This is a genomic window from Variovorax sp. J31P179 (genome assembly GCF_030316985.1).
Lineage (GTDB): Bacteria > Pseudomonadota > Gammaproteobacteria > Burkholderiales > Burkholderiaceae_C > Variovorax > Variovorax ginsengisoli_B.
In genome coordinates this window covers 55097-110471 of sequence record NZ_JASZYL010000006.1, presented here as the reverse complement: position 1 = coordinate 110471, position 55375 = coordinate 55097, and the positions used below count along the sequence as shown (strand labels likewise).

Here is a 55375-nt window from a genome sequence, read left to right as displayed (position 1 = left end):
GGCCGTACAGCGACAGCTCGCGTGCGCGGACACTGGCCAACCGGAGGCGGCCCATCTGCGCTTTCGCATCGGCGTCCACCTGGGCGACGTCATCGAGAAGCCCGACGGCTCGGTCTACGGCCACGGGGTGAACGTGGCGGCGCGACTGCAGGCGCTGGCGCTCGAGGGCGGCATCTCGGTATCGGACTCGGTGCGCACCACGCTGGGCGAGCGGGCCGCTCATAGCTTCGTGGACCAGGGCCAGCATGCGGTGCGCAACATAGGGCAGCCGCTGCATGCGTTTGGAATTCCCACGGAAGGGGCCGCCGCGCCGCAAGCGCCTCGCTCGGCAACCCCATCGACCCAGGCCTTGGGCAATCTGCCGACGCGGCTGCCACCGTTGTATGGACGCGCGGAGGACGTCGCGGCGCTGGTCCGGCTGCTGGAGCTCCATCGCGTGGTGAGCGTGGTGGGCCCTGGAGGGATCGGCAAGACTCGGGCGGCGCAGGCGGTGGCCCACGCCGTGCGCGGCAGCCATGCCGACGGCGCCTGGCTCGTGGAACTGGCCCCGCTGGCAGATCCGCAGCTGGTGGTGCCCACCGTGGCGCGGGTGCTGGGGCACCCCATGGCGGTGAAGGAGACCGCACTCGCGTCCCTGGTTCAGGTGCTCAGGGACCAGCGTCTGCTGCTGGTGCTGGACAACTGCGAGCACCTGCTTGAAGCGGTGGCCGAGCTGGCCTCGCAGCTCGGGGCGGGCGCCCCGGGCGTGCGGCTGCTCGTCACGAGCCAGGAACCGCTGCACATTGCTCAGGAGCAGATCAGTCGGCTCAACGCGCTGGCGGTGCCGCCGAGCGCGGACGTGAGGGCAGCGCTTGGATACGGCGCGGTGCAGTTGTTCGTCGCACGCGCGCAGGCCGTCGATGCCGGCTTCGCCGTGGACGCCGGGAACGTGGACGACGTGGTCGAGATCTGCCGGCGGCTCGACGGGATGGCACTCGCGATCGAACTGGCCGCGGCGCGGGTGTCGCTGCTGGGGGTGCGCGGGGTGCGTCAGCGGCTGAACGAGCGGTTGAAGCTGCTGGCAGCGGGCAGCCGCATGGCACTGCCACGGCATCAGACGCTGCGCGCGGCGCTGCAGTGGAGCCACGGGCTGCTGACCGCAGTGGAGCAGACGGTGTTCGATCGGCTCGGCGTGTTCATGGGCACGTTCTCGCTGGAGGCTGCGCAGCAGGTGGCGGCCGACGAAGCGATCGATGCCTGGGCGGTGCTCGATCACCTGGCCTCCCTGGTGGACAAGTCGCTGGTCCTCGTCGAGGGCGGGCAGACAAAGCGCTATCGGCTGCTCGAGAGCAGCCGGGCTTTCGCGCTGGAGCGGCTGACCGCTGCAGGATCGCTCGAAGCGATCCGAAGGCGCCATGCGCAGGCGATCGCCGACACCTTGACTGGTGATGATCCCTTCGAGGAGCCGCTGGCGCGGATGCGTCGCATCGCGCCCGATCTGGACAACGTCCGCGCGGCCGCGGCCTGGGCGATGGGACCCGGCGGCGATCGCCAGATCGCCGTGGCGCTCGCCGCTGCCACCGACATGCTCTGGGATGCTCAGGGCTTCAACGACGAAGGTGCGCGCTTGTATCGGGCCATCGTGCCGTGGGTGGACGAAGCGACGCCGCCTCGACTGGCGGCCCGTTTCTGGTTCGCGGTCTCGGACCTGCGAATGCAGACCGGCACGAAGCGTCAGGCCGAGGCGGGACTCAAGGCCGCTGAGCTGTTTCGCAGCCTGGGCGATCGATTCTGGGTGTTCATGTCATTGACATCAGCTACTTACCACCTCGCATTTCTCGCCGATCGTGCGGCGGCGAAAAGAGCGCTGACCGAGATGGATGCACTGCTTGACCCGGCTTGGCCGTCGTGGCTGCAATTTGCCATCGCCTGGTGTAAGGCAGTTTGCGAATACTTCGTTGAGCGCAGGCCGGAGGAGGCGCGAAAACTCGTTGACTCTGTCCTGCAGAGCCATCTTAGAGGAGACAGCTATTACGGAGACGGGTGTGAATTCCTGCTTCCACATTTCGACCTGGAAGCGGGCGACTTTGCGTCCGCATTGCATCGATGCGACGATCTTCTTGGCGGGTCAACGGCGATTGAGTGCACCTACGTACGCGCATATCTCCTCGCTTGGCGCAGCTTGGCACTCGTTGGTCTTGGCGATCTCGAAGCGGCTGGGATCTCGTTGCGGACCGCGACGACCATGATCACGCACACGGCAGGTCCGGCTGTCTGGTTGTTCTGCTACATCGCGCAGCTGCTCGCGCGCCAGGGCCGGTTCGTCGAAGCAGCGAAGACGATTGCCAACATCGACAACCGCTTGGGGCCCAACCACGAACGCTTGACCCTGCTGACAGAGCGCTGCTACGAAGACGCACTCGCCATCATCAAGACGGGTCTGGACACCGAGGCGCTCGGTCGGCTTCGCGATGAGGGTTCCCGACTCAGCGCGGAGGAGGTGATCGCCATGGCCTTCCCAGTCCGGGCGTAGAGACACAACAGCGACTTGGCGCACCGCCGGTAAGCGGCCATTCGAGAATGACTCGTTTTGGCTGCGGATTCGACCGGTCGATGCAACGATCTGACTGAACATCTCAGCCGGCGTTTGGAAGTCGAGAGTCTTCCTGGGACGCTCGTTCAACCTCCGCGCCAATGCATTGAGATTGGCCTGTGAGAATGCCGAGACAGCGATGCCCTTGGGAAGGTACTGCCTCAGCAGCCCGTTCGTATTCTCGTTGGTTCCGCGCTGCCAAGGGCCCTGTCGGCGGCAGGCGAGGTGGTCGGCGCGGAGGCGGTGGCCGACGACATGCCGCGCGTCACTGGCGGCGAAGACTTCTCCTACATGATGGCGAGGCGGCCCGGTGCGTTCATGCTCATCGGAAACGGTCGCCACGAAGGAGACGGCGGCGACAACCTGCACACGCCGCGCTACGACTTCAACGACAAGGCGCTGCCTTTCGGCATTGCCTATTGGCTCTCGATCGTCAACAAGGAACTCGACGGGCGATTGGGTGCGGCATGAGCGGGCTGGTCGATCTGCACAGCGACACGGTGACGCGGCCCACCGCTGCGATGTACGAGGCGATGACACGCGCGCCTGTCGGCGACGACACCCTTGTTCTCGATGATCGCACCGACGAGATTCACCTCCCGCCCGGCATTCGCCTCCAGCGTGCCGCCCGGGTTGGTCACATACACGCCGGCGATTCTGTCGATGCTGGTTTGGCTGAATTGCCCGTTGCTGGAGGAAGACGTCGTGGTCCGGATGTTGATGTCGTTGCCGGCCTTGAGATCCATCGAGTCGCGCGCATCGACCGTGCCACCGATGACGTTGATGTCGGCCCTGGCATCCAGCGCCACGTTGCCGCCCGAGATGCGTCCGCCCAGGTTATTGACGTTGTCGGCCGTGATGGACACCAGCGACCGCCCGGCGACGGTGCCGCTGTTCGTGAAGTCGCCTTCGCCCGCCTTGTTCTTGATCGTCAGGCGATCTGCGGACAGCAACGCGCCGGAGCCGTCGATGTCGCCGGGTTGAACCCGAACGTAGACCTGCGGCACGAGCACCCTTTGCGTGCTGCCATCGGGCAGTGTCACCGTCTGCTCCACCAGCCACACGATGTCGCTCGTGAGTTGCGCCATCTGTTCGGCCGTGAGCGCTACGCCGGGCGTCAGCTGGTATTTCTGGGCAAAGGTCACGCCCGCGTTCATCAACGCCGTGTATTGCGCCTCGTCGTTCGAGTAGCCGTCGAGGTAGCGGTAGCCCGTGAGTTGCGCGACCTGCTCTCGAATGAGCTGCTGCTCGTAGGAGCCGTCGCCCAGGCGCTTCTGCACGCTGTTGGGATCGATGCCCATGGCGTTGAGAAGGTAGTCGCTGCCGAGCCAGTTGCGATAGTTCGCGAAGCGCGGATCGGTTTCGATCAGGTAGCCGCCGGCGCCGGGCTTCGTTTGAAACAGGCTCGCCGTGGGCAGCCGCGTGGCCGGTGTGCTGGTGCGCACGACCATGGCAACGTCGCGCGAGCCTGAAGCGGTCGCGTTGGCGTCGGCTGCGTCCGCTGGACCGGCGGAGTCTCCGGCCACCTTGATCGAGCCCTTCACCGCCGACGCCACCTCGATCACCGTGCCGGGGCCGCCGCCACCCGAGACGCCGCCTGCATGCTCTGCTGCGCCGCCCGGTCCGTTGACGTCGCGTGCGGAGCCGGCGTCATAGCCTGCGGTGGCATCGGTGTTCGACCGGTACTCGAAGGCGCCGACGTCGATGCTTTTCGGCGGGTCCGAGTAAGGCACCATCGGAAAGAACGCCATGCCGGAGCCGTCATAGCCGGTGGCGATGCCGCTGTAGCTGGTGGTGGAACTGCCCTGCGTTGCCGTGTTCTTCGCGCCGGGGGCGGTGAGCGATTTGCCGGCGGTCACACTGCTGTCGCGATTGAACAGCTGCCCGTCGATGTCCATGTCGCCGCCGGTCGCCAGCCGTGCGGGTGCGATGTTCGTGGCGACATCGCGCGTGGTGGTCTGCTTGACCTGCCAGTCCAGATAGCTGATGCCGACCAGTGTCTCGCTTCCGTCCGCATTGCGGTGCCATACCTGACCCGTGAACGGATCGCCGCGCGTGTCGTCCTTGCTCCAGATCTTGCCGTCGAGGGTGCTCAGGTAGGTCTTGTCTTCCGAGGTTGTCCGCTGCTCCACCTTCAGGTGGGTGTCGATGTTGTTGACGGTCGCCATCGCGATCGACATGTCGCCCAACGATTCGATGCTCGCGCTCTCGTTGTTGAGTACGCTGCCCTTGCCGGTGACGTAGCCATCGGCGTCGAGGGCGCCGCCGATGAACAACTCATCGGCGCTGAACAGAAGGGACCCGTCGCGGTTGTTGATGGTGTCCGCGCCGATGTCAAGACTGGTGCGCGCGGCGATGGTCGCAGACTTCGTCGCGCCATTGACTGTTTCGGCGTCGTTGTTCAAGGTGCCCGCACCGATCGCCACCTCGTCGCCGTAGATACGACCCGTCCCGACGTTGTTCACGACCCCGGCATCGACACGTGTCTGGCCATGGCTGTCGATGAGCCCCCGGTTGTTGAGCGTGCCGGCCCGGATGAACGAATCGGTGCCGCTCATCTCCGCATCGGCCGTGTTCTCGACCACGTTGCCGCCAGCGGTGAGCGTGCCGCCCGCGAGCAGCTTCCCGTTGTTGGTCAGGTTGCCGGTCGTGACGTAGCTCAGGTCGCCATTCGCACTGACTTCGCCGTTGTTCACGATGTCCTGCGTGAGCGCGATGCTCAGGTCGCGACCCGAGGTGATGGGCGCCGCCGTGCGGGAAGATGGCCAGGTCGCCCTGGTTCAGGGGGATGGTGGCGTTCGGGTGTCCGATGTCGATCGCCATCGATCCCTCTTCGACATAGTGGAAGAGCGCGCAGGCTTCGCGCGGTCCTGCAAAGGACCAGTCGCCCCCGGTTCGCCAAGCGCTTACAAAAGCGCCCTCCAGGCGAAGCGGGTCGACGATCATCGAGAAAAGATCCTCGGTCGCTTGCATAGGCCCTCCGGTCCGTGGTTCGGGCTGCGACAGGGAGCCCGTGACGCAGAGACTAGGGGCGGCTGCTTGCAGCTTGGTCCGCGACGCGCGTGCGAGGCGTCTCCTTTTCGGCCGCTTACTCCTGGTTTCCAGAATCAGGCAATTTCCGCCTTGCCCGGCTTCTGCCGTACAGTCGGATTCCGCTGGGGGACCGGCCGCGGCCATCACCGGCCATATCGAGGAGCGAAAAATGGGCAACCCAAACCAGGCTGAAACAGCATCCACGTCGACGATCGAGGAAGCGCTGGACAAGAACAAGAACGCCACCGAGGAGGTCAAGAAGGCTGCCGATGATCTCCTGGTCGTCCACACGGTCCTCAAGGAAGAGCTCTCCCAGGACGCCCAGGCCGAAGTGGTCGGCCGCGCGGTCGAGCAGGCAGGCGAGCTCGAGAAGCGGCTGACCAAATCGGCGGAAATGCTTGACGAGGTCAACGAAACCCTGGAGCAGGTTGCCCAGGGCGGCGACGGCTCCGGCGACGGCTCGGGCGGCGGTTCCGACCGCAGTCCGCCGGCCCAGGGTGCCCCTCGCCATTGACTCAAAGCGATCCGTAGCGGTTACAGGCTGTTGGCCTACAAGTGGGCGGGTGACGTTCTGCGCTAATCGACAGCGCTAGCAGGCCCCCGTGGCGATTCATAACCCAGCGCTTTCACGCGTACCACGATGCCGCTCAGAACGATCCTCATCGAGGACAGCGAGACGATTCGCGAAAACCTCATACCGACGTTGGCGGAAATGGCCGACGCGCTCGTGATCGAGACCGCCGAGACGGCTTCGGAAGCGATCGCCGCACTGGATCGGCACAAGCAGGACTGGGACCTGGCCGTCGTGGACCTGTTCCTGAAAGAGGGCTCCGGGCTGGGCGTTCTGCGTGCCGCGCAAGACCGATCGCCGCACCAGCACATGGTCGTGCTGACCAACTACCCCACGCCAGAGATTCGTCGAAGGTGTCGAGACCTCGGTGCGGATGGCGTCTTCGACAAGTCCACCGAACTCGAAGCCTTCTTCGATCTCTGCCGCTCCTATGGCGTCTAGCCAGCTACTGGCCGCGCCCTGTCTCAGAGGTTGCTCATCCCGCCGTCGATCACCAGTTCGCTGCCGACCGTGAACTTCGACTCGTCCGAGGCGAGGAAGACCACCGCCTTGGCGATCTCCGAGGGGTCGCCGAAGCGGCCGGCCGGGATCTGGCCGAGGATGGCGCCGGCCATCTTGTCGAGATCGGCCGCGGGCAGGCCCAGCTTGCCGTAGAGCGGCGTCGAGATCGGGCCCGGGCTGACCGCGTTGACGCGGATGCCGCGGCCGATCAGCTCGCCCGACAGCGTGCGCGCCAGCGTGATCAGGCCGCCCTTGGTCGCCGCGTAGACGCTCGAATTGGGCATGCCCACGCGGGCGTTGATCGAGGTGTTGAGCACGATCGAGGTCGGATTCGCAAGGATCGGCAGCAGCGCCTGCACCAGGAACAGCGGGCCCTTGAGGTTGACCGCGATCGAGCGGTCGAAGCCGGCTTCGTCCCATTGTTCGAGCGGCCGGAAATCGGCCACGCCCGCGTTGATGAAGACCGCATCGATCTGGCCGAAGGATTCCTTCAGCGCCTGCGCCAGGTGCTGCTGGTCGGCCACGCTGCCGGCGTCGACGCGCAAGATGAGCGCTTCCTTGCCGAGTTCGGCGCGGGCCCGCTCGATGGTCTCGGGGTTGCTGCCGGTAACCGCCACGCGGGCACCTTCGGCGATGAACTGCCGCGCCGTCTCGAGGCCGATGCCGCTGGTGCCGCCGGTGACGAGTGCGCGCTTGCCGTTGAGTCTGTTCATGATGCTTCCTTCAGTTTGGGGTGGTTGATGCGGCGCGGTGTCGTGCCGTGGAATGAACTGTAGGGTTCATCTTCCTTGAGGTAAATGGCCTGAAGAAGCACAATTCGTTCAGCTTTTGTGAATCAAGGAGAGGTTGATGGACCGGCTGCGCGCCTTCGAGGTGTTCGTCGCGGTGGTCGCCAGGCAGGGTTTCGCGCGCGCGGCGGAGGCGCTCGACACCTCGCCCGCCAACGTGACGCGCTATATCGCCGAGCTAGAGGCCCACCTGGGCACGCGGCTGCTCAATCGCCACTCGCGCAAGCTCTCGCTGACCGACAGCGGGCAGGCGCTCTACGAGCGGGCGCGCAGCATCCTCGACGAGGTGGCCGAGGCCGAGGCGCTGAGTGCCTCGAGCACGCTGCAGCCGCGCGGGCGGCTGCGGGTCAACGCGCCGGTGAGCTTCGGCATCCTGCACCTGGCGCCGCTGTGGCCGAAGTTCCTGAAGAAGTACCCCGAGGTGGAGCTCGAGGTGTCGCTGATCGACCGCGTCGTCGACCTGGTGGAAGAGGGCTTCGACCTCGGCATCCGGATTTCGCGCACCGGGTCGACCACGCACATTGCACGCAAGCTGGCGGCGTCGCGCAACATCGTCTGCGCCGCGCCGGGCTATCTGCGCCAGCACGGCCGGCCGAAGTCGCCCGCCGACCTGGCCGACCATGCCTGCATCGGCTACACCTTCTCGGCCACCGGCGACGACTGGCACCTGTTCGATGCGCACGGGCTGGAGCATGTGGTGAAGGTGCCTTCGGTCATGCGCGCCAACAACGGCGACACGGCGCGCGCTGCCGCGCTGGCGGGCGTGGGCGTGATCTGGCAGCCCAGCTTCCTGGTCGGCGACGACCTGCGGGCGGGGCGGCTGGTGCCGCTGCTGCCGGGCTACCGCATGGCGGACATCGACATCCTCGCGGTGTACCCGAGCCGGCGCCACCTGAGCGCCAAGGTGCGCGTGATGATCGATTTCCTGGCCGACGCCTTCAAGGGGACGCCGCCCTGGGATCGCGCAGCCGCTAGCGGGTCCCGATGACCAGGCAGATCGCCAGCACCGCGACCAGGCCGGCGAGCAGGAACCCGACCACGCGTTCTTTCGAGCGGGACGGGGCTCGGGGCGGATGCGTCTGGTCCGCCCGGTTCAAGGACGCGAAGCTGCTGAAGCTCTGGGTTTGGGAGTCGGCAGATGGACGTGACATGTAGGTCATTGTGGCTACTCTCACGGGGCGCTCCAAGGAACTAATGCACGCTTAAGTACGCAGTTCTGTGACGCCGTCCGGTCGGCGAGCATTTGAACCGATCCTGCGGTTCCGGGAATGAACAGACCGGGGCGGCAGCCGCCGCCCGGATCATCGCGCCAGCCCGCCTGGAGGTCCCATGGGCATTCCCCCGCAGTCGGCCGCCCGCCACCCGACCCGCCTCGACGGCCGGGAGTACAGTGCGCCGTACGTCCCACGCGTCGAGTCCCCCATGCCGAGCATGCCCCGCGATGCCGTTCGGCCATCGGCCGAGGGGGCCGCCTTGGCCGAAAGCGCCGAGGCCCGCCTGGTCGGCCGCACCGCCAACGGCGACCTGCAGGCCTTCGAGCAGCTGTACCGCGCCTACCACCCCCGCCTCTCGCGCTTCCTGGACCGCGTGATGCGGCGCTCCGGCCTGGTCGGCGAAGTGCTCAACGACACCATGCTGGTGGTCTGGAACCGTGCCGCCAGCTACGACGGCCGCAGCAAGGTCTCGACCTGGATCTTCGCGATCGGCTACCGCAAGGCCCTCAAGGCGCTCAGCCGCCTCGACGAGCCGATCGACGACGAGGGCGGCGACGACCAGCCCGCGCCGCCGGAGGCCGGCCCCGAACACCGCGCCGCCCGCTCGCAGATGTGCGCGGCGCTGGCGCAGGCGGTGGACCAGCTCTCGCTCGAGCAGCGGGCGGTCGTCCACCTGGCTTATTTCCACGGCATCGGCTGCCGCGAGATCGGCGACATCGTCGGCTGCCCGGTCGACACCGTGAAGACGCGCATGTTCCACGCCCGGCGCAGGCTGAAGACCCTGCTGGCGGGCCGGCTGGAGGATTGGCTGTGAGCGGGCAGGTGGTCCCCCTCGGCAGCGATGTGCACCTGAAGGTGCAGTCGTTGTTGCCCTGGTACGTCGGCGCCACGCTCGACGCGCAGGAGCGCGAGGCGGTCGAAGCCCACCTCGCCGACTGCCCGCGCTGCCGGGCCGAGCTGGCCGTGGAGCGGGCGCTGCAGGCCGCCTATGCGGCCACCGGCAGCGACGACCCCGGCGATGCCGACCAGGGGTTCGCCGCGCTGCGCGGGCGCCTCGTCGGCGGCGCGGAGCCGCCGCGGCGTCGCGGCTTGCTGGCGGGCCTGCGCGATCGCTGGCGCGAGAGTCCGCCCTGGACCCGCTGGGCCCTGGCCGGCCAGTGCGTGCTGGTCGCGGCCCTGGGTGGCCTGCTCGTGCTGCCGTTGTGGCCCGAACCGCGCTACCGCGCGCTCGGCGAGCCCGCGGCCGTGCCGGCCGGCGTCGACGGCGGCCAGCTGATCGTGAGGTTCCGGCCCGACGCCACCGAGCAGGAGATGCGGCGCGTGCTGCGCGACAGCAGGGCGCGGCTGGTCTACGGGCCGACCACCACCGATGCCTACCTTCTCGCCGTGCCGGCCGGTCTCGAAACGGCCGCGGTGCAGCGCCTGCGCCAGGAAAAGGCGGTGCTGCTGGTCGAATCGCTCGATCGCCGGGCGGCGCCATGAAGCGCTGGCTGGTCGCCTGGCTGCTCGCGCTGGCCGCGCTCCAGCCCTTCGCCGGCGCGGCGGCGGCCGACCCGGTCGAAGCGCCGGCCGCCGCTCCCCGCCAGGTGCTGCTGCTGTTGCGCCTGCCGCCGGAACACTACCGGCCCGAGAGCGGTTATTCGGGCGGCTATGGCGGCGGCGCGGCGCATGGCGCGCGGCGCCGCGTGGCGGCCGATCTGGCGCGCGAACACGGGCTGACCCTGGTCACCGACTGGGCCATGCCGCTGCTGGGCGTGGATTGCTTCGTGCTGACCGTGCCGGACGACCGCCCGCCCGAGGACGTGGCGCAGGCCCTGTCGCGCGATCCGCGCGTCGACTGGGCCCAGCCGATGAACGAGTTTCGAACCCGCGGCCACGACGACCCGCTGGCCCCGCTGCAGCCGGTGGTGCAGGCCTGGCAACTGGAGGAACTGCACGAGATCGCCACCGGCCGCAACGTGCGCGTGGCCGTGGTCGACAGCCGCATCGACCGGCACCATCCGGACCTCGAAGGCCAGGTGGCGCTGGAGGAGGATTTTGTCGACGGCCATGGCGACCGGCCCGAGGACCACGGCACCGCGGTCGCCGGCATCATCGCCGCGCGGGCCGACAACGGCGCGGGCATCCTGGGGGTGGCGCCGAACGCCCGGCTGCTGGCGCTGCGCGCCTGCTGGCAGCAGAGCAGCCAGTCCACCGTGTGCACCAGCCTGGGCCTGGCCATGGCGCTGCACTTCGCCATCACCCACGGCGCCGAGGTCATCAACCTGAGCCTCAGCGGGCCATCGGACCGCCTGCTCGACAGGCTGCTGGACGTGGCGCTGGCGCGCAGCATCAGCGTCGTCGCCGCGGTCGATCGAAGCCGGCGGGATGGCGGATTCCCGGCCTCCCATGCGGGCGTGGTGGCGGTCAGCGACGAGAGCGAAGGGCCGGCCTTGCCGGGCGTGCTGGTGGCGCCGGGGCGGGACGTGCCGACCACCCTGCCGGGAGACCGATGGAACCTGGTGTCGGGCTCGTCGTATGCCGCTGCCCATGTGGCGGGCCTGTTCGCCCTGATGCGCGAGCCGTCGCCGGCACGCGGCGGGCTGCCCTCGACGGCCGGTGTCGTGTCCCTTCCGGGTGGAGGGATCGACGCCTGTGCCACACTGGCCCGCGTCGCAGGCGGCGGCGCCTGCGTCCGCACCGTGACGCGCTCCACGACATCCCCCAACCTGCGCCAGTGACATGCCGGCCGCCGGTCTGCGTGTCGCGCTCGGCCCCTCGCTCTTCCTCGCCTGCGGCGTCGCCCTGGCGCAGGCCGGCGGCAGCGTCGCGCTGCTGTCGGACTACCGCTGGCGGGGCGTCTCGCTCAGCGACGACCGGCCGACCTACCAGCTGAGCGCCACCTACGATCATCCGAGCGGCTGGTTCGGCGGTGCCTCGCTCACCGGCGTGGCCCTGGGCCCGTACGACCGGCGCCAGGTGCAACTGCTCGGCTACGCCGGCTATGCGGGCCGGCTGTCGGAGCGCCTGGGCTGGGAGGCGGGCGCGACCGGCGTCCACTTCAGCGTCGATTCGCGCTACGACTATGGCGAAGCCTTCGCCGGGCTGAACGGCGAGCGCTGGAACATGCGGCTGCACTATTCGCCCGATTACTTCGGGCGCGGCATGCGCACCGCCTATGCCGAGTTCAACGTCGGCGTTCCCCTCTCGGCCCTGGTGCGCGCGACGGCCCATGCGGGTGCCCTGGTGCGGGTCGGCGGCTCGCCCGCCGAAGACGGACGGGCCGACCTGGACGGCAGCATCGGGCTGGCGATCGCGCGCGACGCGTGGGAGGTGCGGATCGACTGGGTCGCCGGCGGCCGCAGCAGCATCTACCCGACCGCCTACGGACCCGCGGCGAACAGCACGCTGGTGTTGAGCGCCTCGTTCGCCTTCTGAACTGCGGGCCGATGAACCTTCGGGCCCGGGCGCGGAATACACCGAGCCCAGCCCGAAAGGAAACGCAACATGACCAGCACCTGCCGCCTGAAGTTGTACGGAATCGCGTTTGCGAGCGCGATCGTGGTGGCCGCCTGCGGTGGCGGCGGTGGCTATTCCGGCGGCATGGCGTCGGTCATCGCCCCGCCTGCCGCCGCCCCTGCCGGTGGCGGCGCGGCCGTCATGGCCAAGGGCTTCGTCGCGACCAACCTGGTGTCCGACCTGCCGGTCGCGAACACGCTGTATGCGAACGCCAACGCCGATCCGACCCTGGTCGACGCGTGGGGCGTGGTCTTCAACCCGCGGGCCTTCGTCTGGGTGGCGAACCGGTCCAGCTCGACCTCGACGCTGTACGACGGCGCCGGCGTTCCGCAGTCGCTGGTGGTGTCGATCCCGCCCGGCACTGCGGGCAGCGCCAGGCCGACCGGCATCGTCTTCAACGGCCATTCGGACTTCATGGTCACGGCCAACGGCATGTCCGGCGCCAGTGCCTTCATCTTCGCCGGCCTGGGCGGCACGCTGTCGGGCTGGTCGCCCGGCGTCGACCAGACCCATGCCATCACCGTCTTCGACGGCGGCAACGCCGGGGCGGTCTACACCGGGCTGGCGCTCGCCAGCCGGGGCGCGTCGGACTTCCTGTACGCGGCGGATTTCCGGAATGCGACGGTCGACATGTTCGACGCGACATTCAACAAGGTCGGCGGCGCGGGCAGCTTCGTCGACCAGGCCTTGCCGCCCGGCTATGCGCCCTACGGCATCCAGGCGATCGGCGACCGGGTCTATGTGAGCTATGCCAGGCAGGGCGCGCAGACGGGCGTTGCTGTCCCGGGCGCCGGGCAGGGCGCGATCGACGTCTTCGACACCGCCGGCAACCTGGTCAAGCGGCTGGTGTCGCCCGGCGGCGCGCTCAACGCACCGTGGGGCATGGCCATGGCGCCGGCCGCCTTCGGCAGCTTCGGCAACGCCTTGCTGGTGGCCAACGTGGGCGACGGAAAGATCAACGCGTTCGACACCTCGACCGGTGTTCTGCTGGGCACAATGTCGATGGCGGACGGCAATCCGATCGCCATCGACGGACTGCACGGGATCGCGTTCGGCAACGGCATCGGCAACCAGCCGACGGACACGCTTTTCTTCGCCGCGGGCCCCGGCGGAGGAACCCATGGCGTCTACGGGCGCATCGACTTCCGCTGAAGCCTGGGCCATGAAGGAGCAACTCACCATGAAACGTGCAATGACAGTCTTCGTTTCCGTCGCCTCGCTGGCCTTCAGCCTGTCCGCGCTCGCGGCTGGGGGAGGGGGTGGAGGTGGCGGTGGTGGCGGTGGTGGCGGCGGTGGTGGTGGAGGAGGAGGCGGCGGTGGACCGGGAACCAGCGAGCAAGTCAATCCCGATCCCGACTTCAGGGCCGGCATGACGGCCGTCAAGAAGGAGGACTGGCAGCAGGTCGTGGCCCATATGACGGTCTACTTGCTTCGCGCGCCGGGCGATGCCGATGCCTGGAACGAGCTCGGCCACGCGCACCGCAAGCTGGGCAACATGGACCTGGCGCTGAGCGACTACGACAAGGCGCTGAAGATCAACCCGAAGCACCGGGGCGCGCACGAATACCTCGGCGAAGCCTACCTGCAGATGGGCGACCTCGGCCGGGCCGAACAGGAGCTGAAGGTGCTCGATTCGCTCTGCTTCTTTCCGTGCGAGGAGTTCACCGACCTGAAGGGGGAGATCGCGAAGTACCGCAGCCAGCAACGCGCGCAGTCGGGATCGTGACGTCTTGAAGCCGCATGCCGCCGCCAGGGTGCTGCTGCTCGCCGGGGCGCTGTGCATGCTCGCCGCGGCCGGCGCACAGCAGGTCGCGATCGAGACCAACGGCCAGGGCGAGTCGATCACCGTGACGGCGTCGGCCGAGATGCGGGTGGACCCGCGCACCGTGTGGGGCGTCATCACCGACTACGACCATCTCGCCGAGTTCATTCCGTACATGCGCAGCTCGCGCGTGGTGCGGCGCGCCGCCGACCACGTCATCGTCGAGCAGACGGGGGAGTTCGGCTTCCTGTGGTTCAGCCAGCCGGTGGAGGCGCGGCTGGCGGTGGTCGAGATCCCGCCGCGGTCGGTCGTGGCGCATGCGGTCGGCGGCAATCTGAGGGAGATGGAAGGCCGCTACACGGTGGCGATCATGCCCACCGGCGCGGTGCGGCTGAGCTATTCGGGCCGGCTCGTGCCCGACTTCGCGGTCCCGCCGGTGATCGGCAAGATGGTGGTGCGCAACGTGCTCGCGGATCAGTTCCGGGCCATGGTCGAGGAGATCGTGCGCCGCGATGCGGAGAAGGCGCAGTAGGTTCATCGCACGCCCTCTTGCCCCGTCACTCGTCAGTCAACTCGAGTCCCGTTCATTGATTGAATGGACTGGGGCTTTATATTCAGACGTTTCTTATTTCTCAATCGGAAGTTAATACCTGTCGCGCAATGCGAAGGTGTGATTGGCAATCAATGCCAATGCAATGACTCGCAGTGACTGGCTCAATGCCATGTCGCAATACAACAACGCAACTCCAATTAGTTGAGGTCGACTTTGCATAGTCACTGGTTGACTTTGCATGAATGACGCTGCCCGGAATAAAGGCCTCTGATGCAATAGCGACAACTTCCCAAAAGGAGGTTGGCCCGGGGTCTGGTGGGAGCGAGAAGTGCCAGTCACTCACAGCCCTTCGCACCGGAGCCCTATGTTTAACCTTGGAGAAACTTGCAATGAAAAAATCTCTAGTTGCCCTGGCTGCCATGGCTGTCGCCGGTATCGCTTCGGCCCAGTCGTCGGTCACCCTGTTCGGCGTGGTCGACGCGACCATCAGCGGCTTCTCGAACAAGTCGGAAGACCGGAACGCTCCCACCCTCGAAAGCCTGGCGAACCAGACCTTCGTCAACCGCGGCACCGCCACGACCAGCCAGACCGTGCTGCGCAACTCGGGCTACAACTCCAGCCGCCTGGGCTTCCGCGGCACCGAAGACCTCGGTGGCGGCCTGGCCGCCAGCTTCTGGCTCGAAGGCGCCCTGAACAATGACGACGGTACCGGCACTGCTGTCGGCGGTGGCCAGAACTGGCAACGCCGTTCGACCGTCAGCCTGTCCGGCAACTTCGGTGAAATCCGCCTCGGCCGCGACTACACCCCGACGTTCTGGAACGACACCGTGTTCGATCCGTTCGGCACCAATGGCGTGGGCACCAACCTGATCTCGACCGCCAACGGCTACAACAACCCGGGCAGCGTGATCTCGCAAGGCGGCTTCACCGCCAACACGACCTACACCCGCGCCAGCAACTCGATCGGCTACTTCCTGCCGCCGAACCTGGGCGGCTTCTACGGCCAGTTCATGTACGCCATGAACGAGAAGACCAGCTATGACCCGGGTCGTCTGACGCCCGGCAACGCCGCCACCGCCGGCAACGAGCGCGCCGGCCGCTACATCGGTGGCCGCGTCGGCTATGCGAACGGCCCCCTGGACGTGGCGCTCGCCTACGGCGAAAGCACCGTCGGCTCGAACTTCTACGCCGGCACCACCGACAACCTCGACACCTGGAACCTCGGCGCTTCTTACGACTTCGGTGCCGTCAAGCTGTTCGGCGAATTCTCCAACGCCAAGCTGAAGCGCGACGCGTCGAGGCCCTTCGTGGCGACCGCCGCCAACCCGTTCGGCTGGCGTAACCCTGGCGCTGACGGCTGGCTGCTCGGTGCCACCGTTCCGGTCGGCGCTGGCCTGATCCGCATGTCGTACTCGGCGGTGAAATACAAGAACACCGGCACGTACATCGACCAGGTGCTTGGCTTCCGTCCCGACCCGAAGGCCGACAAGTTCGCCCTGGGCTATGTCCACAACCTGTCGAAGCGCACGGCCCTGTACGCGACGGTGGCGCGCGTGAACAACAAGGACGGCGCCGACCTGACGCTGGGCGGCCCGGCGTTCGTGACCACCGCGGCAGGTGCCACGATGACCCCGAAGAGCTCGACCGGCTACGACCTCGGCATTCGCCACTCGTTCTGATTCGAGGCGCAAGCCCGGATCAAGCAGCTAGCTCCGAAAGGCTGTCCGGTCATGGCCGGACAGCCTTTTTTCATTCCAGGCCAGGGAGAGACTCCAATGCAGAACGATGTTTCATCGAGCCACGGTGCGGGCGCAATGATCGACCTCAACGATCTCCGCGTCTTCGCCTATGTCGCCTCGCTTGCCAGCTTCTCGTCGGCAGCCGATGCTTTGCAGATCCACAAGTCGAGCGTGAGCCGCAGCGTCACCCGTCTCGAAACCATGCTCGACGCGCCTCTGCTCCAGCGCACGACCCGCAAGGTCTCGTTGACCCCGCGCGGCCGGGAGCTGAAAGAGCGGTGCGTCGACATCCTCTCGCGCATCCACGAGACGATCGGCTACGTCGGGCCAGTCGACCGGAGGCCGACGGGCGCGCCAGCCCGGCGTGCGCGCTTCGACGCCTAGTGCGGCTTGGCGCAGCCTAGTGCAGCCCGCCGCGCAAGGTCTGCCGCATCTTGCTCGGCGGCACGCGGTACCAGCACTTGAACTTGCGGCTGAAGTTGGTGGGGTCGTTGTAGCCGAGCTGCGATGCAATGGCCTCCATCGACAGCTCGGTGTGCTGCAGGTACCAGGCGGCGTGCGTCTTGCGCAGGTCGTCCTTGATGTCGGAGTAGTTGAGCCCCGCTTCGGCCAGCCGGCGCGCCAGCGTCCGGCCCGAGATGCCCAGGTCGGTGGCGAGCTCGCCGACCTCGGGGTTGGCTGTCAGGCGTTCGAGCAGCGCGCGGCGAACGCGCGCCACGAAGTCCCCGTGCCCCAGTTCCGACTCCATCTTGCGGCATGCCTGCGCCGCCTCGTGGAAGGCGTCGGCGTCGGCGGCGGTCGAGCGCACCCGAAGCAGCTCGACCGGCAACTGGAAGCTGAGGTGTTCCTGGTCGAACTCGACCCGCCGGACATAGCGCAGGCAGGGGATGTCGTTGCCGGTCGGGCGAGGGTAGGGCAAGCCTGCCGTGAGTTCGTCGGCCGGCCGTCCCAGGATGGCTTCGAGCAGGCGGCAGTAGGCGCCCAGGATCGACTGCATGACGAAGACATGGGTCTCGCACAGGGGGCGCATCGGCTTGACCCTGAGCGTGCTCCAGCGCGGCCCGTTCTCGATCTTGATGTCCATGCTGCGGAAGATGAGCCTGGCATGCCGGCTCAAGAACTGCAGGCCCTGGCCCAAGGTGTCGCTGGTCACGGCGGCGATGCCGACCGGGCTGTGATACGGCTGGAGCATCGAGCCCGCCATCAGCCCCAGCGCGGGTTCGCCGCTGGTCTGGATGGCGTGCGTGACAAAGCGGCGGAAGACCGAGAAGTCGACCATCCGCTGGCCGTCGCTGAGATCCTGCCAGGCCAGGCCGGCACTCGCGAGCACGTCCGACGGTCGAACGCCGCGGCTGTTCAGGCAGTCGACGATGCTTCGGATGTAGACGGGATGTGCGAACGGAATGGCGACTTCGCCTTGGACTGTCACGGTCGATCGGGGGTAAAGATTGGAGCGCGTCCAATCTACCCCGCGTCGCTCGGACGCCATTCCTGAACTTGTCGCGAATCTTCCCTTTGGTCGGCAGGTCTTTCGCGTCAAGCCGTTTGCGGGATCTCCAGGTTGTCGATCAGCCGGGTGCTTCCCAGTCGCGCCGCGGCCAGCGCCACCAGGGGCTCGTCCGCGGCCGGTGCCTGCAGGTCGGCGCGCCGCCGCAGCACCATGTAGTCGGGCTGCCAGCCGCGCGCGCTGAGCGATTGCATCGCGCGCGCCTCGATCGCGGCGAAGTCGCGCTCGCCCGCCTGCACTGCCGCGGCCATGGCCTTCAGCGCGAGCGACAGTTGCACGGCCTCGACGCGCGCGGACTGGCCCAGGTAGCCGTTGCGCGAAGACAGCGCGAGCCCGTCGTCGGCGCGCCGGGTCTCGCTGCCCACGATCTCGATCGGCAAGGCGAACTGCCGCACCATGTGGCGGATGACCAGCAGCTGCTGGTAGTCCTTCTTGCCGAACACGGCCACGCGCGGCTGCACGCAGGCGAAGAGTTTCATGACGACCGTGCAGACGCCGACGAAGAAGCCCGGGCGGAAGTGGCCTTCGAGGATGTCGGCCAGGGCGCCGTCGGGATGCACCTTGCAGGTCTGGGATTCGGGGTAGAGGGCACGTTCGTCGGGCGCGAACAGCACGTCGCAGCCGGCCGCCTGCAGCTTCTCGCAGTCGCTGTCCCAGGTGCGCGGATAGGTGTCGAAATCCTCGTGCGGAAGGAACTGCAGGCGGTTCACGAAGATGCTGGCGACCGTGACGTCGCCCCGCGGCCTGGCCTGCCGCACGAGGTCGAGGTGGCCGTCGTGCAGGTTGCCCATGGTGGGGACGAAGGCGGGGCGTTCGAAGCGGCCCAGGTGGTCGCGCAGTTCAGGGAGGGTGCGGATGACGTGCATGGTCGGGGCGCCTACCAGGCGTGGAGTGAGTCGTCGGGAAAGCTGCCGTCCTTGACGGCGCAGACGTAGGCCTGCATGGCCTCGGCGATGCCGGGCGCATCGGCCATGAAGTTGCGCACGAACTTCGGCAGCTTGCCGAGTCCGACGCCCAGCATGTCGTGCATCACCAGCACCTGGCCCGCGGTGCCGCGGCCGGCGCCGATGCCGATGGTGGCGCAGTGCTTCAGTTCGGCCGTGAGTTCGGCGGCCAGCGTGGCGGGCACCATCTCGAGCACCAGCATCGCGGCGCCTGCGTCCTGCAGCGCATGGGCCTGCTGCTTGAGCAGGGCCGCGGCCTCGCCGCTGCGGCCCTGCACGCGGTAGCCGCCGAGCGCATGCACCGTCTGTGGCGTGAGGCCCAGGTGGGCGCAGACCGGAATGCCGCGCTCGACCAGGAAGCGCACGGTGTCGGTGGTCCAGCCGCCGCCTTCGAGCTTGACCATGTGGGCGCCGGCCTGCATCAGCACGGCAGCGCTGTGCAGCGCCTGTTCGCGCGACGCGTGGTAGCTGCCGAAGGGCAGGTCGGCGATCAGCCAGGCCGTGCCCTGGACCCGGCGCAATCCGCGTTCGACGCTTTCGGTGTGGTGGCGCATGGTGTCGAGCGACACGCCCACGGTGCTGTTGAGGCCCTGGCAGACCATGCCCAGCGAGTCGCCGACCAGAAGGCATTCGACACCAGCGGCATCGGCCACGGCGGCGAAGGTGGCGTCGTAGGCGGTCAGCATGACGATCTTGTCGCCGCGCGCATGCATGTCGGCCAGCCGCGGCAGGCTGAGCGGCTTGCGCGTGGCCGGCGGCGAGGCCGGGGGCAGGGTGCCGTAGGGGATGGCCGCGTCGGCGGCGGCAGGGTTTGCCATTGCGGGTCGCTCAGGCCGCGACGGCCTCGCCGGAGGCGGCCTGCACGGGGATGTGGGCGCGCTCTTCCTTGATGCGGTTGGCGCCGTCGACGAACACCAGCTTCGGCCGATGGCCGGCCACCTGGTCCTCGGGCACCAGGCCGAAGGCGGCGATGATGATCAGGTCGCCGACCGAGGCCCGGCGCGCGGCCGAGCCGTTGACGGAAATGATGCCGCTGCCGCGCTGGCCGCGAATCGCATAGGTCACGAAGCGCTCTCCGTTGTTGATGTTCCAGATGTGGACCTGCTCGTTCTCGGCCAGGCCGGCGGCGTCGAGCAGGTCTTCGTCGATGGCGCAGGAGCCTTCGTAGTGCAGTTCGCAGTCGGTGACCGCGACACGGTGGATCTTGGACTTGAGCAGGGTGCGGAACATGATGCGAAAGCTCTTTCTCTGTGGACGAAAAGACGAAGCGCGTCCGCGTCAGAGCGCGGGCGGCACGAGGATGGTCGGTGCCGCGGGTGCGGCGAGTGCCGGGTAGTCACGGCTGAAGTGCAGGCCGCGGCTTTCGCGCCGGGCCTGCGCCGAGCGCACGATCAGGTCCGCCACCTGCACCAGGTTGCGCAGCTCGAGCAGGTCGCGCGTGACGTGGAAGTTGCCGTAGAAATCCTGCACCTCGCCTTGCAGCAGCGCGATGCGGTGCGCCGCACGTTCGAGCCGCTTGTTGGTGCGCACGATGCCGACGTAGTCCCACATGAAGCGGCGCAGCTCGTCCCAGTTGTGCGAGATGACCACCGTCTCGTCGGCATCGGTGACGCGGCTGTCGTCCCAGGCCGGCAGCGCGGCCTGGGGCTGCCGGGGTGATTCGACGATGGCCGCGGCGGCGGCGCGGGCGAACACCATGCACTCGACCAGCGAATTGCTGGCCAGCCGGTTGGCGCCGTGCAGGCCGGTGCAGGCGGTCTCGCCGATCGCGTAGAGGCCGGGCACGTCGGTGCGGCCGGCCAAGTCGGTGAGCACGCCGCCGCAGGTGTAGTGCGCGGCCGGCACCACCGGGATCGGCGAGCGCGTGATGTCGATGCCGAGCGCTGCGCAGCGCGCCAGGATGTTCGGGAAGTGCTCCTGCAGGAAGGCCGGGCTCTGGTGCGAGATGTCGAGGTGCACGCAGTCGAGCCCGTGCTTCTTCATCTCGAAGTCGATGGCGCGCGCCACGATGTCGCGCGGCGCGAGCTCGGCGCGCGCGTCGTGCGCGGGCATGAAGCGGGTGCCATCCGGCAGCAGCAGCCGGCCGCCCTCGCCGCGCACCGCTTCGCTGATCAGGAAGGACTTGGCATCGGGGTGGTAGAGGCAGGTCGGGTGGAACTGGATGAACTCCATGTTCGCGACCCGGCAGCGCGCGCGCCAGGCCGCCGCGATGCCGTCGCCGGTGGCGGTGTCCGGATTGCTCGTGTAGAGGTAGACCTTGCCGGCACCGCCCGTCGCCAGCACGGTGTGCGCTGCGCGAAAGGTGAGGACCTCGTCGGTGGCCTCGTCGAGCACGTGCAGGCCCTGGCAGCCGGTGTCGGCGAGCCCGAGCTTGCGGCCCGTGATCAGGTCGACCAGCGTGTGCTGCTCGAACAGCGTGATGTTGGGCGTGCGCCTCACCTGCTCGATCAGCGTGCGCTGCACCGCGGCGCCGGTGGCGTCGGCCGCATGCACGATGCGGCGCTGGCTGTGGCCGCCTTCGCGCGTGAGGTGCAGCGCGCCGTCCTCGAGCGAGAAGGGCACGCCGAGCCCGCGCAGCCAGGCGATGGCCTCGGGCGCATGCTCGACCACGAAGCGCGTGGCGGCCAGGTCGCAGAGGCCCGCGCCGGCCACCAGCGTGTCGTCGACATGCGACTGCACGCTGTCGCCCTCGGCGAGCACCGCCGCGATGCCGCCCTGGGCCCACTGGCTGGCGCCATCGTCCACCGCGCGCTTGGTGATGACGGCCACGCGATGCGTCGCTGCGAGGTGCAGTGCGGTGCTGAGTCCGGCCAGGCCGCTGCCGACGATCAGCACGTCGAATTCATGAAAAATCACAGGTCTTCGCTCTTGCTTCGGATGTCAAACGGGGCGAACCATAACCGACTCTTGCGCTACGCCTGCGTGCATTTGCGCGCACCGGCCGGTGTCGGCATCGCTGCTACGATCGCGGCCATTCGCTGCTTGTGCGCGGCCTCGCGTTTCCGATGATCAAGATGGACAGTACCCTCGATTTTTCTTCCGCCGAGTGGGCCGCCGTGGTGCGTGCCGATGTACTGCGGGCCCTCGATGAAGACGTTGCAGCCGGCGATCTCACGGCCTCTCTGATCGATGCCGATCGCCGCGCGGTGGCGCGCGTCGTCGCCCGCGAGTCCGCCGTGCTGTGCGGCATTCCCTGGGTCGAGGCGGTGGTGCGGCATCTGGCCCCCGATGCGCGGATCACCTGGCATGTCGAAGAGGGCGCCCGCTGCGCGCCGGACCAGGTCGTGCTCGAACTCGCGGGCGCTGCCAGGGCGCTGCTCACGGCCGAGCGCACAGCGCTCAACTTCCTGCAACTGTTGAGTGCGGTTGCGACCAAGACCGCGCTGCATGTCGATGCCGTGCGCGGCACGCGGGCCCGGATCGTCGACACCCGCAAGACGCTGCCCGGCCTTCGTCTGGCGCAGAAGTACGCGGTGCGCGCCGGCGGCGGCGTCAACCATCGCATCGGCCTCTACGACGCCGTGCTGATCAAGGAGAACCACATCGTCGCGGCGGGCGGCGTGAGCGCGGCGCTGCGTGCCGCGGCGCGCGTCGCGGGCCGTGCGAAGTTCGTGCAGATCGAGGTCGAGACGCTGGCGCAGCTCGACGAGGCGCTGGCCAACGGCGCCCGCATGCTGCTGCTGGACAACATGGACCTGCCGACGCTGCGTGAGGCGGTGCGCCGCAACGATGCCGCTGGCGATGCCCGTGCCGTGCTCGAGATCTCGGGCGGCGTGACGCTCGAGGGCTTGCGCGCCCTGGCCGAGACCGGCGTCGACCGGATCTCCATCGGTGCCTTGACCAAGGACGTCAAGGCGATCGATTTCTCGATGCGATTCCAGGAGGCTTGAGAATGAGCTTCGCCATGATCGATGTCGACTACGAGCAGCCGCTGGCCACCGGCGACGGCAGCACGGCATGCGACACCCGCCATGCCTGGGCCCGCGTGCCGCCCGAGCCCGGGCCGGGCGAGCGCGAGGCCTTGAAGACACGCATCCGCCGCCTGCTGCGCGAGCGCGATGCGGTGATGGTGTCGCACTACTACGTCCACCCCGACCTGCAGGACCTTGCCGAGGAGACCGGCGGCCTGGTGAGCGATTCGCTCGAGATGGCGCGCTTCGGCCGCGACCATGCGGCGCGGACGCTGGTGGTCTCGGGCGTGCGCTTCATGGGCGAGACCGCCAAGATCCTGTCGCCCGAGAAGCGGATCCTGATGCCCGACCTGGACGCGACCTGTTCGCTCGACCTCGGCTGCCCGGAAGAAGACTTCGCCCGCTTCTGCGCGCTGCATCCCGACCGCACGGTCGTGGTCTATGCCAACACCAGCGCCGCCGTGAAGGCGCGCGCCGACTGGCTCGTGACCTCGAGCTGCGCGCTCGACGTGGTGCGCGCGCTGACGGCCCAGGGGCAGAAGATCCTGTGGGCGCCCGACCGGCACCTGGGCGACTACATCCGCCGCGAGACCGGCGCCGACATGGTGAGCTGGGGCGGCGCCTGCATCGTGCACGACGAATTCAAGGCGCTCGAACTCGAGCTGCTCAAGAAGCAGCAACCGGCGGCCCGCGTGCTGGTGCATCCCGAGGCGCCGGCCGATGTGATCGCGCTGGCCGATGCTGTGGGTTCGACCTCGGCCATCCTGAGCGCGGCGCAGCGCATGGACGCCAGCGAGTTCATCGTCGCCACCGACAGCGGCATGCTGCACAAGCTGCGCACCCTGAACCCGGGCAAGACTTTCATCGAGGCGCCCACGGCCGGCAACTCGGCCACGTGCAAGAGCTGCGCCCACTGTCCGTGGATGGCCATGAACGGCCTTGCCGGTCTCGCCCACGTGCTGGAGACGGGTGCCGGCGAGGTGCATGTCGAGCCGGCATTGGGGCTGCGGGCGCGGGTGCCGATCGACCGCATGCTGGCCTTCACGGCCGCGTTGCGGGGCGGCCAGCCCGTCGATCACCTGGTCGCCGGCATCGGCGCGGCCTGAGCCTTCAGGCGCGCTTGAAGAGCCGCTTGAACCAGCCCTTCGGCTGATTCGCCGACTCTTCGACCGGCGCCGGTTCGCTCTCCGGCAGCTCGATGCCGCGGACCAGTTGCGCCAGCGACTCGAAGATCATTCGCCGGGCTTCCAGCCGGACAGCGCTGCGGCGGTGGAAGGCGATGACGGCCCGGCCGACCTGGAGCGAGTCGCCGCCAAGGTCGAAGAAGTTGTCGGTGCGCATGACGGCGTCGCCGTCCAATCCCAGCAACTCGCACCAGATCGCGGCCAGGGCGCGCTCCGCCGGCGTCGAAGGCGCATCGGCGGCGCTCGCCTGGGGCCGCTGTTCGGCCCGCGGCGCCGGCAGCGCGTGCCGGTCGACCTTGCCGTTGGGCAGCAGCGGCAGGGCGTCGAGGGCGACGTAGTGCTGCGGCAGCATGTAGTCGGGCAGGTTGATACGCAGATGATCCCTGAGGGCCGATGCGTCGAGGTCGCCGCCGCGCAGGACGACATAGGCCACCAGGCGCGCATCACCGGGGCGGTCTTCGCGCGCCATGACCAGGCACTGCGCGACATCGGCATGCGCCTGCAGCCGGGCTTCGATCTCGCCCGGTTCGATGCGATGGCCGCGCACCTTGATCTGGAAGTCGAGCCGCCCCTGGTGCTCTAGCAGGCCGTCGTGGCGCCAGCGCCCGCGGTCGCCGGTGCGGTACATGCGCGCCTGCGGGTCGGTGCCGAAGGGGTCGGGGACGAAGCGTTCGGCGGTCAGTTCCGGCCGCTGCAGGTAGCCGGTCGCCACGCCTTCGCCGCCGATGAAGATCTCCCCCGACACGCCGGCCGGGCAGCGCTTGCCCTGGGCGTCGAGCACATGGATGGCGGTGTTCGCGATCGGGCGGCCGATGGCGATGGTCTGCGCGTCCGGCGGCACCCTCCAGCAGGTGGACCAGACCGTGGTCTCGGTCGGGCCGTACAGGTTCCAGAGTTCGCTGGTGCGCGCCGAGAGTTGCCCGGCCAGCTGCGGACCGAGGCTCTCGCCGCCGACCAGCGCCTTGAAGGACGGCGAGCCGTGCCATCCGGCATCGATCAGCAGCCGCCAGGTCGCGGGCGTGGCCTGCATCAGGGTAGCCCGCGACCGCGCGAGCAGCGCGCGCAGCGCCTCGCCGTCGACGGCCTGTTCGCGGGTCGCAAGCACGAGGGTGGCGCCGCCGAGCAGCGGCAGCAGCAGTTCGAGCACCGCGATGTCGAAGCTCAGCGTGGTCACGGCGACGACCACGTCGTCCTGCGCCAGACCGGGTTCGCGCTGCATCGACAGCAGGAAGTTCACCACGGCGCGGTGCGGCACCACCACGCCCTTGGGCTTGCCGGTGGAGCCCGAGGTGTAGATGACATAGGCCGGGTCCTGCGGCCGTGCGTCGCGCGCCGCATCGGCCGGCAGGGCAGTGGCGGGCTGCGCCAGCAGTTCAGCCTGCGCCTGGTCGAGCAGCAGCTTCGGCACGGCCAGGTCCTGCCACGGCGCGGCCAGAGATTGCTCGGTCACCAGCAGCTTCAGCGCGGCGTCGAGCGCCATGTCGTGCAGCCGCTGCAGCGGATAGGCCGGGTCCAGCGGCACATAGGCGCCGCCGGCGCTCAGGATCGCGAGCTGTGCCACCACCATCGCCGGCGTGCGCTGCACGCAGAGGCCCACCAGGCTGCCCCGTTGCACGCCGCGCGCACGCAGCACGCGGGCCAGGCGGCGCACGCGCGACCAGAGTTCCGGGTAGTCCAGGGTGTCGCCGGGCATCTGTGCGATGGCGGTGCCGGGCGCCTCGCAGCGGGCCTCGAGGAGGCGGTGCAGGGTGAGCTCGCGCGGATAGGCGCGCTCGGTCCGGTTCCAGGCCGCGAGCCGGGCCAGGTCTTCGGGGCTGGCGGCCGCATGGTCGTGCAGGGGCCGTTCCGGCTGGGCGATGAAGCGCCCGAGCAGATGCATGTAGTTGTCCAGGATCGCCTGGGCGGTCTCGGCGGTGAACAGCTCGGTCGAATAGGTCAGGGAGATCGCGTGCTCGCGCTCGGTGTCGATCGTCAATTCGAGATCGAACAGCGTCGCGTGCAGGTCGGTGCGCAGGACGCTCGCCTCCAGCCCCTCGAACTCAGAGCGCTTGCGCGGGGTGTTCAGCACGTTGAACAGCACGCGGATCTCGGGCGCCCGGGTTCCGGTCCGCTGCTTGTGCAGGCTGTCCATCAGGTAGTCGAACGGGATGTCCTGGTGCATGAACGCCGACAGGCAGGTCTCGCGCACCTGCTGCGCGAGTTCGTGGAAGCTCTGTGTCGCGCGCACCTGGCTGCGCAGGGCCAGCGTGTTGACCAGCGAGCCGACCACTTCCTCGGACTCGATGCGCATGCGCCCTGCGATCGGCGTCCCGACCACGATGTCCTCCTGCCCGCAATAGCGCGACAGCATGGCCTGGAACGCCGCCAGCAGCGTCATGAACGGCGTGAGGCCCACGCCGCGGCTGAAGCGCTGGATGCCGCCCAGCCAGTCAGGGGGCAAGGCCAGCCGGACACGCTCGCCGCGGCTGCTGTGGCGCTGCGCCGCGGCGGTGTCGGAGCTCAGGTGCAACGGGCTCATGCCGGCCAGCTGGCCCAGCCAGTACTGCGTCTGGCTGGCGAGCACGCGGTCGCCGATGTGGGCTCGCTGCCAGCTGGCGTAGTCGACGAAATCGAAGGCGCGCGGACTGTCGCTGCCGGCGTCGCCGCGCAGCTCGGCGGCGTACAGGTCCTGCAGCTCGCGCAGCAGGATGTTCCATGACCAGTCGTCGCCGATGATGTGGTGCATCACGAGGACCAGGACATGGTCGTCGGCGCCGAGCCGCATCAGGACGAAGCGGTGCAAGGGCCCGCTCGCCAGGTCGAAAGGCGCGTTGGCGATGCGCCCGGCATGGCCTTGAATGGCGAGGTCGCGTTCGCTCTCCGGGACCTCCGACAGGTCGAGCTCGATGACGTTGGCCGGCTGCACCTCGCCGATGAAGGCCGCGGGTTCGGTGTTCACGAGTTCGAAGGTCGTGCGAAACGCCTCGTGCCTGGCGACCAGGCGGTCGAAGGCCCGGCGCAGCGCGGCGCGGTCCAGCGGCCCGCGCAGGCGCATCGTGTCGCGCATGTTGTAGGCGGCGCCCTCGGGGTCCAGCTGGTTCAGGACCCACATGCCCCGCTGCGAGAACGACAGCGGCAGGGGCCCCGAACGCGAGACGGGCTCGATCGGCGCCAGCGGCCCGGCGGCGTCGGCCGCCGGGCCGGAGGCCAGCTCGCCCACGGCCTGGCCCATCTGCTCGATCGTCGGGTGATCGAAGATCTGCCGCAGGGGGAACTCCACCCCCAGGGTCGAACGGATCCGCGACACGATCTGGGTGGCGAGCAGCGAATGTCCGCCCAGGTCGAAGAAGTTCGCGCGCATGCCGAAGCCCGACTTGCCCAGCACATCGCTCCAGATGTCCAGCAAGGCGGATTCGATCGGCGATCGCGGCGCGAGCCGGTCGAGCGTCGACGCATCGGCCTCGGGGCTGGGAAGGCGGCTTCGGTCGAGCTTTCCGTTGGCCAGGCGCGGCAGCTCCGGCAGGATCACGAACGCGCTCGGGATCATGTGGTCGGGCAGCCTGGACTTCAGCGCCGCGCGCAGGGAACGCGGATCGGCGGGCCCTCGGGGCACCACGTAGGCGACCAGCTCCTTGCGGCCGGCGGCCACTTCGCGCAGGACCACCGCGCTCACCCGCACCTGCTCGCAAGCCGACAGCGCGGACTCGATCTCCCCGAGTTCGATCCGGAAGCCGCGCAGCTTGACCTGGTCGTCCTGGCGCTCGATGAACTCCACCACGCCGTCGTGCAGCCAGCGCGCCGAGTCGCCGGTCCGGTACATCGTCTCGCCCGGCCGGAAGGGGTTGGGCACGAAGCGTTCAGCGCTGAGTTCGGGGCGGCGGTGGTAGCCGCGCCCGACGCCCAGCCCGCCGACGTACAGCTCGCCGGCCACGTTGACGGGCTGAGGCTGCAGTCGGGCATCGAGCACATACAACTGGGCGTTGGTGATCGGACGGCCGATCGGCACGATCGCCCGCTCGGGCAAGGGCTCGGCGACTTCGTACCAGGCGCTGTCCACGGTGGCTTCCGTGGGGCCGTAGAAGTTGCCGAGTCGGACGCCGGGCAGGGCCTGGCGGAACGACACGGCGAGCCCGCGGTCCATGGCTTCGCCGCCGCTCAACACGTAGCGAAGGCCCGGGCAGGCGGTGCGGTCCATCTCTCCCAGCATCACACGCAGCTCGGACGGCACGAACTGGACGACGCTGATGTCGTGGTCGCGGATCGCCTCGGCCAGCCGGCGCATGTCCTGGTGGACATCGGGCTCGGCGATGACGAGCGTCGCGCCGCAGCACAGCGGCGAGAAGAACTCCCAGAGCGATGCGTCGAAGCTCGACGAGGTCTTCTGCAGCACGCGGTCGCCCGCCGTCAGCTCCAGGGCGTCGATCATCCACAGTACGTGGTTGCTCAGGCCGCCGTGCATCAGCTGTGCCGCCTTGGGGGTGCCGGTCGAGCCGGAGGTATAGATCAGATAGGCCAGCTGGTCCGGGCGCGACGGTGCGGCCTGTTCGGCCAGGGGCTCCCGCGGGACTTCGCCGCCGTCGTCCGGAACCACCAGGGTCCGGGTCGGCACGGCGGTGTCGAGCCGCCGCAGCCGATCCGCCAGCGCCGCCTGCGTCAATACCACGGCGGGCGTCGCATCGTCCAGCATCGCCTGCAGCCGCTCGGTCGGGTGGGCGGGGTCCAGCGGAAGAAAGACGCCGCCGGCCTTGAAGATCGCCATCAGGGCCACCGCCAGGCCGATGCAGCGCTGCATGCAGAGGCCGACGACCACCTCGGGCCCGACGCCCAGCGCGCGCAGCTCGCCGGCAAGCCGGTCCGACAGCAGGTCGAGTTCGCGGTAGCTGGTGCTGCCTGCGCCGGAGCGCAGCGCGACGGCCTCGGGCGTCGCTCGCGCCTGGGCCCGGAAGAGTTCGTGCACCGGCAGCTCGCGCGCCACGGCGGGGAGCCGCTGGTTCCAATCGAACAGCATCCGGTGCCGCTCGGCGTCATCCATCAGCGGCAGGCGGTCCAGCGGGCCGTCGGGATCGGCGACGATGCCGCGCAGCAGATGGACGAAGTGCGCCGCCAGCCGCTCGATGGTCTGCGCCTCGAACAGGTCGGTGCGGTACTCGAACAAGGCCTCGAGTCCGGCGTCGGATTCGACCATCGTCAGCGAAAGATCGAACTTGGAGGTGCGGGCATGCACTCGAACCTGCTCGTTCGCGAGTCCGTCGAGTTCGAGCAGGCGATGGGGAAAGTTGTCGAGCGCGAACGCGACCTGGTAGAGCGGATTCCGGCTGGCATCGCGTTCCGGGCTCAATTCGGCCACCAGCCGGTCGAAGGGCATCTCCTGGTGCACCAGCGCCGCGCGCGCGGTCCGCCGCACGCGTTTCAGCAGTTCGGTGAAGCTGCTCCCGCCTTCGAGGTGGTTGCGCATGACCACCGTGTTGGCGAAGTAGCCCACCACGTCGCGCAACTGGGCCCCGTTGCGAGCCGCCACCGGAACACCGACTGCGATGTCGCTCTGCCCGGTGTAGCGCATCAGGAGCACATTGAACGCCGCCAGCAGCGTGGTGAAGGTGGTGGCGTCCTGCTGCCTCGCCAGCGCCCCCAGGTCGGCGGCGAGCGCGGGATCGATGGCCAGCGACAGGGTCCGGCCCTCGTAGGCCATCTGCAACGGCCGGTTGCGGTCGGTCGGCAGGTTCAGGGTCTGCAGCCCGCGCAGGTTCTCGCGCCAATGGCCGAGCTGGGCCAGCAGTCCATCGCGCTCGAAACGATCACGCTGCCAGCGGACGCAGTCGGAGAAGCGCAGTGGCGGCGCGGCCAGGCCGGCGTCGTCGCCGCCCTGGGCATAGAGCCGGCCGAGTTCGCGGCGAATGACGTTCATGGACCATCCGTCGGCCACGATGTGGTGCACGACCAGCACCAGGACATGATCGTCGGGTGCGATCCGCAACAACTCGGCGCGCAGCAACGGGGCCTTCGACAGGTCGAAGGGCTGGGCGATGCTGGCGCCGATGCGCGCCAGGAGCGTGGTCCCGGCGGCGTCTGCCGGCCCGAGCTCGACCTGCCGCAAACTGAAGCGCTGCTGCGCCGCGGGCGCCGGGAGGACGCACTGCCGGGGCGCCTGCCCGGAGGTGTGGAACGCGGTGCGCAGGCTGTCGTGGCGGGCGATCAGCGTGCGCAAGCTGCGTTCGAGCACTTCGGCGTCCAGGGGGCCACGATGCCGGCTTGCCGAATTGATGTTGTAGGGCGCGCCCCCCTCGGCCATCTGATCGAGGAACCACAGGCCTTCCTGCTGGAAGGACAAGGGGGCGGCCTCGGCCGCGAAGTCGGACGAGGCTTTCCTTGACGCTAGTGGTTGCTCACACATGCAATGCGTAACATTTTAGTACACATTAATGCAACGTGATTCAACCTGGCGTCAGACAAGCTCCCTGGGTGCTGAAAGGCAAACTCCTCAGACGGTGACAGCGATTCGCACGGTAAGGCAGCGGCGGTCGCCCCTACATCACCAGAAAGGAGGTTGACATGAGGATTTGCAGAAAGATGTGTACTTAAGTTTCGAAATCGTTCATTATTGCCGCCCATTAGGCAATTGCCGGCTCAGAGCAACCCAATGGACTCTCCACTCCCTGCTGACAACCCCGCGTTCCATCGATGGACCGAGGTCACCGATGCCTTCGCCAGGGAATTCAACCGCCTCCAGGCCGGGGACCAGGCCGCGCTGGCCGAGGTGCGACGGCTGTCCGGGGAACTGCAGCGCATGGGCCGGGCGCTCGGGCTCGAAATGCTGACCGCCGCCAGCCGCCCGCCATCCTTCTCGAAATGAGGGCGGACGGCCAAGAAAAAGGCCCGCCGAAGCGGGCCTGGATCGTGGCGCCGACCTGAACCAGCGGTCGGCGGGGTGCTCGCTCAGGCGGCCGCGGAGGCCAGCGCCGCGTTGAAGGTGGCGCTCGGCCGCATGACGGTCGCGGTCTTCTTCGGATCGGGCATGTAGTAGCCACCGATGTCGGCCGGCTGCCCTTGCACCGCCTTGAGTTCGTCGACGATCTTCTGCTCGTTGGCGGCCAGGGTCTTGGCCAGCGGCGCGAAATGCGCCTGCAGTTCCTTGTCTTCGGTCTGCGCCGCCAGGGCCTGGGCCCAGTACAGCGCCAGGTAGAAGTGGCTGCCGCGGTTGTCGAGTTCGCCGGTCTTGGTCGACGGGCCCTTGTTGTTGTCGAGCAGCATGCCGGTGGCGGTGTCGAGCGTCTCGGCCAGCACCTTGGCCTTCTTGTTGCCGGTCTTCTGGCCCAGGTCCTCGAGCGACACGGCCAGCGCCAGGAACTCGCCGAGCGAATCCCAGCGCAGGTGGTTTTCTTCGACCAGCTGCTTGACGTGCTTCGGTGCCGAGCCGCCGGCGCCGGTCTCGAACATCGCGCCGCCGGCCATCAGCGGCACGATCGACAGCATCTTGGCGCTGGTGCCGAGTTCCATGATCGGGAACAGGTCGGTGAGGTAGTCGCGCAGGATGTTGCCGGTGACCGAGATGGTGTCCTTGCCGCGGATCACGCGCTCGAGCGTGTAGCGCATGGCGCGCACCTGCGACATGATCTGGATGTCCAGGCCCTTGGTGTCGTGGTCCTTCAGGTAGGTGTGGACCTTCTTGATGAGTTCCGCTTCATGCGGGCGGTATTCGTCGAGCCAGAACACGGCCGGCATGCCCGACAGGCGCGCCCGGTTCACGGCCAGCTTGACCCAGTCGCGGATCGCCGCGTCCTTGGTCTGGCACATGCGCCAGATATCGCCGGTCTCGACGTTCTGCTCGAGCAGCACCTCGCCGGTGGCGATGTCGACGATGCGGGCCACGCCGTCCTCGGGCACCTCGAAGGTCTTGTCGTGCGAGCCGTACTCTTCGGCCTTCTGCGCCATCAGCCCGACGTTGGGCACGGTGCCCATGGTCACGGGGTTGAAGGCGCCGTTGGTCTTGCAGAAGTTGATCATCTCCTGGTAGATGCGGGCGAAGGTGCTCTCGGGCATCACGGCCTTGGTGTCCTTCGGACGGCCGTCCGGTCCCCACATCTTGCCGCCCAGGCGGATCATCGCTGGCATCGAGGCGTCGACGATGACGTCGTTCGGCGCGTGCAGGTTGGTGATGCCCTTGGCCGAGTCGACCATCGCCAGCTCGGGGCGGTGCTCGTGGCAGGCGTGCAGGTCCTTGACGATCTGGTCGCGCTGCGAGGTCGGCAGGTCCTTGATCTTGTCGTAGACGCTCGACAGGCCGTTGTTGACGTTGACGCCGAGTTCATCGAACAGCTTGCCGTGCTTGGCGAAGGCGTCCTTGTAGAAGACCTTGACCGCATGGCCGAAGACGATCGGGTGCGACACCTTCATCATGGTCGCCTTGACGTGCAGCGAGAACATCACGCCGGTCTCGCGGGCGTCTTCCATCTCGTCCTCGTAGAACTTGAGCAGCGCCTTCTTGCTCATGAACATGCTGTCGATGATCTCGCCTTCGAGCAGGGCGACCTTCTTCTTCAGCACGATGGTCTGGCCGCTCTTGGTCACCAGGTCCATCTGGACGTCGCGCGCCTTGGTGAGCGTCATGCTCTTTTCGCCGGCGTAGAAGTCGCCGCCGTGCATGTGCGAGACGTGGGTGCGCGAGGCCGGGCTCCACTTGCTCATCGAGTGCGGGTTCTTGCGCGCGTTGCGCTTGACGGCCGCGGGGGCGCGGCGGTCGGAATTGCCTTCGCGCAGCACCGGGTTGACCGCGCTGCCGAGCGCCTTCGAATAGCGCGCCAGCAGTGCCTTCTGTTCGTCGGTCTTGGCGTCTTCGGGGTAGTCGGGGATCTTGTAGCCGCGCGCCTGCAGTTCCTTGATGGCTGCCAGCAATTGGGGCACCGAGGCACTGATGTTGGGCAGCTTGATGATGTTGGTGTCGGGCGACTGGGTCAGGCGGCCGAGCTCGCCCAGGTTGTCGGGCACCTTCTGCTCGGGCGTCAGGAATTCAGGGAACTCCGCCAGGATGCGGGCTGCCACCGAAATGTCGCTGGTCGCGACCTCGATCCCTGCCGGCGCGGCGAACGTCTGGATGACGGGCAGCAGCGAGGCCGTGGCCAGCAGCGGCGCCTCGTCGGTGAGGGTGTAGATGATCTTGGATTGAGCGGTAGCCATTGTGTGACCTCTGGAGCTTGGCGGATGTGCGGGATGCCCGCGGCAGGCAGGTGGCCGCGGGCCGTCGTTTTCGACGCGCGCTAGTCTACTTGAGGGGTGTTTCGCCTCGTGGTAGAGGGTCTAAGGGGGGGAGCATGGATCGTGCCGATCCGGATGCTCTCGATGGGGACTCAGCCCATCAGGCTGGGATTGCGGCGCGCCTCGTCGATCTGGCGCTGGCGAATCGCTTCGCGGCACTGGCCCAGATGCGCGCTCCTGGGATCCGCGCATCGGCTGTTGACGCAGATGGCGCGGGCGAAGAAGTTGCTGCCGCTGCAGGCGGCCAGCGGGTTTCGCTCGGCGCGGACGGCCGCCGACTGGACCGCCACCTTCCGGGTTCGCGTCGGTGCGTTGCTTTCCGCGGCCACCGCCCGAGCGGGCTCGGCCTCCTCGTCGGCCAACGTTGCCGGCGAGCCGCCGCCCGACACGATCGCCACCTCGCCTTCGCTCAGGCCGAGGTCGCCGGCCGCCAGCCGCGAGGGTTTGCGCTTGGGTGCGGCGTGCGAAGGTGCCGCGGCGGGGACGGTCGCGGCGACCGCGAGCGCGGCGTGCGGCGCCGTGCCCGGCAAGCGCGATTGGTACCAGCCGGCAAAGCCGACGAAGAGCAGCAGCGGCGGCAGCAGCGCCAGGCGCATGACGTTGGTCAGCGACTTCACGGCCGGTGCCGGCGCTGCCCTCTGGCGCACCGCGCGCGGCTCGGGCGCCGGGTCGGCCTCGTCGCCGACCGGCAGCGGGCAGCCGCAGGTGCGGCAGCGCGCATCGCTCTGGTGGTTGACGGTCTGGCAGAACTCGCAGGTTGCGAAATCCGACGGGGCGCGCCGGACCCACATCTCCACCAGGTCGCCGACCTGTACGTACGCCACCGGCCGCTGCACGGCGGGCCAGACGGCGGTTTCGGGAACGATATGTCGATGAAACGGGTTCATTTGAACGGCCCGAACTTGAAGGAATCCTTTTGTAGTACAGACTGCGCGTCTTGTATGTCGGCGTCCGCCGAAACGTGTCGCGACGTTGCGCAACGCGCACAAGGGCGTGAGATGTTTGTCACGATTTGTCTCGGCCACTCGTGACAATTTGCTTCGAGCTTCGCCGGCTCGGCCTAGGATTGCCGAAACATTCGAAAGCGACCCATGCCCTCTCTGGTGCTGCCCCTGTTTCGAACGATCGCCGTCTGGAGCCTCTGTGCAGCAAGCACGATGGCAGCGGCCGAGATTCATCGCTGCAAGGATGAACGCGGCCAGACGGTCTTGTCCGACCGGCCCTGCGGATCTGCGTTCTCCGGCCAGCCGCTGCAGTCGAACACGCTGGGCAGCGGCGCCGACCGGCTGGCCGCGCCGCAGATGCACAGCGTCCGCGCGCGCGAAGGCGGCGGGCAGTACGACTTCATCGCGGACAGCCGGCCGGGCGAGCGCGCCTCGGAAAAGCAGTCACTCAAGTAGGGCCGACGCGGCCCGTTCAGGGCGCCTTGGCGACCGAGGCCGCCGCATCGGCGGCGACGCGCCGCAGCAGTTCGGTCACCGTGGCGGCTTGCGACTGCGGCGTGTCCGCATCGCCCGCGATGTCGTACTCGAACCCGCCGCCCTGCAGCAGGCGCGGCACGCGTTCGGTGCTCCACAGCATGATGCGGCCGCTCGCCTTCAGGCGCCGTTCGCCGCGCACATAGTCCATGCGCGTCAACACCACCTGGAGCGATGCGGCGGGCGACTGCTCGCTGCAGTTGGTCTCGCACAGCCGCCAGCCGGGCAGGCGCTCGCGCAGCGCCGCATTGAATTCGCGCCCGACGCCGACCTCGATCCGCTCGGCCCAGAAGGCATCGGGCCATTCGCCCAGCGTGCTGGCCTCGGCCCGGTAGCGCACCCGGCGTGCCACCAGGTATTCAGGAATCTCGGGCCGTCCCACGGCCAGCACGCGCGGCGCGGCCGTCGGAGCCGGCATGGCGGCCGCCGCCGTTGGAGAGACCGCTTGCGGCAGTGTCAGCAGCATCGGCGGAGGCGCCGAGGCACAGCCCGCCAACAGGGCCGCCAGCGCGGCGTGCAGGGGCCAGGCCGTCCATCGTGTCAGTGCAGTCATTGGCGTGGGTTCCCGAAGATGATGGCGTTGGGCCGCTCCTCGAGCTGCTCGCTCAAGGAACGCAGGCTGCGCGCCGCCTGTGAAAGATCCCGGAGCGTGGCGTCGAGGTCGCCGCGCAAGGGGGCTCCGGGTGCCGCCATGTCGGCCAGCCGGTCCATCGCCAGCTTGGCGGTCTCCGACGCCTGGCGGGCGCCGACCAGGGTGCGCTGCAGTTCCGGCTGCGCCGCCAGCACCGTTTGCTGGGAGCTGTCGGCCAGCTGCGTGATCGCTTTCAGCGTCGCCTGCGAGCTGCCCTGCACCTGCCGGATGGCCTCGGTCGCGACGGCCAGTGTCTTGCGCGACTCGACGGCGGTGAGATCGAGTTGCCGGGCGGCGCCGCCGAGCACGCCCTGGGCGCTGTCGAGCGTCTTCTGCACCGACGCCAGCGTCGTCTCCAGGGCCTGGATCGCCTGGCGCATGTCGGCCACCGTGTCGCGCAGCGGCAGGTTGGCGACCTGGTCGATCAGGGCGCCGAAACGGTCGGCCACCGCCGGAATCTCGGTGGCGCCCGGGCCGCCGAGCAGCGTGTCGGGCGTGCCCGGCAGGAAGTCGAGCTCGATGGCCTTCTGGCCGGTCACGATGCTCTGCGAGGCCAGCCGGGCGCGCAGGCCCCGCTGCACCAGCACCGTCAGGTCGGGGACCTTGTCCTTGGCGTCGGTCAGGCGCAGCGCGCTGGGCTGCAGCCGCAAGGTGACCGGGACCGTGGTCTTGAGCGAGATCGGGTCCATCAGGATGCCGATGTCGGTCACCTGCCCGATCGTGACGCCCCGGAAGGTCACCGGTGCGCCCACCGACAGCCCGCTCACGTTGCCCTGGTAGAAGACGCGGGCGCGTTGTTGCCGGGTGAAGAGGTCGTTGCCGCTGAGCCAGAGGATGGCCGCGACCGTGATCACGAGGGCGGCGACGACGAAGCCGCCGATCAGCAGGGCATTGCGTTTCATGGGGTGGCCTCGGTTGCGGCAGGCACGGCCGGCGGCGGCACCTCCCGATGGAGAAAGGCATGCACCGTCGGGTGCACGTCCTGCCGGGCGAGTTCGCGCGGGCAGCCGTGGGCGATCGGCCGCTTGCTGTCGGCGTCGAGGAAGATGCCGTCGTCCGCGATCGCGAACAGGCTCGGCAGTTCGTGGCTCACGAAGACCACGGCGGCACCGGTGCGGTGACGGATGTCGAGGATCAGGTCGTCGAGCCGGCGCGAGCTGATCGGGTCGAGGCCGGCCGAGGGCTCGTCGAGGAACAGCAGCGGCGGCTCGGCGGCGATGGCGCGCGCCAGGCCGGCGCGCTTCTTCATGCCGCCGCTGAGCGAAGCGGGATAGAAGTTCGCGAACTCGCCCAGTTCCACCCATTCGAGCACTTCGCGCGCCTTGGCCTCGCGCTGCTTCGCGTCGAGCCGGGTCTGGCGCGCGAGCGGCAGGCAGACGTTTTCGAGCACCGTCATCGACGACCACAGGGCGGCGCTCTGGAACAGCATGCCGAAGCGCGAACGCAGGGCGCTGCGCTGGGCGTCGTCGCTGGCCCAGAAGTCGACGCCGTCGTAGGTGACCGTGCCGGCGGCCGGCGGCAGCAGGCCCACCAGGTGCTTGAGCAAGGTGCTCTTGCCGCAGCCGCTGCCGCCCATGACGGCGAAGATGCAGCCCTTCTCGACCTTGAGCGAGATGTCCTTCTGGATCAGGCGGGTGCCGAACTGCATGACGAGCTGGTCCACGGCGAGCAGGCTCATGTCAGATGTCCAGGGCGTTGGCGCAGACCGCGAAGATGGCGTCGAGCACGATGATGCCGACGATGCTGGTCACCACCGCGCCTGTGGTCGCGACGCCGACGCCGGCCGCGTTGCGCTGGGCCCGCAGGCCGTAGTAGCAGCCGACCATGCCGACCAGGGCGCCGAAGGTCACCGACTTGCCGATGCCCAGGCCCAGGTGGGTCCAGGTGAGCGACTCGGCGGTGCGCTGCAGGTAGGCGGTCGCCGACAGGTCGAGCATGGCGGCCGCGACGATCATCCCGCCCAGCAGGCCGGCCACGCAGGCGAAGATGTACAGCAGCGGCATCATCAGCAGCAGCGAGCCCACCCGGGGCAGCACCAGGAAGTCGATCGCGGTCAGGCCCAGCACCTCGAGCGCGTCGACCTCCTCGTTGGCCTGCATGGTCGCGATCTCGGCCGCGAAGGCGGCGCCGGTGCGCCCGGCGATGACCACCGCCGTGATGATCGCGGCCATCTCGCGTGCGACCGCGATCGCCACCAGGTCGGCGACGAAGATGCCGGCGCCGAACTTGGCCAGCTGCACCGCGCCGACGAACGCCAGGATCGCGCCCACCAGCAGGTTCACGACCAGGACGATGGCCACCGCCCGCGCGCTGCAGTCCGCCAGGACGCGGCCGAGATCCTCGCGGCGGAAAGTCCAATGCCCGCGCATCGCGGCGCCGGCCGACAGCAGCACCTCGCCCAGAAAGCGCACCGGCCGCTCGAGCGGGCCGGCGGCCGACCGCAGCAGGGTGCCGAGGGTCTGGCGCGGGGAGAGTGAGGGCTGGGGCATTCGACGGGCGGTGGTTGGCCCGTCGATGGTAGCGAAAGCCTCAGGTCGTGGCGGCGGCTTCGCACCGCGGGCGGCCCGACCGGGCGCCGGCTACCACTCGCCCACTTCGCGCAGGCGCTGGTCGGGCTCGAGCTGCTCGAAGCGCTCCCGGGCCCGCAGGGCCCGGCGCCGATCGGTCCCGACCAGCGTGCCCAGCTTGCGCGACAGCGCCTCGGCGATGGAACGCCGCGCCGCGGGCTTGGGCGTGCGGCCGGCGCGGATCGAGCGGATGCGGCTGTTCATGGTGATTTCCTTGGCTGAGTCCCGATGATCCTCAACATCGGCGACTTGTCCATGACAGAACAGGGCCTTCGGAAAAATCCGGCCCTTCGTTCGTGCATATCGCACACCCGCCGTGGCGGACTGTCGACGCCCCCGGCGCCCGGCGCCCTCCGCGCCGACCCTGGGACTAACCACTAGAGACGCGGGCCCCCGCATGTCCTTATAGTCTGCCGATCGTTTAGTTAACGATCGTTAGGACACAATGGGTGCATTCGATTCAGCGTCGCTGTCGCAGTTCGTCCAACTGGGCCTGCAAGGCGTTTCAACCGGCGCCATCTACAGCCTGGTGGCGCTCGGGCTGGTGCTCGGCTACAAGGCCACCGAAGTGCTGAACTTCGCCCATGGCGACGTGCTGATGCTGTCGTCCTTCGCGGCCTGGTACTTCATCGCCGAGGCCGGGCTGTCGTTCTGGTTCGCGCTGCCGCTGGTGGTGCTGCTGGCGGCGCTGCTGTGCTGGCTGCTCGAGGCCCGCGTGATGCGCGCCATCGTCGGCCAGCCGCAGTTCGCGGGCGTGATGCTGACCATCGGCATCGGCTTCATGATCCGCGGCGGCACCAGCATGGTGTTCGGTCCGGACTCGCGCAGCTACCCGACGCCCTGGACCGGGCACGCCACCACGCTGGGCGGCGCCATCGTCGCGGACCTCAACCTGGTGATCATCGCGGCCGCACTGGGCGTGACGGCGCTGCTGTTCGTCTTCCTGCAGCGCACCGCGCTCGGCGTGGCGATCCAGGCCTCGTCGCAGAACCAGCTGGCCTCCTACCTGTGCGGGGTGCGCGTCAAGCGGCTCAACTCGCTGGTGTGGGCGATCTCGGGGGCCATCGCGGCGCTCTGCGGCATCCTGCTGGCACCGATCTCGCTGGTCGACCTGAGCCTGTGGTTCGTGATGCTGAAGGCGCTGGCGGCCCTGGTGCTCGGCGGCTTCGGCAGCGTGCCCGGGGCCATCCTCGGCGGCCTGCTGATCGGGCTGATCGAGCAGTTCTCGGGCGTCTACCTGCCTGACGGCTTCAAGGACGTCATGCCCTACCTGGTGCTGATCGCGGTGCTGGTGTTCTTCCCGCGCGGATTGATCGGCGAAGCGCACGGGAGGCGCGTATGAGCCGGGACAACTACCAGACCAGCTATGCCGAAGGGCGGGCGCTGCTGCGCACGCGCGAGCAGCGGCTGCTGTACGGCGCGCTGGCGGCGGCGCTGGTGGTCGCGCCGTTCGCGATCCCGACCTTCTATGTCGGCGAGGCCTCGTTCATCTTCATCATGTGCATCGCCAGCCTGGGGTTGATGACCCTGACCGGCTTCACGGGCCAGGTGTCGCTGGGGCAGGCGGCCTTCCTCGGCATCGGCGCCTACACCCACGCGCAACTGCTGACGCTGGGCCTGCCGCTGCCCCTGTCGCTGCTCGCCGCCGCCATCACGGCCGGGCTCGCCGGGCTGGCGGTCGGCCTGCCGGCGATCCGGGTCTCGGGCCTGCACCTGGCGGTGGTGACGCTGGCCTTCGCGATCGTGACCGAGCACGTCGCCGGCCGGTGGAAATCCGTGACCGGTGGCCACAGCGGCCTCGCGGTGCCCGACCCCGTGCTGTTCGGCTTCAGCCTCGGCGGACCGCTGCCCTTCTATTTCCTTTGCCTCGCGATGCTGGCGCTGGTGCTCTGGCTGCTGCTCAACCTGATGCGCTCGGCCACGGGGCGCGCCTTCGTCGGCGTGCGCGATTCCGAGGCCGCAGCCCAGGGCCTGGGCATCCACGTGGCGCGCACCAAGGTGCTGGCCTTCGTGATCTCCGCGGCCGTTTCGGGCCTGGCCGGCGCGCTGCTGGCCCACCAGACCCAGTTCATCACGCCCGAGAGCTTCGGCCTCGCGCTGTCGCTGCAGCTGGTGTTGATGGTCTTCATCGGCGGCATGGGCAGCCTGCGCGGCGCGATCTTCGGCGCCCTGCTGATCGGCATGCTGCCGTCGCTGATCTCGCTCGCCAAGCCGCTGCTGCCGGCGCGCATCGGCAGCCAGTTCGGGCTCGAGCTGTTCGTCTATGGCGCGGTGCTGGTGTTCTTCGTGCTGCTCGAGCCGCGCGGCATCAACGGCCGCTGGGTCCGCATCCGCAGCGCGCTCGACGAGTTTCCGCTGCGCCGGCGCGGCGGCTTCCGGCGCCAGAAGGCCTACATGCGATCGGAGCGTGGCTGATGGCGTTCTTCGAAGTCGACCAGTTGAGCCTTTCCTTCGGCGGCGTGCGCGCGGTGCGCGACGTCAGCTTCGAGGTGGCCGAGGGCGAGGTGTTCGCCATCATCGGCCCCAACGGCGCCGGCAAGACTTCGGTCTTCAACCTGATCACGCGGGTGTTCGACGCCAGCGCCGGCTCGGTGCGGCTGCTGGGCCGGGAGATCACCGGCGTGGCCAGGCACGACGTGGTGCGACATGGCATCGCGCGGACCTTCCAGAACATCGAGCTGTTCGAAGGCGCGACCGTGCTCGACAACCTGATGCTGGGCCGCCACTGCGCCCCGCACGGCAGCCTGCTGGCGCAGCTGTTCGACCTGCCGGTGGTGCGCCGCGCCGAGACCGCGACGCGCGAGGTGGTCGAGGACGTGATCGCGCTGCTCGACCTGGCGCCGCATCGCATGAGCCTGGTCGCCGGACTGCCGTACGGCATCCGCAAGATCGTCGAGCTGGGCCGCGCGCTGGTGGCGGGGCCGAAGCTGCTGCTGCTCGACGAACCGGCCTCGGGCCTGAACCCGGAGGAGACCCACGAGCTGGCCCACTGGATCCGCGACATCCGCGATGCGCTGGGCATTACCGTGGTCATGGTCGAGCACGACATGTCGCTGGTCTCGGCCGTGGCCGACCGCGTGCTGGTGATGGAGCAGGGCCAGGTCCTGACCTCGGGCACCCCGGCCGAGGTGCAGTCCGATCCGCGCGTCATCGCGGCTTATTTGGGAGCCTGAGGCATGACTGCACTGCTGAGCGTGCGCAACATCGAGACCTGGTACGGGCCGGTCAACGCCATCCGCGGCATCAGCCTCGAGGTCCAGCCCGGTCGCATCGTGGCGGTGCTGGGCGCCAACGGCGCCGGCAAGACCACGCTGCTCAACACCATCGCCGGCGTGATCGACCCGGCCAAGGGCAGGATCGAGTTCGAGGGCCGGCGCATCGACGGCCGCGACGCCGATGCGGTGGCGCGGGCGGGCGTGGTGCTGGTGCCCGAGGGCCGACAGGTGTTCACCTTCCTGAGCGTGCTGGAGAACCTGCGGATGGGCGCCTTCGCCCGCCGGCGCGATCCCGAGGCGAAGCGCGACATCGAGCGGGTGTTCGAGTGGTTTCCGCGCCTGCGCGAGCGCCAGGGCCAGGCCGCCGGCCTGCTGTCGGGCGGCGAGCAGCAGATGGTGGCGATCGGCCGCGCCTTCATGGGCCGGCCGCGGCTGCTGCTGCTCGACGAGCCCTCGCTCGGCCTGTCGCCGCTGTTCACCAAGGAGATCTTCGCCATCGTGCAGCGCATCCGCAGCGAGACGAACACGGCCGTGCTGGTGGTCGAGCAGAACGCCGCGATCGCGCTGGCCACCGCCGACGACGGCTACATCGTCGAGCTCGGCCGCATCGTCGCGGCCGACAGCTGCGCCAGGCTGCGCGAGCGCGACGACGTGCGCGACTTCTATCTCGGCGGCACCGGCGGCCATGCGGCGCCCGGTGCCGCGCAAGCCGCCCGGCCGCAGCGCCGCAGCGCCAGCTGGCGCTAGGGCGCCTTCACCTTCGATCACTTCAGGAGACATCCCATGAGCCTTCGCCGTCGTACCCTGCTCCATTCCGGCCTGGCCGGCCTCGCCCCCGCTTTTCTCGGCGCGCCCGCGCGTGCCGCCGGCGTCAGCAGCGGCGAGATCGTGCTCGGCACGCACCTCGACCTGTCGGGCCCGGCCGCCATCACGATGCCGCCGATCCGCAACGGGCTGCAGATGCGCGTCGACGAGGCCAACGAGGCCGGCGGCATCCATGGCCGCAAGCTGCGCTTCGTGATCGAGGACAACGGCAGCCAGCCGCCGCAGGCGGTGCGGGTGGTCGACAAGCTGATCCGCCGCGACGAGGTCTTTGCGCTGTTGTGCCCCTTCGGCTCCGGCCCGGGCGTGGCCACGGTCAAGAAGACGGTCGATGCCGGCGTGATCTGCTTTGCACCCTACGGTGCGGCGGCGCTGATCCGCAAGGCCTCGGGCGACTCGCCGCTGCTGTTCACGGCCAACCTGCACTACGACACGACAACGGCCGCGGGCCTGAAGTGGACACTCGCCAAGCTGGGCAGCAAGAAGGTCGGATTCATCTACCAGGAAGGGCCGTTCGGCGACCTGGTCGGCAAGGGCGTCAGGGAAGGCCTCGCCGCCAAGGGGATGGCGCTGGCCGCCGAGGCCGGCTACAAGGTCGGCGACATCGATTTCTCGTCGCAGGTGGCGCGCATGCGGGCCGCCGGCGTCGACCTGATCGTGGGCGCCACCACCACCCGCGAAACCATCGCCGTCGCGGCCGAGGTCAAGAAGCTGGGCTGGAGCGGGGTCAACGTGCTGACCGCCAGCCCGGGCCGAGCCGGCACCACGCTGAGCATCGGCAAGGCCTCGGTCGAGGGCCTGTACGGCATCGGCGGCTGGCGCATCACGCCGGCGTCGGCGCAGGGCCCGGCACTCAAGCGCTGGTCCGACAGCTATCGCAAGCGCTTCAACATGGAGCCCGACGATGTCGCGCTGGTCTTCTACGACTATGCCTCGTGGTTCATGCAGGGCCTGCAGGCGGCCGGCAAGGACCTGACCACCGCGGGCCTCGTGAAGACGCTGCAGGCCTCCAGCTTCAAGGGCGAATCGTCCTACGAGACGCAGCGCTTCAAGGACAACCACGTCGACCCCGAGTGGTGCCGCGTCGAGCAGGTGGTCGACGGCCAGTGGCTGCCGCGCTCGGAGATCATCGACCCGGCCAAGAGCAGCCTGTGAGCGCGGCGGCGACGATGACGCTGCCGCAGGCCTGGCTGGCACGCTGCCGGGCCCAGCCGGATCAGGTCGCGATGCGCCACAAGCGGCGCGGCATCTGGCGGGCGGTGACATGGAGCGAGTTCTTCGCGCAGGCGCAGGCCATCGGATTGGCGCTCGACCGGCTCGGGCTGGTGCCCGGGGAGGTGGTGTCGATCATCTCGGAGAGCCGGCCCGAATGGCTCCATGCCGACATGGCGGCCCAGGCCATGGGCTTCGTCAGCCACGGCGTCTACCCGACCTGTTCGGCACGCCGTGTCGGCCGGCACCTGGCCGACGCCGGCTCCCGCGTGGCCTTTGTCGAGAACGCGGCGCAGGCGGCCAAGGTGCTGGCCTCGGCCGCGCGCCTGCCCCGCCTGGCGCGGGTGGTCGCCTTCGACGAACGTGGCGTTCGAGAGCTTGGCGATGCCAGAGTGGTCGGCCTCGCGGCCTTCCTGGCGGCCGATGAGGCGGCGCCGGCCGCGCGATTCGAGGCGCGCATCGCGGCCGGGCAGGGCGGGGATACCGCCTTTCTCGCCGGCACCGCGGGCACCACCGGCACACCGCGCCTGGCGGCCTTCTCGCAGGCGGCGGCGATGCGCCAGGGGGCTGCGGTGCAGGTGGCGCTGGGCACGCGCGACGGCGATCGGAGCCTCTGCTTCGTGCCCTTGGCCAGCGCGGCCGAGCGCATCCTCGCGGCGGTGCTGCCGGTGCTCGGCCACGGCCTGGTGCATTTCCCGGAGAGCCCGGCCACGGTGGCCAACGACTTGCGCGAGGTGGAGCCGCACTGGGTGCACGCGCCGCCGCGTTTCTGGGAAAAGCTGCAGGCGCGCACCGAGAGCGCCGCGCTGCTCACCGCGCCGCGCGAGCGCAGGCTCTATCGCCGCAGCATCGACGGCACGGCCGGCGGCTGGCTGGCGCAGGCGGCGCGCAGGCACGTGCGCCGGTCGCTCGGACTGGCGCGGGCGCGCCAGGTGTTCAGCGGCGGGGCGCTGGCGGCGCCGGCGCTGGCGCAGTGGTATGGCGCCATCGGCGTGCCGCTGGTCGACCTCTATGAAAGCGCCGAGACCTGCGGGCCTTGCCTGCTCGGGCCGTCGGTGGCGCGCATCGCCGGCGACGGCGAGCTGCAGCTCAGGCCGGTGGCGCCGCTCGCCGGCTACTGGCGCGAGGGTGCGCTGCAGCCGCCCGCGCTCACGCACGATGGCTGGCTGCACACCGGCGACCTCGCGGTGGCGGGCGAGGACGGCGTGCCGCGCGTGGTCGGGCGGCTGTCGGAGTCGTTCGCGATGGCCTCGGGCGATCGGGTGGCGCCGGGCGCCATCGAGGCGGCGCTGCTGGCCAGCAGCTACATCGCCGGCGCGATGCTGGTGGGCGAACAGCGCAGCCACTGCGCCTGCCTCGTGGCGCTGGAGGAGGAGAGCGTGCTGAGCTATGCGCAGGCCGAGGGCATTCCTTTCACCGACTACGCCAACCTGGTCGGCAAGCCCGAGGTGCACGCGCTGGTGCAGGCGCAGATCGACCGGCTCAACGCCGCGCTGGCCGAAGGTCGGCGCATCCGGGGCTTCGGCGTGCTGGCGCGCACGCTGTCGGCCCAGGACGAGGAGCTGACGCCGGCCCTTCGCATCCAGCGCCAGATGGCGCAGCGCAGCTTCTCCGGGCAGATCGAGGCGCTCTACGCCTAGGCCAGCATCCCGGCCAGGCGCGCGGTGATCAGGCCGTGGGCCTGGTCCATGATGCGGTCGATCAATTGCTTCACGGTCGGCACGTCTCGGATCAGCCCGGCCACCATGCCGCAGCTCCAGGCGCCGGCGTCCATCTCGCCCTCGACCATCACGCGCGGATAGACGCCCGCCACCTGGTCGTAAACGTCGGAGATCTGCAGCGCCGCGCCCTTCTCGCGCTCGATCTCCAGGATGCGCTCGACGCCGGCGTTGTTCAGCACCCGTTCGGTGTTGCGCAGCGGGCGCATCACCAGGCGGGTGTCGAGCTCGCTGGCCTTCACGATCGCCTGCTTGACGTTGTCGTGCACCGGCGCTTCCTGGGTCGCGATGAAGCGCGTGCCCATGTTCATGCCGTCGGCGCCGAGCGCCAGCGCCGCCACCAGGCTGCGGCCGTCGGCCATGCCGCCGGAGGCGACGAAGGGAATGCGCAGTTCTTCGGCGGCGCGCGGCAGCAGGATCATGTTGGGCAGGTCGTCCTCGCCCGGATGGCCGCCGCACTCGAAGCCGTCGACGCTGACCGCGTCGCAGCCGATGGCTTCGGCCTTGAGCGCATGGCGCACCGAGGTGCACTTGTGGATCACCTTGATGCCGGCCGCCTTGAGCGCCGGCATGTGGGCCTCGGGGCTGCGGCCGGCGGTCTCGACCACGCGGATGCCGCCTTCGGCGATGGCGGCGATGTACTCGGGGTAGGGCGGTGCCGAGAAGGTCGGCAGGAAGGTCAGGTTGACGCCGAAGGGCTTGTCGGTCATCTCGTGGCAGCGGGCGATTTCCTTCGCCAGCAGCTCGGGCGTCTTCTGCGTCAGGCCCGTGATGAGCCCGAGCCCGCCGGCGTTCGAGACCGCGGCGGCCAGCTCGGCGAAGCCGACGTAGTGCATGCCGCCCTGGATGATCGGGTGCCGGATGCCGAAGAGTTCGGTGATGCGTGTCTTCATGTTCGTGTTCCCTTCGAAGGCCTACCAGCGCTCCATGTAGGGCCGCAGGTCGAGCTCGAAGGTCCAGGCGTCGCGCGGCTGCGCGTGCAGGTGCCAGTAGTTGTCGGCGATGTGCTCGGGGTTGAGGATGCCGTCCTGCTCCTTCAGCGCGTAGCGTTCGGGGAAGCTGGTGCGGATGAACTCGGTGTCGATCGCGCCGTCGACCACGACGTGCGCGACATGGATGTTGCGCGGCCCGAGTTCGCGCGCCATGCTCTGCGCCAGCGCCCGCAGCGCATGCTTGGCGCCGGCGAAGGCGGCGAAGTTGGCGGCGCCGCGCAGGCCGGCCGTGGCGCCCGTGAAGAGGATGGTGCCGCGGCCGCGCGTCACCATCCGCTTGGCCACTTCGCGACCGTTCAGGAAGCCGCTGAAGCAGGCCATCTCCCAGATCTTGAAGTACTTGCGCGCTGTCTCCTCGAGGATGCTGGAGGGCACGTTGGCGCCGATGTTGAAGACCATCACCTCGATCGGTCCGTGTTCGCGCTCGACCTGTTCGACCAGCGCGATCACGTCCTCTTCCTTGCGGGCGTCGCTGCTGAAGCCGAAGGCCTGGCCGCCGGCGGCGCGGATGGCATCGACCGTCGGCTGCAGCTTGTCGGCCGAGCGCCGCGTGAGGCAGGCGATGTAGCCCTCCCTGGCGAAGCGGGCCGCGATGGCGCCGCCCGTTGCATCGCCGGCGCCGATCACCAGCGCGACTTTTCCCTGACCTTGCGACTCCGCCATGACTGTCTCCTTTGGATTGATGAATGAGCGTTTAGCTAAACGAACGTTAGCCAAAGGCGCGAGCGGTGTCAAGCAAGCGCGCGGCCCGCGACGATGGAATCAGGCCTTCTTGTGGCCGGGCGAGGTCGAGCACGGATGCTCGAGCGCATGCGCCTGGTCGATGAAGCGGCGGCTCGCGGCGAGCAGTTCCTTGCGCGTCTTGTCGCTCTCGACCGCGCGTGCCAGCACCACCGCGCCGACGCACTGCGCGATCAGCGCCCAGGCGGCGTCGGAGTCGCCGATGCGATCGCTCCAGTTCTTCTGCGTGCGCTTGAGGCTGGCCTCGACCGCGCGGCGCACCTCGGGTCCGGCGCGCGCGATCTCGGGGCCCAGGGCGGTCAGGGCGCAGCCCTGGTCGGGGTTCTCGACGTGGAAGCTGCTCAGGTAGCCGCGCAGGCAGCGCGCCACGTGGTCGGCCGGCGAGTCTTCGTTGCCGGCCAGCATGTTGGCGCTGTTGTCCACCTCTTCGCTGATCAGTGCCTCGAACAGCGCCTGCTTCGACGGGAAGTGGCTGTAGAAGGCGCCGCCGGTCATGCCGATGGCGCCCATCAGCGCATCGACGCCGGTGGACTCGAACCCGCCGCGCTTGGCGATCGCCCGGCTGCTGGCCATCAGCTTGTCGCGGACTTCTTGTTTGTGAGTGCTGGAGTAGCGCATCGGAGGCCTCGGGGGAACCCTTGTTGACAATCAAAAAACAATAACATAACTTCCGTTCAGTTAACGAACGTTTATTAAAGGAGCGGCAATGGGCAAGACGGTGGAGTTCTTTTTCGATGTGGGAAGTCCGGCCTCGTACCTGGCGTGGACGCAGCTGCCGCGCCTGTGCGAAGCGGCCGGCGCCGAGCTGGTCTACAAGCCGATGCTGCTGGGCGGCGTCTACCAGGCGACCGGCAACGCGTCGCCCGGTGCCATTCCAGCCAAGGGCCGCTACACGGTGCGCGACTACGAGCGGCATGCGCGCAAGTACGGCGTGCCTTACCTCAACAACCCGCACTTTCCGATCATCACGCTGTTCCTGATGCGAGCCGTGACCGGCGTGCAGCTGCGGGAGCCGGAGCGCCTGCAGGATCTGCTGGCCGCCGTCTTCAAGGCGATGTGGATCGACGCGCTCGATCTCAACCAGCCGGCACTCACGGCGAAGACGCTGGCGGATGCGGGCTTCTCGCCCGAAGCCGTCCAGGCGCTGGCCGCCGACTCCGAGGTCAAGGCGGTACTCAAGGCCACTACCGACGAAGCCGTGGCGCGCGGAGTCTTCGGCGCGCCGACCAGCTTCGTCGGCGACGAGATGTTCTTCGGCCAGGACCGCATGGACATGATCCGCGAAGAGCTCGCGCGCTGAACGCGCATCGATCACAACACCAGGAGACACCATGGAATCACGACGCTGGCATGCCGCCTATCCGCCCGGACTGGCCAACGATATCGACCTGCCGCGGGGCGAGACGCTGGCGGCCATGCTCGAGCGCTCGATCGCGTCATTCGCGGAACGCACCGCGGTGACGGCCGGCAGCGAATCCCTGACCTATGCCGAGCTCGGCCGCCTGTCGACCCGGCTCGCGGCGCACTTCGCCGGGGCCGGCCTGCGCCAGGGCGACCGGGTTGCGCTGATGCTGCCCAACGGGCTCGCGTTCCCGATCGCCATGACCGCGATCCTGCGCAGCGGCCTGGTCGCCGTGCCGGTGAATCCGCTCTACACGCCGCGCGAACTGGCCCATCAACTGGCCGACGCGGGCGTGCGCTGCATCGTGCTGGCCGAGGCGCTGCGCGAGGCGCTCGAGGGCGTGATCCTCGAAGCCGGCGTCGAGCAGATCCTCACGGCGCCGACCGCGGGGCTGCTGGCCGCGATCGCGGCCGAGGCCGGTGCCGGTGCCACCGGCGATCCGGCGAAGCGCATGACCTTGGCCAGCGCGATCGCTCGGGCCGGCGAGCTGCCGGCGCCGGTCGTGCAGATCGCCCCGGCCGATCCCGCCTTCCTCCAGTACACGGGCGGCACCACCGGCCTGTCCAAGGGCGCGGTGCTGACGCATCGCAGCGTGGGCGCCGGCGTGCTGCAGTCTCTGAGCTGGATGCGGCTCGCCGTCGACACCCGCGAGTGGTCGGTGGTGGCGCCGCTGCCGCTTTATCACATCTATCCGCTGCAGGTGTCGCTGATCACCTTCCAGCTCGGCGGCGTGATGCGGCTGGTCGCCAACCCGCGCGACCCGGGCGCGGTGATCGCCGAGATGAAGCGCGCGCCCTTCCTGGTCTTCATCGGCGTCAACACGCTGTTCAATGCGCTGGTCAACGCGCCCGAGCTGGCGAGCGTCGACTTCAGCGGCACCGGGCTGGTGATCGGCGCCGGTGCCTCGATCCAGCAGGCAGTGTCGCAGCGCTGGCATGCGGCCGGCGGCCGGCCGATCACCGAGGCCTACGGACTCACAGAGACCTCGCCCTCGGCGACCTTCAATCCGCCCGGGCGCAACGGCTCGATCGGCATTCCGGTGCCGTCGACCGATGCCCGCATCGTCGACGACGATGGCCGCCCGGTGCCCGACGGCACGCCGGGCGAACTGCTGCTCAAGGGCCCCCAACTTTTCGCGGGCTACTGGCAGCGCGAGGAGGACACCCGCAAGGCGCTGACCGAGGACGGCTTCTTCCGCACCGGCGACGTGGTGGTGGCCGATGCGAGCGGCGCCATGACCATCGTCGACCGCAAGAAGGACATGATCCTGGTGTCGGGCTTCAACGTCTATCCGAACGAGATCGAGGCGGTGGTCGCGATGCACGAGGGGGTGGTCGAGTGCGCCTGCATCGGCCAGCCCGACGCGCGCTCGGGCGAGGCGCCGCACCTGTTCGTGGTGCGGCGCAGCGAAGCGCTGACCACCGGCGAGGTCGAGGCGCATTGCCGCGCCAACCTGGCGGGGTACAAGGTGCCGCGGCAGATCAGCTTCCTGGAGGCGCTGCCGAAGTCGACGGTCGGCAAGATCCTGCGTCGCGAGTTGCGCCAGCCATGATCGGCTATACCGCCCCGCTGCGCGACCTGCGCTTCGTGCTGCACGAGTTGCTCGATGTCTGCGCCACTTCGCCCGCCGACGGCACCGAAGCGCTCGACCGCGAGACCCTCGACCAGATCCTCGACGCCGCCGGCACCTTCGCGGCGGAAGTGATCGCGCCGCTCAACGGCAGCGGCGACCGCGAGGGCTGCCGCATGCCGGCCCCGGGCGTCGTCCAGACGCCAGCGGGATTCCGCGAGGCCTACGAGCGCTTCTGCGCCGGCGGCTGGACCGCGCTGGCCTGCGACCCGGTGCATGGCGGGCAGGGCATGCCCTCGGTGCTCGACAACGCGCTCTACGAGATGTTCTGCGGCGCCAACATGGGCTGGGCGGCCTACCCGGGCATGTCGCACGCCGCGTACACCTGCCTGGCGACGAATGGCGACCCGGCCCAGCAGGCGCTCTACCTGCCGCGCATTGCCTCGGGTGAATGGGCCGGCACCATGTGCCTGACCGAGCCCCACGCCGGCACCGACCTGGGCCTGCTGCGCACGCGCGCCCAGCCGCGGGCGGACGGAAGCTACGCGGTCACCGGCACCAAGATCTTCATCTCGGGCGGCGAGCAGGACCTGACGGCGAACATCGTGCACCTGGTGCTGGCGCGGCTGCCCGATGCGCCGCCGGGCGTGAAGGGGATCTCGCTGTTCATCGTGCCCAAGTTCCTGCCGACGGCGGACGGCGGCGTCGGCGAGCGCAATGCGCTGGCCTGCGGCTCGATCGAGCACAAGATGGGCATCCACGGCAATGCCACCTGCACCATGAACTTCGACGGCGCCACCGGCTGGCTGCTCGGCGAAGCCAACCGCGGCCTGGCGGCGATGTTCGTGATGATGAACCACGCGCGCATCGTGGTCGGCGTCAATGCGATCGGGTTGATGGATGCGGCCTACCAGAAGGCGCTGGCCTATGCCCGGGACCGCACGCAGGGGAGGGCGCCGACCAAGGCCGCGCGCAGCGGCCCGGCGGACCCCATCGTCGCCCACGCCGACGTCCGGCGCATGCTGCTGACCCAGAAGGCGTATGTGGAAGGCGCACGCGCTTTCGCGCTGTGGGCCTCGCAGCTGGCCGATGTCCAGCGTCGCGGCGCGGACCCGAAGGAGCGCGAGCGCGCCGCGAAACTGTTGGCGCTGGCGACGCCGATCGTCAAGGCCTTCTCGAGCGAGCTCGCGGTCGAATGCACCAGCATGGCGATGCAGGTCTTCGGCGGCCATGGCTTCATCACCGACAACGGCGTCGAGCAGCACCTGCGCGATGCGCGGATCATCCCGCTGTACGAAGGCGCCAATGGAATCCAGGCAATGGACCTGCTGGGGCGCAAGGTGCTGGCCGATGGGGGCGCGGGGCTTGGCCTGTTCCTCGACGCGGTCGAGCAGTTCGCGCAGGCGCAGGACGATGGCCTGCGCGAGTTCGCCGAGCCCCTGAGCGACGTGGTGGCGCTGGCCCGCCGCGCGGCGCGCGATCAGGTCCAGCGGGCGAGCGCCGATCCCGACGCGGCCGGCGCCGCCGCGATGCCGTTCCTGCGCTTGATCGGCCATGTCGCACTGGCCTGGATGTGGGCACGCATGGCGGCGGTGGCGCGGGCCCGCCAGTCGCCGGACGGCGATCCGATCTACCGGGCCAAGCTGGCGACTGCGCGCTTCTACTTCGAGCGGCTGCTGCCCGAGACGCAATCGCTGGCGGTGGTGTTGGCCGCGGACGCGTCGGACTGGACGGCGGGCGAAATGGACTGGCTCTGAAGCCTACCCATGCGCATGCCACAGCGCGGCGAAGAAGTGGCAGGCGCTCCCCGCCAGCACGAACAGGTGCCAGACGAAATGCGCGAAGCGCACCTTGTTGTCGAACAGGAACACCACGGCGCCGGCCGTGTAGGCCAGGCCGCCCGCCACCAGCCAGGCCAGTCCCGAGCTCGACATGCGTTCGTAGAGCGGCACCGCGGCCGCCACCGCCATCCAGCCCATCGCGACGTACAGGCCAGTCGACCACAGCGGATGCCGCAGCCGGTTGAAGAGCTTGGCGGCCACGCCCAGCACGGCGGCGCCGCAGACGGCGCCGAAAAGCGCCCAGCCCCAGGGCCCGCGCAGCACGCCGAACAGGAACGGCATGTAGCTGCCGGCGATGAACAGGTAGATGGCCGCGTGGTCGAGCCGGTTGAGCCAGGCCTTGGCGCGGCCCAGCGGCAGGGCGTGGTAGAGGGTCGACACGCCATACAGCAGGATCATCGTGCCCGCGAAGAGGCTGGCACCGACCACCGCCGCCGCGCTTTGCCGCGAGGCGCTCCAGACCAGGATCGGCAGCGAGGCGATGGCGAGCAGCAGGCCGAGGCCGTGGCTCAGCGCGTTCATGATTTCTTCGGCGACCGTCTGGTCGCGTTCGGCGACACGCATGGCGGGCTCCTCAGGCGGCCGGGCCCCTGACCATCGCCATCGCCGAGCTGATCAGCGTCGACACCTCGGTCATGTTGCTCGGCACGATCAGCGTCGCCTTCGACTTGTCGGCCACCTTGCCGAAGGCCTGCAGCGCTTCTTCGGCCACCTTGAGCTGGACCGCCGAATGGCCGCCGGGCTTCTCGATCGCCTCGGCGATGCGGGCGATGGCGCCGGCCGTGGCTTCGGCCACGGCGCTGATGGCGGCTGCCTCGCCCTGCGCCTTGTTCACCACCGCCTGCTTCTCGCCTTCGGAGCGCGCGATGGCGGCCTCGCGCTCGCCGGTCGCGATGTTGATCTGCTCCTGGCGGCGGCCTTCGGAGGCGGCGATCAGCGCGCGCTTCTCGCGCTCGGCCGTGATCTGCGACTGCATCGCGTGCAGGATCTCCTTCGGCGGCGTCAGGTCCTTGATCTCGTAGCGCAGCACCTTGACGCCCCAGTTGAGCGCGGCTTCGTCGATCGCGGCCACCACCTGGGCGTTGATGATGTCGCGCTCCTCGAAGGTCTTGTCGAGTTCGAGCTTGCCGATCACGCTGCGCAGCGAGGTCTGAGCCAGCTGCGTGACCGCGGTGATGTAGTTCGACGAACCGTAGCTCGCACGCATCGGGTCGGTGACCTGGAAATAGAGGATGCCGTCGACCGTGAGCTGCGTGTTGTCGCGCGTGATGCAGACCTGGCTCGGGACGTCGAGCGGCACTTCCTTCAGGCTGTGGCGATAGGCCACGCGGTCGATGAAGGGCACCAGGAAGTTGGCGCCCGGCAGCAGCGTGGCGTGGAACTTGCCCATGCGCTCGACCACCCAGGCATGCTGCTGGGGAACGAACTTGACGGCGCGGGCGATGAACAGGATGGCGACGACAAGGAGAACGAGGGAGACTTCCATGAGGACTTTCTTTCAGTGGTGAGAGGCGGGCCGGCAGCGCATCAGCCGATGGGTTCGACGACCAGGAAATTGCCCTGCACGTCGACGATGCGGTGCAGCCCGGGCGCGATCGGTCCGTCGGACGCCGGCTTGACCTGCCAGGTGGCGCCGCGGTAGCGGACCTCGGCCGTTCGGCCCTCGCTCCAGGCCGGCACGCTGACCTGTTCGCCGACGTCGATCTGGACGTCGGACAGGCGCGCCTTCGGGCGCCGAGAGGCGCGCAGGTACCAGCCGCCGACGAAGGCCATGCAGGCCACGGCGGCAGAGACGATCTGCGTCGGCATCGCGGCGCCGAGGTGGGCGGCCAGCGCGCCGACCGCGAAGCCGATCGCCACCAGCAGCGCGTAGATGGTGCCGGTCACCAGTTCGAGGGCGACCAGCGCGAAGGTCATCAACCACCAGAGCGTGGGGGCCGTCATGTGCATCCTTTTCTGCGCCGGGAAGCGGCGTGCCGCGAGGATAGCCCGTCGTTCGGTGCCCGCCTGCCGGGCAAGGCCATGCGACCGGCCGACGAGACGCTTCTTGCGCCGGATCAGCGGAATTCGACCGCGGCGGCATCCGGAATGCATCGCGCACGAGGCGATGCGCGGGTCGCGCCGAGGGCCGCGTGAGAAGGCATCGGTCACACCTACGTTACACTCCGCGCCGCTTGCAGCTTGCGTCGCAGGCTGCGCCGCCATAGGCAACATGGCGAAACCATCCATAGGAAATTTGAAGTGAACCGTATCGAACTGGTCGAGAAGATCGCCACCACGCACAACGTCAGCAAGGCCGAAGCCGCACGCATCCTGGAAACCATCACCGGCTCCATCGTCGCTGCAGTGAAGAAGGGCGACCCGGTCCAATTGATCGGCTTCGGCACCTTCAAGCAAGTGGCACGCGCTGCTCGCACCGGCTTCAACCCCCAGGCTGGCGCAGCGATCAAGATCGCCGCCCAGAAGGTGCCGAAGTTCGTGGCGGGCGCAGCCTTCAAGGCCGCGGTCGATCCCAAGGCCGCCAAGCGCAAGGCCGACAAGGCCGCCGCGAAGCCGGTGGCCAAGAAGGCAGCACCCGCCAAGAAGGCAGCCGCGCCCAAGGCCGCCGCACCGGCCAAGAAGGCACGCAAGTAAGCCTCCCTGAAGGCAAGGAAAAACGGCCCCTCGGGGCCGTTTTTTAGTGGCTGCGCGGTGTCCGCCAGGCTAGAAGTCCTCGCTGCCGAGGCAGATCGCGCGGGCCGGGTTCTCGCGGTAGCGGGCGGTGGCCCGGGCGTCGATCGAGTCGGCGTTGCGCGCGTAGGCCTGCACCAGGTCCGCATCGCGGCCTTCGGGCGCGTGGAAGCGGTCGTGAAGCGCCTCCTCGTCGATCCGGGCAATGATCCGGGCGCCGTCGTAGCCGTCGGGATAAATGGCGAACTGGACGCTGCCGGTCGCGGGATGGAAGATCGCTTCTGAAGCCATGATGGCGCTCTGACGTGTAACGGGTTGTGGCAGTATCGCGCGTCTTGTGACTTTCCGATACAAGCCCTATGGCCTAATCCAGGAGCAAGATGCGGACCAAATCACATCGGTCGTCACAATTTGATGCGATCCCGCAGCAGGTCCGCGGCTGAACTTGCCGCCCGGCCCGGAGTCATACCCGGCCTTTTCCCTGTCCGATTCCCCATGCATTGCTTCCTGTCGAAACCGGTCCGCGCGCTCGCCGCCGCCGCCGCCTTGCTGTCGGCCGCTCAGGCCGGCTGGGCCCAGGCCCTCCCGCCCGGCGTTCGGCTCGGCATGTCGGCCGACGAGCTGCAGGCGGTGCTGCCCAGTGCCGAGCGGGTGCAGCGTCCGCAGCGCCTGGCCGGTGGCCTCGCCGGGGCCTGGCGGGCCGCGCCGACGCAGCTCGCGGGGTTGTCCTTCGAGCCGGTGTTCTTCTTTGCCGGCGGCCAGCTGCGGCGCGTGGAGTGGGTCGCCGCGACCGCCGCGGCGCCCGACCTGGGGGCCGCGGCCTTTGCCGAGATCGTCGCCTGGGGCCGCCAGAGCTTCGGTCCCGAACTCGGCTCGAACGACCCGGGCAGCGCCTCTGCGGCCTGGGTCCAGGGCGACTGCGATGTCTACGCCCAGCGCATCAGCGACCCGCACCATGCGAGCGTCCGGCTGGTCTACAAGGCACGCCAGCTCAAGGACGCGAGCGAACTCTGATCAGGCTTCGGCCAGCATCCCGCGCTCTTCGATGAACGACACCACCTCTGCGAGGCCGCTGCGGGTCTTGAGGTTGGTCATCACGAAGGGGCGCTGCTTGCGCATGCGCTTCGTGTCGGCTTCCATCACGCCGAGGTCGGCACCGACATAGGGCGCGAGGTCGGTCTTGTTGATGACGAACAGGTCGCTCTTGGTGATGCCGGGGCCGCCCTTGCGCGGGATCTTCTCGCCGGCGGCGACGTCGATCACGTAGATCGTCAGGTCGGACAGCTCGGGGCTGAAGGTGGCCGCCAGGTTGTCGCCGCCCGATTCGACGAACACCACGTCGGCATCGGGGAACTGCGCCAGCATGCGGTCGATGGCCTCGAGGTTGATCGATGCGTCTTCCCGGATCGCGGTGTGCGGGCAGCCACCGGTTTCCACGCCCATGATGCGTTCGGCCGGCAGCGCGCCGGCGACCGTCAGCAGGCGCTGGTCTTCCTTGGTGTAGATGTCGT

The 55375-nt window shown here is 69.0% G+C and carries 52 protein-coding genes and 4 pseudogenes (2 of these 56 cut by a window edge); 30 read left to right on the top strand and 26 right to left on the bottom strand.

What is annotated here, in order from left to right; translation table 11 throughout:
- On the top strand, window positions 1-2512 hold the 3' portion of the coding sequence (locus tag QTI17_RS16915) for an ATP-binding protein (RefSeq protein WP_286534570.1). It extends 230 nt beyond the left edge of the window; 2512 of the gene's 2742 nt are visible here — the last part of the coding sequence; its start codon lies off the left edge, out of view; the stop codon is at window positions 2510-2512.
- A gap of 72 nt (window positions 2513-2584) precedes the next feature.
- On the opposite strand, the pseudogene QTI17_RS16910 reads toward QTI17_RS16915, so the two are convergent.
- Window positions 2585-2791 (bottom strand): annotated as a pseudogene (locus QTI17_RS16910) (transposase); the annotation flags it as partial.
- A gap of 24 nt (window positions 2792-2815) precedes the next feature.
- On the opposite strand from QTI17_RS16910, the gene QTI17_RS16905 reads away from it, so the two are divergent.
- Together QTI17_RS16905 and QTI17_RS16900 are read left to right on the top strand one after the other, a co-directional pair.
- The gene (locus QTI17_RS16905; protein ID WP_286534569.1) at window positions 2816-3043 is read left to right on the top strand and encodes a M20/M25/M40 family metallo-hydrolase; all 228 of its coding nucleotides are present in this window, start codon (window positions 2816-2818) and stop codon (window positions 3041-3043) included.
- Between the two features lie 5 nt (window positions 3044-3048).
- Window positions 3049-3132 (top strand): annotated as a pseudogene (locus tag QTI17_RS16900) (beta-eliminating lyase-related protein); the annotation flags it as partial.
- Here the strand turns inward: QTI17_RS16900 and QTI17_RS16895 are convergent.
- Window positions 3133-5307 (bottom strand): annotated as a pseudogene (locus QTI17_RS16895) (hemagglutinin repeat-containing protein); the annotation flags it as partial.
- Window positions 5297-5518, bottom strand: a pseudogene (locus QTI17_RS35055) (cupin domain-containing protein); the annotation flags it as partial. The pseudogenes QTI17_RS16895 and QTI17_RS35055, both read right to left, overlap by 11 nt.
- A 256-nt stretch (window positions 5519-5774) precedes the next feature.
- Between QTI17_RS35055 and QTI17_RS16890 the strand changes: the two are divergent.
- Entirely contained in the window at window positions 5775-6119 is a 345-nt protein-coding gene (locus QTI17_RS16890; protein ID WP_286534568.1) for a hypothetical protein, read from the top strand.
- Window positions 6120-6245: 126 nt separating this feature from the next.
- Entirely contained in the window at window positions 6246-6617 is a 372-nt protein-coding gene (locus tag QTI17_RS16885; RefSeq protein WP_286534567.1) for a response regulator, read from the top strand.
- Window positions 6618-6640: 23 nt separating this feature from the next.
- Here the strand turns inward: QTI17_RS16885 and QTI17_RS16880 are convergent, their stop codons facing one another.
- On the bottom strand, window positions 6641-7390 hold the full coding sequence (locus QTI17_RS16880; RefSeq protein ID WP_286534566.1) for an SDR family oxidoreductase: 750 nt from the start codon (window positions 7388-7390) through the stop codon (window positions 6641-6643).
- A gap of 136 nt (window positions 7391-7526) precedes the next feature.
- Between QTI17_RS16880 and QTI17_RS16875 the strand changes: the two genes are divergently transcribed.
- Window positions 7527-8453 (top strand): LysR family transcriptional regulator, encoded by a 927-nt coding sequence (locus QTI17_RS16875; RefSeq protein ID WP_286534565.1) that lies wholly within the window; start codon window positions 7527-7529, stop codon window positions 8451-8453.
- Here the strand turns inward: QTI17_RS16875 and QTI17_RS16870 are convergent.
- The gene (locus QTI17_RS16870; RefSeq protein WP_286534564.1) at window positions 8437-8616 is read right to left on the bottom strand and encodes a hypothetical protein; all 180 of its coding nucleotides are present in this window, start codon (window positions 8614-8616) and stop codon (window positions 8437-8439) included. The genes QTI17_RS16875 and QTI17_RS16870 overlap by 17 nt on opposite strands.
- Window positions 8617-8794: 178 nt before the next feature.
- Between QTI17_RS16870 and QTI17_RS16865 the strand changes: the two genes are divergently transcribed.
- The 9 genes from QTI17_RS16865 (at window position 8795) to QTI17_RS16825 (ending at window position 16615) form a co-directional block, all read left to right on the top strand.
- The gene (locus tag QTI17_RS16865) at window positions 8795-9493 is read left to right on the top strand and encodes a sigma-70 family RNA polymerase sigma factor (protein ID WP_286534562.1); all 699 of its coding nucleotides are present in this window, start codon (window positions 8795-8797) and stop codon (window positions 9491-9493) included.
- On the top strand, window positions 9490-10161 hold the full coding sequence (locus QTI17_RS16860; RefSeq protein WP_286534561.1) for a zf-HC2 domain-containing protein: 672 nt from the start codon (window positions 9490-9492) through the stop codon (window positions 10159-10161). Before QTI17_RS16865 ends, QTI17_RS16860 begins: the two co-directional genes overlap by 4 nt.
- A complete protein-coding gene (locus QTI17_RS16855) occupies window positions 10158-11399 on the top strand; it encodes a S8 family serine peptidase (RefSeq protein ID WP_286534559.1) in 1242 nt (413 codons plus the stop codon). The genes QTI17_RS16860 and QTI17_RS16855 overlap by 4 nt, the downstream gene beginning before the upstream one ends.
- 1 nt (window position 11400) lies before the next feature.
- Window positions 11401-12096 carry a TorF family putative porin gene (locus QTI17_RS16850; RefSeq protein WP_286534557.1) on the top strand — a complete coding sequence of 232 codons (696 nt, stop codon included), beginning with the start codon at window positions 11401-11403 and terminating at the stop codon, window positions 12094-12096.
- Window positions 12097-12165: 69 nt separating this feature from the next.
- Complete coding sequence (locus tag QTI17_RS16845; protein ID WP_286534554.1) at window positions 12166-13329, top strand: TIGR03118 family protein; 1164 nt, start codon at window positions 12166-12168, stop codon at window positions 13327-13329.
- Between the two features lie 28 nt (window positions 13330-13357).
- A complete protein-coding gene (locus tag QTI17_RS16840) occupies window positions 13358-13903 on the top strand; it encodes a tetratricopeptide repeat protein (protein ID WP_286534553.1) in 546 nt (181 codons plus the stop codon).
- A gap of 4 nt (window positions 13904-13907) precedes the next feature.
- On the top strand, window positions 13908-14471 hold the full coding sequence (locus QTI17_RS16835) for an SRPBCC family protein (RefSeq protein WP_286534552.1): 564 nt from the start codon (window positions 13908-13910) through the stop codon (window positions 14469-14471).
- 410 nt (window positions 14472-14881) lie between these two features.
- Window positions 14882-16171: a porin gene (locus tag QTI17_RS16830; RefSeq protein WP_286534551.1), complete on the top strand. Its 1290-nt coding sequence runs from the start codon at window positions 14882-14884 to the stop codon at window positions 16169-16171.
- 96 nt (window positions 16172-16267) lie between these two features.
- Window positions 16268-16615, top strand: a complete 348-nt coding sequence (locus QTI17_RS16825) for a LysR family transcriptional regulator (protein ID WP_286534549.1) — start codon at window positions 16268-16270, stop codon at window positions 16613-16615.
- 16 nt (window positions 16616-16631) lie between these two features.
- On the opposite strand, the gene QTI17_RS16820 is transcribed toward QTI17_RS16825, so the two are convergent.
- The 5 genes from QTI17_RS16820 to nadB all read right to left on the bottom strand — a co-directional run bounded on the left by QTI17_RS16820 (window position 16632) and on the right by nadB (window position 21538).
- A complete protein-coding gene (locus tag QTI17_RS16820; RefSeq protein ID WP_286534547.1) occupies window positions 16632-17660 on the bottom strand; it encodes an AraC family transcriptional regulator in 1029 nt (342 codons plus the stop codon).
- Window positions 17661-17767: 107 nt separating this feature from the next.
- A complete protein-coding gene (gene panC / locus QTI17_RS16815) occupies window positions 17768-18604 on the bottom strand; it encodes a pantoate--beta-alanine ligase (RefSeq protein ID WP_286534544.1) in 837 nt (278 codons plus the stop codon).
- A gap of 11 nt (window positions 18605-18615) precedes the next feature.
- Window positions 18616-19500: a 3-methyl-2-oxobutanoate hydroxymethyltransferase gene (gene panB / locus QTI17_RS16810; RefSeq protein ID WP_286534543.1), complete on the bottom strand. Its 885-nt coding sequence runs from the start codon at window positions 19498-19500 to the stop codon at window positions 18616-18618.
- Window positions 19501-19510: 10 nt separating this feature from the next.
- Window positions 19511-19912 carry an aspartate 1-decarboxylase gene (gene panD / locus QTI17_RS16805; RefSeq protein WP_286525044.1) on the bottom strand — a complete coding sequence of 134 codons (402 nt, stop codon included), beginning with the start codon at window positions 19910-19912 and terminating at the stop codon, window positions 19511-19513.
- A gap of 48 nt (window positions 19913-19960) precedes the next feature.
- Complete coding sequence (gene nadB, locus QTI17_RS16800; protein WP_286534541.1) at window positions 19961-21538, bottom strand: L-aspartate oxidase; 1578 nt, start codon at window positions 21536-21538, stop codon at window positions 19961-19963.
- A 158-nt stretch (window positions 21539-21696) separates the two neighbouring features.
- On the opposite strand from nadB, the gene nadC reads away from it, so the two are divergent.
- Together nadC and nadA are read left to right on the top strand one after the other, a co-directional pair.
- Window positions 21697-22572 (top strand): carboxylating nicotinate-nucleotide diphosphorylase, encoded by an 876-nt coding sequence (gene nadC, locus QTI17_RS16795; RefSeq protein WP_286534540.1) that lies wholly within the window; start codon window positions 21697-21699, stop codon window positions 22570-22572.
- Between the two features lie 2 nt (window positions 22573-22574).
- On the top strand, window positions 22575-23699 hold the full coding sequence (gene nadA / locus QTI17_RS16790) for a quinolinate synthase NadA (protein WP_286534538.1): 1125 nt from the start codon (window positions 22575-22577) through the stop codon (window positions 23697-23699).
- 4 nt (window positions 23700-23703) lie between these two features.
- On the opposite strand, the gene QTI17_RS16785 is transcribed toward nadA, so the two are convergent.
- Window positions 23704-30084: a non-ribosomal peptide synthetase gene (locus QTI17_RS16785; protein WP_286534536.1), complete on the bottom strand. Its 6381-nt coding sequence runs from the start codon at window positions 30082-30084 to the stop codon at window positions 23704-23706.
- A gap of 309 nt (window positions 30085-30393) precedes the next feature.
- Between QTI17_RS16785 and QTI17_RS16780 the strand changes: the two genes are divergently transcribed.
- A complete protein-coding gene (locus tag QTI17_RS16780) occupies window positions 30394-30606 on the top strand; it encodes a hypothetical protein (protein ID WP_286534534.1) in 213 nt (70 codons plus the stop codon).
- Window positions 30607-30689: 83 nt separating this feature from the next.
- Here QTI17_RS16780 and QTI17_RS16775 read toward each other — a convergent pair whose 3' ends face one another.
- Window positions 30690-32927, bottom strand: coding sequence for an NADP-dependent isocitrate dehydrogenase (locus tag QTI17_RS16775; RefSeq protein WP_286534532.1), 2238 nt, complete (start codon window positions 32925-32927; stop codon window positions 30690-30692).
- Window positions 32928-33097: 170 nt separating this feature from the next.
- On the bottom strand, window positions 33098-33892 hold the full coding sequence (locus tag QTI17_RS16770) for a hypothetical protein (protein ID WP_286534531.1): 795 nt from the start codon (window positions 33890-33892) through the stop codon (window positions 33098-33100).
- 204 nt (window positions 33893-34096) lie between these two features.
- On the opposite strand from QTI17_RS16770, the gene QTI17_RS16765 reads away from it, so the two are divergent.
- Complete coding sequence (locus tag QTI17_RS16765; protein WP_286534529.1) at window positions 34097-34405, top strand: DUF4124 domain-containing protein; 309 nt, start codon at window positions 34097-34099, stop codon at window positions 34403-34405.
- 16 nt (window positions 34406-34421) lie between these two features.
- Here the strand turns inward: QTI17_RS16765 and QTI17_RS16760 are convergent, their stop codons facing one another.
- The 5 genes from QTI17_RS16760 to QTI17_RS16740 form a co-directional block, all read right to left on the bottom strand.
- Window positions 34422-35036 carry an ABC-type transport auxiliary lipoprotein family protein gene (locus QTI17_RS16760; RefSeq protein WP_286534527.1) on the bottom strand — a complete coding sequence of 205 codons (615 nt, stop codon included), beginning with the start codon at window positions 35034-35036 and terminating at the stop codon, window positions 34422-34424.
- On the bottom strand, window positions 35033-36016 hold the full coding sequence (locus QTI17_RS16755; RefSeq protein ID WP_286534525.1) for an MlaD family protein: 984 nt from the start codon (window positions 36014-36016) through the stop codon (window positions 35033-35035). Before QTI17_RS16755 ends, QTI17_RS16760 begins: the two co-directional genes overlap by 4 nt.
- Window positions 36013-36792, bottom strand: a complete 780-nt coding sequence (locus QTI17_RS16750; protein ID WP_286534523.1) for an ABC transporter ATP-binding protein — start codon at window positions 36790-36792, stop codon at window positions 36013-36015. Before QTI17_RS16750 ends, QTI17_RS16755 begins: the two co-directional genes overlap by 4 nt.
- Window position 36793: 1 nt before the next feature.
- Window positions 36794-37603, bottom strand: a complete 810-nt coding sequence (locus QTI17_RS16745; protein ID WP_286534521.1) for an MlaE family ABC transporter permease — start codon at window positions 37601-37603, stop codon at window positions 36794-36796.
- 90 nt (window positions 37604-37693) lie between these two features.
- Window positions 37694-37885: a hypothetical protein gene (locus QTI17_RS16740; RefSeq protein ID WP_286534520.1), complete on the bottom strand. Its 192-nt coding sequence runs from the start codon at window positions 37883-37885 to the stop codon at window positions 37694-37696.
- Between the two features lie 241 nt (window positions 37886-38126).
- Here QTI17_RS16740 and QTI17_RS16735 point away from each other — a divergent pair, with 241 nt between their 5' ends.
- From QTI17_RS16735 to QTI17_RS16710, 6 genes are read left to right on the top strand one after another with little or no spacing between them, the layout of a single operon-like run.
- Window positions 38127-39023 (top strand): branched-chain amino acid ABC transporter permease, encoded by an 897-nt coding sequence (locus tag QTI17_RS16735; protein WP_286534518.1) that lies wholly within the window; start codon window positions 38127-38129, stop codon window positions 39021-39023.
- The gene (locus QTI17_RS16730; protein WP_286534516.1) at window positions 39020-40096 is read left to right on the top strand and encodes a branched-chain amino acid ABC transporter permease; all 1077 of its coding nucleotides are present in this window, start codon (window positions 39020-39022) and stop codon (window positions 40094-40096) included. Before QTI17_RS16735 ends, QTI17_RS16730 begins: the two co-directional genes overlap by 4 nt.
- Complete coding sequence (locus tag QTI17_RS16725; RefSeq protein ID WP_286534514.1) at window positions 40096-40854, top strand: ABC transporter ATP-binding protein; 759 nt, start codon at window positions 40096-40098, stop codon at window positions 40852-40854. The genes QTI17_RS16730 and QTI17_RS16725 overlap by 1 nt, the downstream gene beginning before the upstream one ends.
- A gap of 3 nt (window positions 40855-40857) precedes the next feature.
- Complete coding sequence (locus QTI17_RS16720) at window positions 40858-41643, top strand: ABC transporter ATP-binding protein (protein ID WP_286534512.1); 786 nt, start codon at window positions 40858-40860, stop codon at window positions 41641-41643.
- Between the two features lie 36 nt (window positions 41644-41679).
- Window positions 41680-42873 carry an ABC transporter substrate-binding protein gene (locus tag QTI17_RS16715; protein WP_286534510.1) on the top strand — a complete coding sequence of 398 codons (1194 nt, stop codon included), beginning with the start codon at window positions 41680-41682 and terminating at the stop codon, window positions 42871-42873.
- Complete coding sequence (locus tag QTI17_RS16710; protein ID WP_286534508.1) at window positions 42870-44570, top strand: AMP-dependent synthetase/ligase; 1701 nt, start codon at window positions 42870-42872, stop codon at window positions 44568-44570. The genes QTI17_RS16715 and QTI17_RS16710 overlap by 4 nt, the downstream gene beginning before the upstream one ends.
- Here the strand turns inward: QTI17_RS16710 and QTI17_RS16705 are convergent.
- The 3 genes from QTI17_RS16705 to QTI17_RS16695 all read right to left on the bottom strand — a co-directional run bounded on the left by QTI17_RS16705 (window position 44567) and on the right by QTI17_RS16695 (window position 46999).
- On the bottom strand, window positions 44567-45541 hold the full coding sequence (locus QTI17_RS16705) for an NAD(P)H-dependent flavin oxidoreductase (protein WP_286534507.1): 975 nt from the start codon (window positions 45539-45541) through the stop codon (window positions 44567-44569). The two genes, QTI17_RS16710 and QTI17_RS16705, sit on opposite strands and share 4 nt — an antisense overlap.
- Window positions 45542-45562: 21 nt before the next feature.
- Entirely contained in the window at window positions 45563-46303 is a 741-nt protein-coding gene (locus QTI17_RS16700; protein WP_286534505.1) for an SDR family oxidoreductase, read from the bottom strand.
- 99 nt (window positions 46304-46402) lie between these two features.
- Window positions 46403-46999 carry a TetR/AcrR family transcriptional regulator gene (locus QTI17_RS16695; RefSeq protein WP_286534503.1) on the bottom strand — a complete coding sequence of 199 codons (597 nt, stop codon included), beginning with the start codon at window positions 46997-46999 and terminating at the stop codon, window positions 46403-46405.
- Window positions 47000-47087: 88 nt separating this feature from the next.
- Between QTI17_RS16695 and QTI17_RS16690 the strand changes: the two genes are divergently transcribed.
- Genes QTI17_RS16690 through QTI17_RS16680 form a run of 3 tightly spaced genes read left to right on the top strand, consistent with a single transcriptional unit; the run spans window position 47088 to window position 51110 of the window.
- Window positions 47088-47681 carry a 2-hydroxychromene-2-carboxylate isomerase gene (locus tag QTI17_RS16690; protein WP_286534501.1) on the top strand — a complete coding sequence of 198 codons (594 nt, stop codon included), beginning with the start codon at window positions 47088-47090 and terminating at the stop codon, window positions 47679-47681.
- 31 nt (window positions 47682-47712) lie between these two features.
- Complete coding sequence (locus tag QTI17_RS16685) at window positions 47713-49335, top strand: AMP-binding protein (RefSeq protein WP_286534499.1); 1623 nt, start codon at window positions 47713-47715, stop codon at window positions 49333-49335.
- Window positions 49332-51110, top strand: a complete 1779-nt coding sequence (locus tag QTI17_RS16680) for an acyl-CoA dehydrogenase (RefSeq protein WP_286534498.1) — start codon at window positions 49332-49334, stop codon at window positions 51108-51110. The genes QTI17_RS16685 and QTI17_RS16680 overlap by 4 nt, the downstream gene beginning before the upstream one ends.
- 3 nt (window positions 51111-51113) lie before the next feature.
- On the opposite strand, the gene trhA is transcribed toward QTI17_RS16680, so the two are convergent.
- Genes trhA through QTI17_RS16665 form a run of 3 tightly spaced genes read right to left on the bottom strand, consistent with a single transcriptional unit; the run spans window position 51114 to window position 53138 of the window.
- Window positions 51114-51758 carry a PAQR family membrane homeostasis protein TrhA gene (trhA, locus tag QTI17_RS16675; protein WP_286534496.1) on the bottom strand — a complete coding sequence of 215 codons (645 nt, stop codon included), beginning with the start codon at window positions 51756-51758 and terminating at the stop codon, window positions 51114-51116.
- Window positions 51759-51768: 10 nt separating this feature from the next.
- On the bottom strand, window positions 51769-52680 hold the full coding sequence (locus QTI17_RS16670) for an SPFH domain-containing protein (RefSeq protein WP_286534494.1): 912 nt from the start codon (window positions 52678-52680) through the stop codon (window positions 51769-51771).
- A gap of 41 nt (window positions 52681-52721) precedes the next feature.
- Window positions 52722-53138 (bottom strand): NfeD family protein, encoded by a 417-nt coding sequence (locus QTI17_RS16665; protein WP_286534492.1) that lies wholly within the window; start codon window positions 53136-53138, stop codon window positions 52722-52724.
- 297 nt (window positions 53139-53435) lie between these two features.
- Here QTI17_RS16665 and QTI17_RS16660 point away from each other — a divergent pair, with 297 nt between their 5' ends.
- Complete coding sequence (locus QTI17_RS16660; protein ID WP_478141354.1) at window positions 53436-53828, top strand: HU family DNA-binding protein; 393 nt, start codon at window positions 53436-53438, stop codon at window positions 53826-53828.
- Window positions 53829-53897: 69 nt separating this feature from the next.
- Here QTI17_RS16660 and QTI17_RS16655 read toward each other — a convergent pair whose 3' ends face one another.
- Window positions 53898-54155 (bottom strand): DUF1488 family protein, encoded by a 258-nt coding sequence (locus QTI17_RS16655; protein ID WP_286534491.1) that lies wholly within the window; start codon window positions 54153-54155, stop codon window positions 53898-53900.
- Window positions 54156-54359: 204 nt separating this feature from the next.
- Between QTI17_RS16655 and QTI17_RS16650 the strand changes: the two genes are divergently transcribed.
- Window positions 54360-54878 carry a hypothetical protein gene (locus QTI17_RS16650; RefSeq protein ID WP_286534489.1) on the top strand — a complete coding sequence of 173 codons (519 nt, stop codon included), beginning with the start codon at window positions 54360-54362 and terminating at the stop codon, window positions 54876-54878.
- Here the strand turns inward: QTI17_RS16650 and ureG are convergent, their stop codons facing one another.
- Window positions 54879-55375 carry the 3' portion of an urease accessory protein UreG gene (gene ureG, locus QTI17_RS16645; protein ID WP_286534487.1) on the bottom strand. 154 nt of this gene lie beyond the right edge of the window, so only the last 497 of its 651 coding nucleotides appear in the window; the start codon falls outside the window, past its right edge — the gene reads right to left on this strand; it ends in the stop codon at window positions 54879-54881. It lies immediately after the preceding gene.

Bases quoted from the DNA above. Each gene is read 5' to 3' on its own strand.
- QTI17_RS16865 (WP_286534562.1), top strand. From the start codon at position 8,795: ATGGGCATTCCCCCGCAGTCGGCCGCCCGCCACCCGACCCGCCTCGAC.
- QTI17_RS16700 (WP_286534505.1), bottom strand. From the start codon at position 46,303: ATGGCGGAGTCGCAAGGTCAGGGAAAAGTCGCGCTGGTGATCGGCGCC.
- QTI17_RS16765 (WP_286534529.1), top strand. From the start codon at position 34,097: ATGCCCTCTCTGGTGCTGCCCCTGTTTCGAACGATCGCCGTCTGGAGC.
- QTI17_RS16855 (WP_286534559.1), top strand. From the start codon at position 10,158: ATGAAGCGCTGGCTGGTCGCCTGGCTGCTCGCGCTGGCCGCGCTCCAG.
- panD (WP_286525044.1), bottom strand. From the start codon at position 19,912: ATGTTCCGCACCCTGCTCAAGTCCAAGATCCACCGTGTCGCGGTCACC.
- QTI17_RS16880 (WP_286534566.1), bottom strand. From the start codon at position 7,390: ATGAACAGACTCAACGGCAAGCGCGCACTCGTCACCGGCGGCACCAGC.
- QTI17_RS16845 (WP_286534554.1), top strand. From the start codon at position 12,166: ATGACCAGCACCTGCCGCCTGAAGTTGTACGGAATCGCGTTTGCGAGC.
- QTI17_RS16840 (WP_286534553.1), top strand. From the start codon at position 13,358: ATGAAACGTGCAATGACAGTCTTCGTTTCCGTCGCCTCGCTGGCCTTC.
- trhA (WP_286534496.1), bottom strand. From the start codon at position 51,758: ATGCGTGTCGCCGAACGCGACCAGACGGTCGCCGAAGAAATCATGAAC.
- QTI17_RS16830 (WP_286534551.1), top strand. From the start codon at position 14,882: ATGAAAAAATCTCTAGTTGCCCTGGCTGCCATGGCTGTCGCCGGTATC.
- QTI17_RS16875 (WP_286534565.1), top strand. From the start codon at position 7,527: ATGGACCGGCTGCGCGCCTTCGAGGTGTTCGTCGCGGTGGTCGCCAGG.
- QTI17_RS16695 (WP_286534503.1), bottom strand. From the start codon at position 46,999: ATGCGCTACTCCAGCACTCACAAACAAGAAGTCCGCGACAAGCTGATG.
- nadC (WP_286534540.1), top strand. From the start codon at position 21,697: ATGGACAGTACCCTCGATTTTTCTTCCGCCGAGTGGGCCGCCGTGGTG.
- QTI17_RS16720 (WP_286534512.1), top strand. From the start codon at position 40,858: ATGACTGCACTGCTGAGCGTGCGCAACATCGAGACCTGGTACGGGCCG.
- nadA (WP_286534538.1), top strand. From the start codon at position 22,575: ATGAGCTTCGCCATGATCGATGTCGACTACGAGCAGCCGCTGGCCACC.
- panB (WP_286534543.1), bottom strand. From the start codon at position 19,500: ATGGCAAACCCTGCCGCCGCCGACGCGGCCATCCCCTACGGCACCCTG.
- QTI17_RS16715 (WP_286534510.1), top strand. From the start codon at position 41,680: ATGAGCCTTCGCCGTCGTACCCTGCTCCATTCCGGCCTGGCCGGCCTC.
- QTI17_RS16850 (WP_286534557.1), top strand. From the start codon at position 11,401: ATGCCGGCCGCCGGTCTGCGTGTCGCGCTCGGCCCCTCGCTCTTCCTC.
- QTI17_RS16680 (WP_286534498.1), top strand. From the start codon at position 49,332: ATGATCGGCTATACCGCCCCGCTGCGCGACCTGCGCTTCGTGCTGCAC.
- QTI17_RS16890 (WP_286534568.1), top strand. From the start codon at position 5,775: ATGGGCAACCCAAACCAGGCTGAAACAGCATCCACGTCGACGATCGAG.
- QTI17_RS16870 (WP_286534564.1), bottom strand. From the start codon at position 8,616: ATGTCACGTCCATCTGCCGACTCCCAAACCCAGAGCTTCAGCAGCTTC.
- QTI17_RS16655 (WP_286534491.1), bottom strand. From the start codon at position 54,155: ATGGCTTCAGAAGCGATCTTCCATCCCGCGACCGGCAGCGTCCAGTTC.
- QTI17_RS16665 (WP_286534492.1), bottom strand. From the start codon at position 53,138: ATGACGGCCCCCACGCTCTGGTGGTTGATGACCTTCGCGCTGGTCGCC.
- QTI17_RS16725 (WP_286534514.1), top strand. From the start codon at position 40,096: ATGGCGTTCTTCGAAGTCGACCAGTTGAGCCTTTCCTTCGGCGGCGTG.
- QTI17_RS16760 (WP_286534527.1), bottom strand. From the start codon at position 35,036: ATGACTGCACTGACACGATGGACGGCCTGGCCCCTGCACGCCGCGCTG.
- QTI17_RS16740 (WP_286534520.1), bottom strand. From the start codon at position 37,885: ATGAACAGCCGCATCCGCTCGATCCGCGCCGGCCGCACGCCCAAGCCC.
- QTI17_RS16750 (WP_286534523.1), bottom strand. From the start codon at position 36,792: ATGAGCCTGCTCGCCGTGGACCAGCTCGTCATGCAGTTCGGCACCCGC.
- QTI17_RS16780 (WP_286534534.1), top strand. From the start codon at position 30,394: ATGGACTCTCCACTCCCTGCTGACAACCCCGCGTTCCATCGATGGACC.
- QTI17_RS16690 (WP_286534501.1), top strand. From the start codon at position 47,088: ATGGGCAAGACGGTGGAGTTCTTTTTCGATGTGGGAAGTCCGGCCTCG.
- QTI17_RS16755 (WP_286534525.1), bottom strand. From the start codon at position 36,016: ATGAAACGCAATGCCCTGCTGATCGGCGGCTTCGTCGTCGCCGCCCTC.
- QTI17_RS16735 (WP_286534518.1), top strand. From the start codon at position 38,127: ATGGGTGCATTCGATTCAGCGTCGCTGTCGCAGTTCGTCCAACTGGGC.
- QTI17_RS16730 (WP_286534516.1), top strand. From the start codon at position 39,020: ATGAGCCGGGACAACTACCAGACCAGCTATGCCGAAGGGCGGGCGCTG.
- QTI17_RS16670 (WP_286534494.1), bottom strand. From the start codon at position 52,680: ATGGAAGTCTCCCTCGTTCTCCTTGTCGTCGCCATCCTGTTCATCGCC.
- QTI17_RS16705 (WP_286534507.1), bottom strand. From the start codon at position 45,541: ATGAAGACACGCATCACCGAACTCTTCGGCATCCGGCACCCGATCATC.
- QTI17_RS16650 (WP_286534489.1), top strand. From the start codon at position 54,360: ATGCATTGCTTCCTGTCGAAACCGGTCCGCGCGCTCGCCGCCGCCGCC.
- QTI17_RS16770 (WP_286534531.1), bottom strand. From the start codon at position 33,892: ATGAACCCGTTTCATCGACATATCGTTCCCGAAACCGCCGTCTGGCCC.
- QTI17_RS16775 (WP_286534532.1), bottom strand. From the start codon at position 32,927: ATGGCTACCGCTCAATCCAAGATCATCTACACCCTCACCGACGAGGCG.
- QTI17_RS16745 (WP_286534521.1), bottom strand. From the start codon at position 37,603: ATGCCCCAGCCCTCACTCTCCCCGCGCCAGACCCTCGGCACCCTGCTG.
- QTI17_RS16685 (WP_286534499.1), top strand. From the start codon at position 47,713: ATGGAATCACGACGCTGGCATGCCGCCTATCCGCCCGGACTGGCCAAC.
- QTI17_RS16885 (WP_286534567.1), top strand. From the start codon at position 6,246: ATGCCGCTCAGAACGATCCTCATCGAGGACAGCGAGACGATTCGCGAA.
- QTI17_RS16825 (WP_286534549.1), top strand. From the start codon at position 16,268: ATGCAGAACGATGTTTCATCGAGCCACGGTGCGGGCGCAATGATCGAC.
- panC (WP_286534544.1), bottom strand. From the start codon at position 18,604: ATGCACGTCATCCGCACCCTCCCTGAACTGCGCGACCACCTGGGCCGC.